Raw genomic sequence first — 42,492 nt, 5'->3', positions numbered from 1 at the left:
GCCGGCGGATAGATGTCGTAGTAGGCCATGTCCGGCAGGCCCAGCATCTGGCGGCGCAGGTCGAAATAACGCTTCACCACCGGCAGGCCGGCGTTGGCCTCGGCCACCAGGGTCCGGTAGACCGCCACGGGGATGTCGTTGGGGGCCAGCGCCGAGGCGACCGAGCTTTCGTACTTGCGGGCCTTGGCGCCGAAGATGTCCACCTGAACCTGGGCGGACAGCGCTGAGCCCAGGGAGGATTCATAGACGCTCATCGCCTTGAAGAAGGTGTCCATCACCAGCTTGCGCTCGGCCCGGTCCGGCCCGCCGCGCTTGGCGGCGTAGCCCTGGCTGTCGATACGGATCTTGCCATCCTTCAGCTGGATCTCCGGCCAGGGGATGTCGGACAGGAACAGCTGGCTGCGGATGTCCTGCGGCCCCGACTGCACCTGGGCCGACAGCGCAAGCAGGGCCTCGCCCGCCGGGTCCAGGGTGTGCGGGGCCAGGCGCAGCACGTCGAGCAGGCCGAACCGGAACCGCGCCAGGCCGGGGTCGGACTTGATGAACCCCTCGATCTTGGCCCGGCCGACCGTGAGGATCTCCGGGTTCACCCAGGCGGTGGCCTCGGCCAGCTTGCCGAACAGGGCGATGGACAGCTGCCTGCGCTCCTGGTTCGCCGGCACCTGCAGGTTGTCGTCGGCCTTCAGCCCGGCGTAGACGGCCAGCCGGTTGGTCCGCTTGTTGAGGTCGGAGATCGCGGTCATCGCCGCCTTCAGACTGGCCGCGCTCCCGCCCAGCTTGCCCTTGTAGGCGGCAAGCCCGGCCGCCGCCTTCTCCACCGCGTCCCGCTCGGCGGTCCAGGCCGCGTCGCTGGGATAGAGGTCGGTCAGGTCCCAGACGCTCGGCGGCGCGGCGGGGGCTTGCGCCTCGGCGGCGGTCGGCAGGGCGGCGAGGGCGGCAAGCGCGGCGGACAACGCCAGCGCGTCACGGCGGGAAAGGTCGGTCACAGGCGGCTCCGGCATTGTTACGTGGGCGGAAGCTAAGCGGCTCGCACGACCCCGCCAACTTACGCAACCGTAATGCGACGGCTGACTAGGCGGTCACTCCCGGGTCGCGTCTAGACTTGAGTTTAGGAGACAGCAGCCGCGCCTTTTTGCCTCGGTTCGATGCCGATCGATCCAGTAGCGCTCGCGTTCGTTGAGCAGTTCTGGCTCACAAACCTCCAGGACCGACACGGTCACCTGGGAGCTCTTGTTGTAAGCCTCCGCGAGGGCGACGTGAATCTTGCGGTATTCGCTTGGCTTTGCCTTCCGGTAGGGCAATCCGGCGAGAAGTCGACGCACATTGTTGGGGTATTGGCGAATCCGGGAGCGTAGTCGCCGAGCTTGGCCGACATAGAGAGCGTCATCGCCGATCGTCCAAAGATAGATGCCGGCTAGCTGTAGCTTGTCAGCGTCGATCTCCCGTGAATACCAGCCTCGCCTCAGCGGCTCGGTCATACCATCTCTCTCCTGCGGTTTCGCTTCCAACCTAGCCTACGGCGCCGCCCCCGGCCGCACATAACCCATCTCGGCCATGCGGTCGTTCAGCATCCGGCGGTAGCGGGCGCGCAGCATGGCGGGGCGCTCGGGATAGCGGTCTTCCAGGAACTTCGCCTCCGCCACCCGGTCGGTGCGGAAGCTGCGGAAGTCGATGCGCAGTTCGCACCAGCCGATGATCAACCGCACCGTCTCGTGATAGCCGACGGCGAACGGCCAGATGGTCCGCTCGCTCACCCGTTCCTGCTCGTCGCGGTAGGTGAGCGCGATCTTGTGGCCGCCGCGGATCGCCTGGCGCACCTTCTCCATGTCGATGGCGTCCGGCGCCACGTTCCAGCGCGGCGCGGCGCGGGTGGAGGGCTCCAGGGCCAGCGGCCGCAGGTGTTCGGGCACCGTCGCGCCGATCTTGGCGATCAGGTCCAGCGCCGCGCGCGCCAGCGCCGGGTCGCCGCGGCCGGCCACCCACTGGGCGCCTAGCACCGCCGCCTCGATCTCGTCCGGCGTCAGCATGAGTGGCGGCAGGTCGAAGCCGCCGTCCAGCACATAGCCCACGCCCGCCTCGCCGCGGATCGGCACCCGCTGGGCCATCAGGTCGGCGATGTCGCGATAGATGGTGCGCTTGGAAGTCTCCAGCTCCTCGGCGATGGCGTCGGCCGTCACCGGCCGGCGCGTGCGGCGCAGCACCTGGATGATCTGGAACAGCCGGTCCGCGCGGCGCATGGGGAGGCTCCTGCCAGGCTGGTGACAGCCTAGCCTCCTCTCCCCCACGAAGCGAGAGGGAGAGGGTAGGGAGAGGGAAAGACGGCAGACGCCGAGCTGGCGTGATCCGCCAAGCGCTCAAGCATTAACCAATCGGTGTCCTTCGCAGGGGTAGGGTCGAAAGCAAGAACCGGGCCAAGGGGCTTGGCCGGGCTTGTACGAGGGGCTTTCCGTTGGCGCTCAGCGCGCGTCTCGAGATCCGGCAGGGCCAGGGGCTGGTAATCACGCCGCAGCTGCAGCAGGCGATCAAGCTGCTGCAGTTGTCGAATCTCGAGCTGGAAGCCTTCGTCGAGACCGAGCTGGAAAAGAACCCGCTGCTCCAACGCGACGAGAGCGAGCGCGAGCCGGAGGCCGAGGCCGCCGCCGATCCCTCCGCCGATTTCGCCGCCGACCGCATCGACGACGCCGGCGCCCGCGGCGAGCTGGACGCCGCCCGTGACGAGGCTTCCCCCGGCGAGCGGGTCACCGGCGACGCCGACCACGCGCCGGGCGCCGCCGACGCCGGCGGCTCGGTGGACTGGTCCAAGGCCGGCCGCGGCGGCTCCTTCGAAGATCTCGACGGTCTGGAGGGCGCGCTCTCCCACGAGAAATCCCTGGCCGAGCACCTGGCCGACCAGCTCTCCGCCTCCGGCCTCTCGCCGACGGAACTCGCCGCCGGCAGCGTCCTGATCGATTCCGTCGACGAGGGCGGCTACCTGCGCGCCGACCTCGGCGAAATCGCCGAGCGGCTGGGCTGCGGCGTCGAGTTGCTGGAGCGGGTGCTGGGTGTGATGCAGGGCTTCGAGCCGGTCGGCGTCTGCGCCCGCACCGTCGCCGAGTGCCTGACGATCCAGCTCAAGGACCGCAACCGCTTCGACCCGGCCATGGAAGCCTTGGTCGCCAACCTCGACCTGTTGGCCAAGCGCGACATGACCGCCCTGCGCCGCGCCTGCGGCGTCGACGACGAGGACCTGCGCGACATGATCGCCGAGCTTCGCGCGCTCACGCCACGGCCCGGCGCGGCGTTCGGCGGCGAACCGGCCCAGACCGTGGTGCCCGACGTCTACGTCCGCGAGGGCCTGGGCGGCCTGTGGCACGTGGAGCTGAATTCCGAGACCCTGCCGCGCCTCCTGGTCGACCAGCGCTATCATGCGCGGGTCTCAGGCGCCGCCCGCACCGACCAGGAAAAGACCTTCGTCACCGATTGCCTGGCCCAGGCGAGCTGGCTGGTGAAGAGCCTGGATCAACGGGCCAAGACCATCCTCAAGGTCTCCTCCGAGATCGTGCGCCAGCAGGACGCCTTCCTGGCCTATGGCGTCGAGCACTTGCGCCCGCTGAACCTGAAGACCGTCGCCGACGCCATCGGCATGCACGAATCCACGGTCAGCCGGGTCACCTCCAACAAGTACTTGGCTACCCCGCGCGGCGTGTTCGAGATGAAGTTCTTCTTCACCTCGGCCATCCAGGCGACCGAGGGCGGCGAGGCCCACTCGGCCGAGGCCGTGCGCCACAAGATCAAGCAGCTGATCGACACCGAGGCCAACGAGCGCGACGTCCACTCCGACGACACCATCGTCGACATCCTGAAGGAAGCCGGCGTCGACATCGCCCGGCGCACCGTCGCCAAGTACCGCGAGGCCATGCGCATCCCTTCGTCGGTCGAACGCCGGCGGCGGCTCAAGGAAATCGCCTGACGTCATCGGCCGCGGACGCCGGGAAAGAGGACCGATCGGCGGCTGCTCCAGCTTCACACGGCCGTGCTTTGACACCTTCCGCCCACGGGCGCGTTGATCCTCTCATGCAAGTCCAAGTCACCGGCAAACATGTCGATGTCGGCGAGGCCCTGCGCTCGCGGGTTTCCGCCGAACTCTCCACCAGCATCGGGAAGTATTTCGATCGCGACGGCGGCGGCGCCGACGTGGTCGTCAGTCGCGAGGGCCATGCCTTCCGCGTGGATTGCGCTGTCACCCTGGCGTCGGGCCAGCAGCTCACCAGCCAGGGCTTGGGTGGCGACGCCCACCTGGCCTTCGATGCGGCCATCGAGCGGTTGCGCAAGCGGGTGCGCCGCTACAAGAACCGGCTCAAGGACCACCATCCGCAAGCCCTGGCCCGCCAGGCCGAGGAGACCGCCGCCTACTATGTGATCCAGGCGCCGGCGGAGCCCGGCGACGACGCAGACCTCGACGCCGAGGGCGACGGGGCGTTTCCGGAGCCGATGGTCATCGCCGAAACCGAGACGCTGGTCGAGACCATGACTGTCTCCATGGCGGTGCTGGAGCTCGACCTGAGCGAATCTCAAACAATCGTGTTCCGAAATGCTGCGCACGGCGGTTTGTCGGTGGTATATCGCCGGCCCGACGGCAACATCGGCTGGATCGACCCCAGGCGGACCCGGATGAATGGCGGGGCGAATGGGGCAGGAATGGATGGAGTTTCAGGCGTCTAAGGGGGGCGTTCGAACTTCGGATGGATGGGGCGGACCCGCAGGCCTTGAACCAAATGGCAAGGCGGCGGGGCTAGAGTAGCTGCGGGTTTTCTAGAGACATCATGCAGATCGGCGAACTTCTGGATCGCTCCGCGATCTCTCTGCGCGTGAGCGCGGCCACCAAGCGCAAGGCCCTGGCGGTGATCGCCGAGATCGCCGCGCGCAATTTCGGCCTCGATGCAGGCGAGGTGCTGGACGCGCTCACCGCGCGCGAGCAGGCGGGCTCCACCGGCGTCGGCCACGGCGTGGCCGCGCCGCACGCGCGCCTTGAGGGGCTGAAGCGCCTGCGCGGCGTCTTCGTGCGTCTGGAGCACGCGGTGGACTTCGATTCCGTGGACGATCAGCCGGTGGACCTGATCTTCGCCCTGTTCGCGCCGAAGGAGGCGACTGGCGTCGAGCACCTGCGCGCGCTGGCCCGGGTCTCGCGCCTGCTGCGCCAGTCGGAACTGCGCCAGCAACTGCGCCAGGCCCGCACCGCCGACGCCATCCACGCCCTGCTCTCGCAGGAACCGGCGCAAGCCCACAGGCCGTCCGCGGCCTGACCCCTTCCTCAGTCCTCTCCCTCTCGCTGCGCGGGGGAGGAGGATCGGGCGAGGTTCTCTTCCCCGGCGAAGCCGAGAGGGAGAGGGTAGGGAGAGGGTTTCTGTTTAATGCACCGACACCGGCGCCAGTTCGTGCGCCAGGGCGGCGGCGACGGCGGAGTCGCGGTCGGTCAGCACCGCAAGGCGTTCGCCGTCGGCGCGGTGTACGGCATAGAGGGTTTGGTCAGGCGACAGGTGGAAGCCCTCGACGGCGGCGGACGGCACGCTGGCCAGGATTTCCGCACCGGTGACCGGGCGCACATAGACGAGATCGGGCGCGCCCAGGGCGGCGAAAGCTTCGGTCGAAAGAATAGGCGTCATCATGACCACCTCCACAATACTCAACGTTCCGAACGGTCGCCGGTTCAGCCAACCGTTCCCTTGCAAGACTCCGGACATCCGGCCGTCTCATTTTTGATACTTAACGAACCTCATCTGGATTCCGTCCGAATGGGGATCTTCACGATCCGCCGCTCCGGCTCGGGCCTCGCCAGGTCGATGTGCAGCAGGCCGTGTTCCAGGCTCGCGCCGTCCACCACCATGCCGTCGGCCAGGACGAAGCTGCGGATGAAGCCGCGCGCCGCGATGCCGCGGTGAAGATAGGCGTCCTCGGCGCGACCGGCCTGATCGTCCCTGCGGCCCGCGATGGTGAGCTGGCGGTCTTCCACCGTCACCTCCAACTGCTCGGGCGAAAAGCCCGCCACGGCCAGGGTGATGCGGATATCGCCGTCCCCGCGATCCTCGACGTTGTAGGGCGGATAGCTCTCGGCGGCCGCCTTGGCGGCGCGCTCGATGAGACTGCGCGTATGCTCAAAGCCCAACAGGAATGGGCTGTCGAAAAGTACCGGCCTGTTCATCCTTGACGAGTCCTGAGGAAGCGACTCTCCGGCCGGGCCGCCCGGTATCGGCGCGGCTCAACCGGACAAGGATCAGGTGGGGGCCTGACTAGGCGATTTCAATGGCTGCAGGCGCGCGCCGGCGGCTGCGCAGGGTCGCGCCGACGCCGCCGAAGCCGAGGATTATCAGCGCCCAGGTGGCCGGTTCCGGCACGCCCGGAGGGACGAGCAGATCCGTTTCGGCGCCGGAGAACTCCAGGTCGGTTCCGATGTCGTCGTTGACGCGTTGGGTGTCGCCACCGCTACTGCCGCCGCCGCTGAAGAAGCCGCCGCCGCCGCCACCGCCGCCCGTGCCTTGGCCCAGGGTGATCTCCGAAGAGACCGACCAGGTGCCGTCGCTGTTGCGGGTGAACTCCCAGCCCGTGCCGCCCAGCTGGACGATGTCGATGTAGGTGTGGCCCAGGTCGTTGGGGTTCAGCGAACCCACGATCGCCACGATGTCGGCGCTGTCGAGGTTGAACGACACCAGGTTCGACTTGTAGCTGAAGCTCACGAAGTCGTTCTTGGTCAGCGTCCCGCTGGCGCCGTCCGTCAGCGTCAGCACGCCGGTGCCGCTGCCGGTGCAGTCGATGCATGCGCCGGAGAAGTTGAACACCTGCGACGCCTCGGCGGCGCCAGGCGCCGCGAGCGTCAGGGCCAACAGCCCCAGGCCGCCGGCCAGCCCGGCGAGCTTCGCGGACTTCAAGCCCTGGTTGCGGGCTTGGCCCGCGATCGATGACGTGCTCATGGTCCAGTCCCCACTACGCCCGGCGATCCACGCCAGAGCTTGCAAGGTACAAGATTGATAACAAAAAGTAAATCCGACTTAAGTCCTAAGACTAAAGTCCTAAGACCAGGATTTTCGGCGTGGCCGCCCTACGCAACTTTCAGGTGAAATCCGGGGAATTCGCCGGCCAGGGGATGTCGATTCCCCTGTGAGGGGAATCGATCAGGCTTCAGCGTCTGGCCTGAAAACGCCTCGTCGGCGGCGTCCGCAGGCCCGTCCCGGCGGCCGTCGGCGAACGAAAACGGCCGGGCGCGGGGCCCGGCCGAAACTGGAGGAAATGATCGGGTCGGCGTTAGGCCGTCCCGACGCCCGCGAAGCCGCGCCGGCGGCGGCGAAGCACTGCGCCGACGCCGCCGAAGCCCAGGATCATCAGCGCCCAGGCCGCCGGCTCCGGCACGGCGGAGATCACCGCCTGGCTGACGCGGGAGATCGGACCGAAGTCGTCGATCGACCGCTGGCCGCCGCCGCCGTTGAAGGTGGCGCTGTCGCCGCCGAGGTTCCCGACGCTGGCAGAGCCGCCACCGCCGCCGCCGGAGCTGAAGAAGAAGCCGCCGCCACCGCCGCCGCCCTTGTTCCCCGCGCCGTGGGTGATGTCGGAGGAGACCGACCAGCTGCCGTCGCTGTTGCGGGTGAACTCCCAGCCCGTGCCGCCGAGCTGAATGATGTCGATGTAGGTGTGGCCGAGGTCATCGGGGTTGAGCGAGCCCACGACCGCGGCGATGTCGGCGCTGTTGAGGTTGAACGACAGCAGGCTCGACTTGTAGCTGAAGCTCAAGAAGTCGGACTTGGTCAGGGCGCCGTTCGGCGTCTGCGCCAGGGTGAGCGACCCCAGGCCGTCGCCGGCGCAGTCGATGCAGGTCCCGGTGAAGTTGAACACCTGCGCCGCCTGGGCGCCCGGCGCCGCGGCCAGGCCGATAACGAACGCTCCGACGCCCGCCGCAGCGAGCAACGCGGCCATTGATGCACGCATACGAGAACCTCCCAGTACCCAGACGCTCCAAATGTCCATCGATGGGAATCGTTCCTAGGGCCGAGCTTGCGCCGCGTTTTCCGTCCCGAGGCCGGCGGGTCGGGGGCTGATTTTCGTGCTAGCCCTGGACCTCGCGGCGGATCCGGAGGCGGCGATGGCGGCCAACCTGGGCCAGGCGATCCTGGCGGCGCACCTGACGGTGATCGCCTTCAATGTCGCGGGCCTGGTCCTGACGCCGATCGGCGCGTGGCTGGGCTGGCGCTGGGTGCGGATCCGCTGGTGGCGCGCGCTGCACCTGGCCTCGCTGGCGGTCACCGCCGTCCAGGCGCTGTTCGGCCGCGCCTGCTTCCTGACCGTCTGGCAGAGCGCGCTCACCGGCGGCTCGCGGGAGCCGTTGATCGAGCGCTGGGTGGACGGCCTGATATACTGGCCGCTCCCGGTCTGGGTGTTCGCCTGCGTCTATGTGGCGGTGTTCGCCTACGCCGCGACCCTTTGGTGGTGGGTCCCGCCGCGCGCCTGAGCGCGCCGGGCGCGCGCGCCCACCAGATCCTCGTAAAGCACCCGGCAGTGCACCATGGCCTGGCGCAGATCTTCGGTGGCGGCGTCGCCTTCGTCTTCGCGCAACGCGATGGCGTGGGCGGCGCGATAGTCCTCGACTACCTTCGGGTGGGCCACCGACAGGTCCTCGGCCTGCTGGTCGAAGCCGGTCAGCGGATAGCCGCGCGCCTGCAGGATGTCGCCCAGCAGCTTGTCGGCGTCGCGCACGGCGGCGTGTGGGTCGTCCACGAACTCGGCCTGCACCTTGGCCCAGCTCTCGGCGTAGCGGCGCTTCTGCCCGTTGCTCAGCCCGTGCAGGTGGTAGGCCCGCACCCGAGACAGGCGTCGCGAGAGCTCGGCCTCCGCGACGGCCTTGTCGCCGCCCGCCGCCTCGACCGCGCGGGCGTATTCGGGTCCGAACATCCGGTGCAGCCGGCCGCGCCGGCTGCTGCGCATGGCGATCAGGGCGATGGCGATGGCCACGACCGCCACCACGGCGATCACCACGGCGATGAAGAAGGACATGTCGTCCATGGGCGGCCTCCGTTTCGTTTCGGGGCCTTGGACGGCCCTCCGGTTCGCCGAACGGCCGCCCGCGCCCGCGGTTCCGCAGAACAGCGCGCGCCGATGGGTGTCGGAACCGAACCTTCTCGGCCGTCCTCCGTCCGAACCGACCCGGAGACCGCGATGCGCAAGCTGATCCTGAAGATGTCCATGTCCCTCGACGGCTTCGTGGCCGCCCCTGACGGCAGCCCAGGCGGCCTGTTCCAGGATTCCGACGAGCAGTCGAAGGCCTGGACTCTGGAGACGGTCTGGAACGCCAGCCTGCACCTGATGGGCTCGCGCACGTTCCACGAGATGGTCGCCTTCTGGCCCACCTCCACCGACGCCTTCGCCCCGCCGATGAACCGGATCCCCAAGGCCGTCTTCACCCACCGCGGCCACGCGGTGCTGGAGGGCCTGGACACTCCCGCGGGCCTGGAGCGGGCGGCGCGCGTCGGCGGCAACGATGCGCCGACGACCCTGCAACCGGGCGCGGAAAGCTGGACCCATCCCTATGTGGCCGACGGCGGCCTCGAGGAGGAGATCGTCCGTCTAAAGGCCGAGGCGGGCAAGCCGATGATCGCCCATGGCGGCGCCGATTTCGCCCGCAGCCTCGTCGCCTCGGACCTGGTCGACGAATATCACCTGGCGGTGCATCCGGTGATCCTCGGCCGCGGCCTGCCGATTTTCTCCGACCTGGCCCAGGCGCGCCGCCTCAAGCGGATGGACGTGAAGACCTTCCCGGGCGGATGCGTGGCCCTGATCTACCGTCCGGCCTGACCGCGCGCCGAGGCGCCGGGCGGAACACGCGGGGCGGAACAGACGCCGCCCACCCGCCGTTGACGCAGCGTCACCCCATCCAGCCCGGAGGCTCGCCGTGGCCGCACACCCCTTCCGCATCGCCGTGCCCGACGAGACGCTGGCGGACCTTCATGACCGCCTGGCGCGGGCCAGGCTGCCGGCCGGGCTCGGCGGCGACGGCTGGGGCCACGGGACCAACCCCGACTATCTGCGCGCGCTCTGCGACTACTGGCGCGAGACCTTCGACTGGCGCGCCGCGGAAGCCAGGCTGAACGGCTTTCGCCAGTTCACCGCCGAGGTCGATGGCCTGCGCCTGCATTTCATCCACGAACGCGGCGCGGGTCCGTCACCGGTTCCGATCGTCCTGCTGCACGGCTGGCCGGATTCGTTCTGGCGCTTCAGCAAGCTGATCCCGCTCCTGACCGACCCCGCCGCGAGCGGCCTGGCCGGCGCGCCGAGCTTCGACGTCGTGGTCCCCAGCCTGCCCGGCTACGGCTTCTCCGAGCGCGTCCACAAGGACGGCGCGGCCTTCCAGTTCGGCGACCTGATGCACAAGCTGATGACCGACGTGCTGGGCTACGACCGCTACGCCGTCCACGGCGGCGATTTCGGGTCCATGGTCGCCGAGCAGATGGCGCGCAGCCACGCGGGCTCGGTGCTGGCGCTGCACCTCACCGACGTCCCTTTCTTCCACACCTTCCAGAAGCCGCACGATCCCAGCGACGCGGAGCGCGACTACTTCAAGCGCATGGACGCCTTCGCCCAGAAGGAGGCCGCCTATGCGATGATCCAGTCGACCAAGCCCATGACCCTGGCGCCGGGCCTGAACGATTCCCCGGCGGGCCTGGCGGCCTGGATCGTCGAGAAATTCCAGGCCTGGACCGACCGCGACGGCGACCCGGAGGCAACGATCAGTCGTGACGAACTGCTCACCAACATCACCCTCTACTGGGCCACCCAAACGATCGACAGCTCGTTTGCGCCCTACTACGACGTCGCCAACGCCGGCCCCATGCGCTGGATGGGCGAGGGGCTGAAGGGCCTGGCCGGCGGTCGCAAGACCGTGCCCGCCGCCTTCGCGATCTTCCCCAAGGACCTGGTGACCCCGCCGCGCGCCTGGGCGGAGCGGTTCTTCGACGTCCAGCGCTGGACGGAAATGCCGAGCGGCGGCCACTTCGCCGCGCTCGAGGAGCCGGAGCGGCTGGCCCGCGACATCGGCGAGGCGATCGGCGACCTGGCTGCCCAGGAGGCTCCACGCCACCGCGGCGCGGCCTAACCCGCGCGACCGTCAAGCCTGCGACAATCCGCGCCCGGGAATGCCCCCACCACCATGACGGGTTGGCACGGCCGTTGCGCACGTCCTGGCTGAGCGATCCCATTTCAGCACGGCGGTTCAGCCCCCCAATGACCCAGGCTCCCATGACCCAGACCACCCAGACCACCCAGACCGCCTCCCAGGCGATCACCCGCAACGCCCCCGACACCCTCGACGTCGCCATCGGCGCCTCGATCCGCCTGCGCCGGCGGCAGGCCGGCGTCTCCCAGGAGGCCCTGGCGGAGCAATGCGGCGTCAGCTTCCAGCAGGTGCAGAAGTACGAGAACGGCGTGAACCGCGTCTCCTTTTCGCGCCTGGTGCAGATCGCCCATGCGCTCGGCCTGAGGGTCGCCGAGCTGGTGGGCGACATCGACGAGGCCGCCGGCCTCAACCCGGCCGAGGCCACTGTGCTCACCGACCTGGGCGTCCCCGGCGCCATCGACCTGCTGCGCGACTTCGCCGGCCTCAGCCCCGCCTTGCGCGGCCGGGTGCGCGACCTGCTGCGCGAGATCGCCGAAAACCAGCGCGGCTGAGGCTGCGCCGCGCTTCACCTCACCCGCTGAAGCTCCCGGTACTGCCGCCGCCCGGTCTTCGGATCGTTGATCTCGATCACCAGGGTGTCGCCGGCCAGCCGGTAGGGGCGGGTCTGGTCTGGATTGACCAGATATCTGGGGTTCAGGGCGCCCTCGATGACGTGGTGCAGGACGTGGGCCGCCTTGTCGACCCGCCAGGTCCCGAAATAGGCCAGGTAGGCGCCATAGGCCCCACGGACCTCGGCTTCGCTGGGCGGCGCCTGGGCGAACGGCGCGATCGGCGGGTTGCGCATGACCTGGACGCTCAAGTGTCCCGTCGGGTCGTAGACGAAATACCCCAGGGGGTGTTCCCCGAACGGATAGCTGACCTTTCCGTCAGCCGCGGTGTCCTCGAACCGCACGAGCCGCCACGCGCCGACCAGGCCCGGCTCGGCCGTCGCGGCCCCGGCCGGCGGGGCGGCGGCCGCGGCCATAGCCACGGCGCAGCTGAGTGCGACGGCCATCATAAGTCTGCGCATGCGCGTCCCCAAATCCGCTCATCCCCGCGAAAACAGGGACCCGGGCTCTTGAACCACGGAATTGATTGATCGCCACGCAAGACGAGGGTCGCCTTCCGTGAGTTCGGCGCCTTTCGTATCCAAACGAAAACCCCTGGGTCCCTCGGCGGGGACGATCGGCGCAGAGGCGCTTGACCGGCGGCGCGGCGGCCCTCCGTCCGACGCGTCACTTCTTCTTGGTGTTGTTGTTATTGTTGTTCCGCGGCGAGCTGGGCGGCGATCCCCAGGCTTTCTTGACCGTTATAACCCTGGCGGTTGCTGTCCCCGGCTGGGTGGCCCTTGTCGCGGGCGTTTGGCTCGTCATCCTCTGCGCCTTGGCCGAATTGCCGAGCGAGGTGGCCTCCGGCGACGTCAGACGCGTTGGCTGGGTGAGATCGGGCGCAACGGCGTTGCCTTTTGGCTTGTCCGGCCCCGGCGCCGACCGAGCAAGGCCGGCGGACATCGTCGCGGCCGCGACGACGACGGCGACCCAAAACAGCTTTCTCATGGCTTCCCCCCTGTTACGCCGCATCCTGGCGCGAGCCGCCGGAATAGACAGTATTAAGGCGACGCTCTCTCAATTTTCCCATTTATACAAGATCAAATGACACGGCAATCAGCGCCACGATCTCGCCAGCGATAAAAATATATCGGCTAGGATAGCGTTCTTGCTCTTCTCATCGCAACCTAGAAGAGCATATCGTATTGGTATGAATCCCGTCGCAAGGCGTGAATTCAGATTTGAAAGAGAAAACAGCCAGAGCGGTCGAGTCAGCCGCTCATTTCACAGGGGGCGAAAATTGAAAACCTTGATCAGTGGTGTGAGGCGCATCGCGCTAACGTTGTGCTGTGCCGCCGGCCTGAGCGCCATGGCGTTCAGCGCACAGGCCTATCGGGTCGTCCATCTGATGATCGTCAATCCGGGCGCCGTCCCGCTGTCGGTTACGCTGATGAACGATCGATACAACTGCTACGAAGGCCGCCCTCCCATCGGGGAGGTAATGGATCTGCCGGCCGGCGGCCGATACGAGATGACCTTGGCCCGCGTGCAAGGCCACGGATGTGACGGCAAGCAGGGCGAAATCGCGCTGCAGTTCAGTCCGTCGCCGGCGGGCCGTTCGGTCCAGCACCTCGATTTCGACAATGACGGCGGCTTGGAGCTGCAGCGCGGTTGGCCGAACGAGTATCCGGGAAAGCTGGTCCGGAACCCGGACGGCGGCTACCAATACATCGTCTGGCGCCGGCCGGCCGTGACCGCCGAGCGGTCGGTCGGCTATTGGCGGCTGGTCTGCCAGCAGATCTGCAACAACACCCAGGCCATGTCCCGCAGCGTGACCCGCACCACGGAACACCGGGAGGACAAGGAGACCATCAACGCCGTTTCGATGTCGCTGGAGGCCGGGATCGAGTTCGAAGGGCTGGGCGCCAAGTCCTCGTTCACCGTCAGCCAGGAAAAGCGGATCGGGCAGTCGATGAGCGAGTCGCTTCAGCGGGGGGAGACGTTCACCGATACCCGGAACTATGTGTTCACCCCCGAACAGATGCTTCAGTACCACATCTTCGCTGTCTGGCAGTGGGTGGCGAGGACGCCGCTCAGCGACGGCAGCACCTTCATCATCGGCAGCAACAAGCTGACCTGCACGCCGGACGCTCAGCGGCCGGCCTATCTCCCGGGCAGTCCGCAGGACCTGCGCGCCTGTCGAGGCGGTTAATAGCCACGCCAAAAGGCGAAGGCCCGCCGGTCTCCCGGCGGGCCTTCATGGTGGAGCTAAGCGGAGTCGAACCGCTGACCTCTTGAATGCCATTCAAGCGCTCTACCAGCTGAGCTATAGCCCCAGGTCGTGGGTCTTCTCAGGGCCGGGGCCCCAGGAAGGCGCGGAACCTAGTCAAAGCGCCCAGCGCGATCAAGCCTGCTGGTTGGGCTTTTTCGCCGCGCCGGATTTCCCCTCCTCTCCCCCGCGGAGCGAGAGGGAGAGGGTCGGGAGAGGGAAATCAGTCGTCCACGCCACCCTCGGGCAGGCCCTCGATCTCGGAATCGTCGAAGTCGTCGTCCTCGTCCTCTTCCAGGAACGGCACGTCGGCGTCGTCCTCGACCTCTTCCTCCTCGGTGAACTCACCCAGGTCCTCGCTGACGGCGGGGGCGGCGTCCTCGGCGTCCTCGTCGTCGTCGGCCACCAGCGGCGGCTCATCGACCACTTCGTCCAGCTCGGGCGTGACGACCTCTTCCTCGTCTTCGTCCTCGTCGGTCTCGACGGCCGCGACCTGATCCTCGCGCTCGTCGTCCTCGACGGGCTCGGGCGTGGTGACGCGGGCGCGGACGCGGCGGTTGCGCACGGCTTCGTCCGGGTCGAATTCGGTGTCGCACTTCGGGCAGTGCGCCGGGCGCTTGCCGAGGTCGTAGAACTTGGCTTGGCAGTTGGTGCAGACCTGCTTGGAGCCCAATTCAGGATTGGCCAAGGGCGATAGTCCTCAAAAGATGGATGCAGGGGCGTCCCTAAGAAGCGGGCTCCCTTGCCACGCACGGGGGCGGCTGTCAAAAGCAAACCCCCTCCTTGAAACCCGATGCCCGCGGAGGCTCGTTTTCATCTGATGACGGCGGCGCAAATGACCGCCTCACGCGCCGGTCCGCTTCGCGGGACCGTCCGCGCGCCGGGGGACAAATCCATCTCGCACCGCGCGCTCATCCTGGGCGCCCTGGCCACAGGCGTGACCGAGGTCGAAGGCCTCCTCGAAGGCGAGGACGTCAAGCGCAGCGCCGCGGCCATGGCGGCCTTCGGCGCGGGCGTCGAGCGTCTGGGAGAAGGTCCCCATGGCGGCGGGAACTGGCGGGTCGAGGGCCGGGGCGGCTTCTCCGAGCCGGCCGACGTCATCGACTGCGGCAACGCCGGCACCGGCGTGCGCCTGATCATGGGCGCGGCGGCCGGCTTCGACCTTGCCGCCACCTTCACCGGCGACGCCTCACTGCGCGGGCGACCGATGAACCGGGTGCTGAAGCCCCTGGGCGAGATGGGCGCGACCTGGCGCTGCCGCACGGGCGGGCGGCTGCCGCTCACCCTGCAGGGCGGCGGGCTGAGGCGGATCGCCTACCGCCTGCCCGAGCCCTCGGCCCAGGTGAAGTCGGCGGTGCTGCTGGCCGGCCTGCATGCTGAGGGCGGAGCCGAGGTGATCGAGCCTGAGGCCACCCGCGACCATACCGAGCGGATGCTTCGCGGCTTCGGAGCCGAGGTGCTCGTGAGCGACGAGCCGCAGGGCCGCCGCATCGTCCTGCCGCCCGGCCAGACGCTCACGGGAACGAAGATCCGCGTGCCGGGCGACCCGTCGTCGGCCGCCTTCCCCCTGGTCGCCGCCCTGATCACCCCGGGCTCGCAGGTCACGGTGGAGGGCATGCTGCTGAACCCCTTGCGCATCGGCCTGCTCGAGACCCTGGGCGAGATGGGCGCCGACCTTTCGGTCGCCAATGTGCGCGAGGAAGGCGGCGAGCTGGTGGGCGACGTCACCGCGCGCCACTCGGCGCTTACCGGCGTCGAGGTTCCGGCGGACCGCGCGCCCTCGATGATCGATGAATATCCGATCCTGGCGGTGGCGGCGGCCTTCGCGAACGGGCCCACGGCGATGCGCGGGGTCGGCGAGATGCGGGTCAAGGAGAGCGACCGCATCGCGCTGATGGCCGCCGGCCTCGCCGCCTGCGGCGTGGGCGTCGAGGAAGGCCCCGACAGCCTGACGGTGGTAGGCTCGGTGAAGGCCAATCACGGCGTCGCCGGCGGCGCCCGCGTCGCCACCCAGGGCGACCACCGCATCGCCATGAGCCACCTGATCCTCGGCCTGGCGTCCGACGCTCCGATCGCCATCGACGAACCCGGCATGATCGCCACCAGCTTCCCGGGCTTCCTGCCGCTGATGCGCGGCCTGGGCGCGGAGATTTCGGCGTGAGCGAGCACGAGCCGATCCGCAGTTTCGTGATCGCCGTGGACGGGCCGGCGGCCTCGGGCAAGGGGACCATCGCCAAGCGGCTCGGCGCGGCCTTCGACCTGCCGGTGCTGGACACCGGCCTGCTCTACCGCTGCGTCGGCATGACGGTGAAGGCGGCGGGCGGCGACCTGGACGACGCCGACGCGGCCCAGGCGGCCGCCGTGCTCATCACCGCCGATCTGCTGGAGGACCCGAAGCTGCGCACCCGCGAGGCGGGGGAGGCGGCGAGCCGGGTGGCGGTGCATCCCCGCGTCCGCGACGCGCTCTGGGACTTCCAGCGCACCTTCGCGCGCCAGGAAGGCGGCGCCATCCTCGACGGGCGCGATATCGGCACGGTGATCGTCCGGGACGCCCCGGTGAAGCTCTACGTCACCGCCTCGCCGCAGGTGCGCGCCGAGCGCCGCTGGAAGCAGTTGAAGGCCGCCGGCGAGGCCGTGAGCCTGGACGCCGTCCTCGCCGATATCCGCAAACGCGACGCCCGTGACGGGGGCCGCGACGCCGCGCCCATGAAGCCCGCCCCCGACGCGGTCTTGCTGGATACGTCTGAAATGACTATAGAAGCCGCCGCCGATGCGGCCCGCCGCATCGTCGAGGCGGCGCGCGCCGGGTGGGAAACCCCCACCTAGCAATCCAACCACGCCCTTCCCTCGAACGGCTGCGGGCAAAATCCACTGCGCAAGGGGCCATCCTCTTGCGTCTTCGGTTCAACCCCTAACCCGACTGGGTCCCGGCCGCCGGCTTCGCCGCGCGGGCCTCATGTCATTCTGAAGAAGAGATCTATGGCTGACGATATGAGCCTGAACCCCACCCGCGACGATTTCGCCGCGCTCCTCGACCAGTCCATGGGCGGTCGCGACTTCATGGAAGGCCAGGTCGTCCACGGCAAGGTCGTGGCGATCGAGAAGGACATCGCCATCATCGACGTGGGCCTGAAGACCGAAGGCCGCGTCTCGCTGAAGGAATTCGGCGAGGAAGAAGGCAAGGACCCGATCAAGGTCGGCGACACCGTCGAGGTGTTCCTCGAGCGCGTCGAAAACGCCATGGGCGAAGCCGTGCTGTCGCGCGACAAGGCCCGCCGCGAGGAAGCCTGGACCCGCCTGGAAGCCGTCTACGAGCGCAACGAGCCGGTCATGGGCTCGATCGTCGGCCGCGTGAAGGGCGGCTTCACCGTCGACCTCGGCGGCGCCTCGGCCTTCCTACCGGGCTCCCAGGTCGACATCCGCCCGGTCCGCGACGTCGGCCCGCTGATGGGCCGCGAGCAGCCGTTCGCGATCCTCAAGATGGATCGTCCCCGTGGGAACATCGTCGTGTCCCGTCGCGCGATCCTCGAGGAAGCCCGCGCCGAACAGCGCACCGAGCTGGTCTCCCAGCTGCAAGAGGGCGAAGTCCGCGAAGGCGTGGTCAAGAACATCACCGACTACGGCGCGTTCGTGGACCTGGGCGGCATCGACGGCCTGCTGCACGTCACCGACATGAGCTGGAAGCGCGTCAACCACCCGAGCCAGGTCCTGGCGGTGGGCGATACGGTCAAGGTGCAGATCGTCAAGATCAACCCGGACACCCAGCGCATCTCGCTTGGCATGAAGCAGCTGCAGTCCGACCCGTGGGACGGGGTGGAAGCCAAGTACCCAGTGGGCGCGAAGTTCACCGGCCGCATCACCAACATCACCGACTACGGCGCCTTCGTGGAGCTGGAGCCGGGCGTGGAAGGCCTCGTCCACGTGTCCGAAATGTCCTGGACCAAGAAGAACGTCCATCCCGGCAAGATCGTCTCCACCTCGCAAGAGGTCGAGGTTGTCGTCCTGGACGTCGATCCGTCCAAGCGCCGCGTGAGCCTCGGCCTCAAGCAGGCCATGGCCAATCCGTGGGACGCCTTCCTGGCGGCCCATCCCGTCGGCTCGACGGTGGAAGGCGAAGTCAAGAACGCCACCGAGTTCGGGCTGTTCATCGGCCTCGACAACGACATCGACGGCATGGTGCACCTGTCGGATCTCGACTGGGCCACGCCGGGCGAAGAGGCCATCGCCAAGTACAACAAGGGCGACATGGTCAAGGCCAAGGTGCTGGACGTCGATGTCGAGAAGGAACGCATCTCGCTCGGCATCAAGCAATTGGCCGGCGACCCGATGCAGGGCGACACCTACCGCAAGGGCCAGACCGTCACCGTCACCGTCACCGAGATCACCTCGGGCGGCATCGAGGTGAAGTTTGGCGAGGACGACGCGCCGATGACGGCCTTCATCCGCAAGTCCGACCTGTCGCGTGACCGCGCCGACCAGCGTCCGGAACGGTTCGCCGTCGGCGACCGCCTCGACGCCCAGGTGTCAAACGTCGACAAGGCGGCGCGCCGCGTCAGCCTCTCGGTGAAGGCCCTGGAGATGGCCGAAGAGAAGGAAGCCATCGAGAAGTTCGGGGCTTCGGACTCTGGCGCCTCGCTGGGCGACATCCTGGGCGCGGCCCTGCGCGAAAAGGCCCAGAAAGACTAAGGACCAAGTTCCGACGCCTTCCGGGGCGAGGGATGGGCGGCGGATCGGGCGACCGGTCCGCCGTTTCCTTTTTGGGGGGCGGCCCTATCGTATGGCAGCGCCGCGCCGGCGCGTCGGGAGCGTCCGTTTGTCCGTCCGTTTCTTTCCAGCTCTCCTCATGGCCGCTGTCCTGGCGGCGAATCTGGCCGCCGCGCCGGCGTGGGCCGCCGACCAGCCGCTCTACGGCCCGCCCGCCGCCTGGGTCGACGTCGCGCCCATCCCGCCGACGCCGAAGGAGGAGGACGCCACCGCTCTGCAGGTGCTGCTGGACGACCACCAGAGCCGGCTGGATCCTGCCGGCGACGCCTTCTATGCGCGCCGGGTGCTGCGCATCGCCAAGCCCGAGGGCCTGGCCAACGTGAAATCGCTGGGCACGATCTGGAGCCCGGAGACCGAGGGCGTCACCTTCCACACCCTGGCGATCATCCGCGACGGCAAGGTCATCGACCTGTTGGCCGATCGCAAAGCGATGCTGGTCCTGCGGCGCGAGACCAATCTGGAGCAGGCCAGCCTGGACGGACGCATCACCGCCTCGCGCCAGATCGATGGCCTGCAGGTCGGCGACATCCTCGACTTCGCCTATACCAAGACCCGCAACGACCCGGTGCTGCAGGGCCACTCCTTCGACGTCGAGCAGCTAGGCCTGCCGGGTGTGATCGGCCGCTACCGGATCTCGGTGTCCTGGCCGAAGGCCGACCACGTGGTCTGGAAGACGACCCCTGGCTTCGGCGATCCGAAGGAGACCACGGCGGGCGGCCGGGTGACGCTGTCCCTCGACAAGACCGACGTGCTGGCGCCTAAGGCGCCGATCGGCGCGCCGCTCCGCTTCCGCCGGGTGGGCCTGTTCGAAGCCACCAGCTTCAGGAACTGGAGCGAGGTTTCCAAGCTGATGGCGCCGCTGTTCGCCAAGGCCGCGCAGATCTCGCCGGACTCGCCGATCAAGGCGGAGGTCCAGGCGATCGCCCAGCAGACCACCGACCCCAAGGCGCGCGCCTTCGCCGCCCTGCAGCTGGTGGAGAACAAGACCCGCTATTTCTTCCTCGGCATGGGCGAGGGCGGCTATGTCCCGGCCGACGCCGACGACACCTGGGCGCGGCGGTTCGGCGACTGCAAGGCCAAGACAGCCCTGCTGCTGGCGATCCTGAAGGAGCTGAACGTGCCGGCCGAGCCGGTTCTGGTGAACCTCAATGCCGGCGATGGCATCGACGAGCTGCCGCCCGCGCTGGCCGCTTTCAACCATGTGCTGGTGCGGGTGAAGATCGACGGCAAGTCCTATTGGCTGGACGGCACGCGCACCGGCGACACCAATCCGGAATCCATGCACGCCCCGCCCTACAAGTGGGGCCTGCCGGTGCGGGCCGAGGGCGCGAACCTGGAGCAGATCGTCGAGCCCCAGATCACCGTGCCCACCACCGCCACGGTGGTGCATCTCGACGCCTCCAAGGGGCTGGAGGAGCTGGCTCCGGCGCGGATCACCGTCACCTATTCCGGCATCCTGGCCATCCAGATGCGCTCCACCGTCGCCCGGTCGCCGCGGGCGGACATCGAGCGCGGCTTCCGCCAGACATATTCCAACGCCGCCACCGGGATGCAGATCGATCAGGTCACCTGGAGCGACGACCCCAAGCGTGACCTGTTCACGGTGGTGATGAGCGGCACGGACGACATGGACTGGCGGCTGAACCCCGACCTCGGCATCCGCGAGTTCCGCCTGGGCCAGGGCGTCGCGCCGCGGCCGTTCCCCAAGCGCGACCCAGGCCCCAACCAGGACGCGCCCTTCGCGATCGCCTACCCCTCGTTCAGCCGCACCAAGACCGAGATCGTGCTGCCCGACGGCGGCAAGGGCTTTTCGGTGCGCGGCCCCACAGGCGTCGCTCATGTGGCCGGCTTCGAGATCGCCTCAGGCAGCAGCCTGCAGGGCGACGTGGCGAGCTTCACGGTCGACCAGCAGTCGGTGACGCCGGAGATCAGCGCCGTCGACGCCCAAGCCGCCAACCACGAGATCCGCAAGCTGCGCGATGTCGACAGTCTGGTGCGCGCGCCGGCTCGATCGTAGCTGCCCGGCCACAGGTCCCGCTCGTCGACCTGCGGTTGCAGCAGGCGCAAGGGGCAGGTTCTTACGGCCAAGCTTGTTGTTGCGCGCGTAAACCCTTTTTACGCCTTGAATACAAAGGCGGACTCGTCCAGGGTCTCGCCGGTTGCTGGGGGGCTCATGATCAAGTCCGAGCTGATCGCCAAACTCGCCGAAGAGAATCCGCATCTGACGCAGCGTGACATCGAACGCGTCGTCGGCGTGGTGCTTGAGCGGATGATTCAGGCGCTGGAAGGCGGCGGCCGCGTGGAGTTGCGCGGCTTCGGGGCGCTGTCGGTCCGCTCGCGCGACGCCCGGGCGGGACGGAACCCCCGCACCGGCGAGCCCGTCGACGTCCGCGCCAAGCACGTCCCGTTCTTCAAGAGCGGCAAGGAGCTGCGCGAGCGTCTCAACCTGTCGGACTGACGTCCGACCCCGCGTGAGGCCTGCCAATGGCTGAGCCGCCAAAAGTGAAGCTGACGATCTTTTCGGAATTCCGCGAGTTCATCGCCCGCGGGAATGTGATCGACCTGGCCGTCGGTGTGATCATCGGCGCGGCGTTCAACGACATCGTCAAAGGCCTGGTGGACAACATCGTCATGCCGCCCGTGGGCGTGTTGCTTTCCGGCGTCGACTTCTCCCAGCTCAAGTTGGTGCTGAAGGTCGCCGATCCGGCGAAGAAGGCCGCCGAGGTGGCGATCCAGTACGGCCTGTTCATCAACACCCTGATCAGGTTCGTGATCGTCGCCTGGGTGGTGTTCCTGCTGGTCAAGGGCGTCAACGCCGTGCGCCGCCGCGAGGCCGCGACGCCCACCGAGGACAAGCCTGCGCCGCCGCCGCAGGAACAGCTGCTGGCCGAGATCCGCGACCTCCTGAAGGCCCAGGCCCCCGAGGGGCGCTGACCGCCGATCGCCGAAACCATGCCCACCGACCTGCCGCCCGTCTGGGAGGCGCATCCCAGCACGGTCCTCGACCTGAAGAGCGAGCTGAAGGGTCGCGTCCGCATCGAGGGGACGGGCTGCCGCATCGTGGTCGGCGAGAACGTGCGGTTCGACGCGACGATCCGCATCTTCCCCGAGGTGAGCAACGCGGTCATCGAGGTGGGCGACAACTGCGTGATCGGCGGGGTCATCCGCCTGGTGCGCGGCGACGGCGGCCTGATCCGGATCGGAGCCGACACCACCTTCAACCAGGTCGGCCTGTCGATGCACGAGCGCGGCCGGATCGTCTTCGGCCGTGACTGCATGCTGTCCACCGACATCCACATGGACCCCAGCGACATGCACCCGATCTTCGACCGGGCGAGCGGCCAGCGGCTGAACCCGGCGCAGGACATCGAGATCGGCGACCACGTCTGGCTGGGCACGCGGGTCCTGGTGCTGAAGGGCGCCAGGATCGGAGACGGGGCGATCGTCGGGGCGGGCTCCATCGTCTCCGGGACCATCGCGCCCAACACCCTGTCGCTGGGCTCGCCCGCCCGGGTGATCCGCGAGGACGTGGTCTGGACGCGGGACTTCGACGCCGCCGCCGACATGGTCCTGCCGCCCAGATAGACCAAGGGGCCGTCACGGTCGGCTGACCCTTGCGTCAAGGCCCGCTCGCCCCCTAATCCACGGCCATGGGCGTCCAAGCCAAGATCTGCGGGATCAGCACCCCCGAGGCCGTGACCGCGGCCCTGGACGGCGGCGCGGCCTTCCTGGGGTTCATGTTTTTCGAGAAGAGCCCGCGCAACATCGCGCCCGAGGCCGCCTGGCGGCTGGCCCAGCCGGCGCGCGGCAAGGCCAAACTCGTCGCCGTCATGGTCGATCCCAGCGACGCCGAGGCCGACCGGATCGCCCAGATCCTGAAACCCGACCTCATCCAGCTGCACGGCAAGGAGACGCCGGCCCGCGCCCGCGCCATCGGCGAGCGCACCGGCGCCGGGATCATCAAGGTGCTGCCGGTCGCCGAAGCCGGCGACCTGGCGCTCGCCGCCGACTATGAGGGCGTGGCCGAGCACCTGATGTTCGAGACCAGGCCGCCGAAGGACGCCGAGCGACCGGGCGGCCTGGGCGTGACGTTCGACTGGAGCCTGATGGCCGGCCGACGCTTCCAGCGGCCGTGGCTCTTGGCGGGCGGGCTCAATCCGTGGAACCTGGCCGAGGCGGTTCAGGCGTCCGGCGCGCCGATCCTGGACGTTTCCTCTGGCGTGGAGCGCGGTCCCGGACTAAAGGACCCGGCCTTGATCGCCGCGTTCCTCGACGCCGCCAAACGCGCCTGAAGCAGCCCCGTGAACGCGTCCCATCTTCCCAACGACTATTCGGCCTATCCGGACGATCGCGGTCGCTTCGGCGACTACGGCGGCCAGTACGTGCCCGAGACCCTGATGCCGCTGGTCCACGACCTGGACGCGGCCTATGCGGCGGCCAAGGCGGACGAGGGCTTCCACGCCGAGTTCTCCGGCCTGCTCAAGCACTATGTCGGCCGCCCCAGCCCGCTCTATTTCGCCGAGCGGCTGACCGCCCACTACGGCGGCGCAAAGATCTATCTGAAGCGCGAGGAGCTGAACCACACCGGCTCCCACAAGATCAACAACTGCATCGGCCAGATCCTGCTGGCCCGGCGGATGGGCAAGACGAGGATCATCGCCGAGACCGGCGCGGGGTCGCACGGCGTGGCGACGGCCACGGTCTGCGCCCGCTTCGACCTGCCCTGCGTGGTCTACATGGGCGCCGTCGACGTGGAGCGGCAGAAGCCCAACGTCTTCCGCATGAACCTGCTGGGCGCCGATGTGCGGCCGGTGACGTCGGGCTCGGCCACCCTCAAGGACGCCACCAACGAGGCGCTCCGCGACTGGGTCACCAATGTCCACGACACCTATTACCTGATCGGCTCGGTGGTCGGGATGCACCCCTATCCGGCCATGGTGCGCGACTTCCAGTCGGTTATCGGGCGCGAGGTCCGCGAACAGATTCTCGAGCTTGAGGGCCGCCTGCCCGACGCCGTGGTCGCCTGCGTGGGCGGCGGCTCCAACGCCATGGGCCTCTTTCACCCGTTCCTCAGCGATCCGGAGGTGAAGATCTTCGGCGTCGAGGCGGCGGGCGAAGGGCTGGGTACCGGCCGGCACGCCGCGGCCATCAACGGCGGGCGCGCGGGCGTCCTGCACGGCAGCATGAGCTATCTGATCCAGAACCCGGAAGGTCAGATCACCGAGGCGCACTCGATCTCCGCCGGCCTCGACTATCCCGGCATCGGCCCAGAGCATGCCTTCCTGCACGATGTCGGTCGCGCGAAGTACCTGACCGCCACCGACCAGGAGTCGCTCGACGCCTTCGTCCTGCTTTCCGAGAAGGAGGGCATTCTGCCGGCCATCGAAAGCGCCCATGCGCTGGCCCGCCTGCCGGAGGTGGTCGAGGCGGTCGGCAAGGACGGGATCGTGGTGCTGAACCTGTCGGGCCGCGGCGACAAGGACGTGGCAACGGTCGCCGCCCACCTGGGACGCCAGATTTGAGCAAGGCCCGTATCGACGCCCGCTTCGCGGCTTTGAAGGCGCAGGGCCGCGCGGCCTTCGTGCCCTACGTGATGGCCGGCGACCCCGACGCCGCCACGGCGGCGAAGATCCTGGCCGGGCTGCCGGACGCCGGCGCCGACCTGATCGAGCTTGGCTTCCCCTTCTCCGATCCCATGGCCGAAGGCCCGCCGATCCAGCGTTCGGCGCAACGGGCGCTGGCCGCCGGCATGACCCTGGCCGGGGTGCTGGACATGGCGCGCGCCTTCCGCGAGGCCGACCAGGCCACGCCGATCATCCTGATGGGCTACATGAACCTGGTGTTCACCCGCGGGGTCGAGGCCTTCGCCCGTGACGCGGCGGCGGCCGGGATCGACGGCCTGATCGTTGTCGACTGCCCGCCGGAGGAGGCCGGGCCGCTGGCCGACGCCCTGGATTTGGCTGACGTCTCCCTGATCCGGCTAGCCACACCGACCAGCGACGAAAAGCGCCTCAAGACAATCGTTCGCCGCACCTCCGGTTTCGTCTATTACGTCTCCGTGGCCGGGGTGACGGGGGTCAAGGAAGCCGACGAACACGCGGTCGCGCCCAACGTGGCGCGGGTGCGGGCCGCCTCGGGCCTGCCGGTCGCCGTGGGCTTCGGCATCCGCACGCCGGAACGGGCCGCCGCCATCGGCCGCGTGGCCGATGCGGTGGTGGTGGGTTCCGCCCTTGTGGACGAAATCGCCGAAGCAGTGGAGATGAACGAAGACGTGACCGAGCGGGTTCTTTCCAAAGTACGTTCCTTGGCTAAGGCTGTGCGCTCCGCGCGCGTCGGCCAAACGACGGTCTAGAACCATGGCGATGGCTGAACAGAGAAACGACAAACCTGGCCGCCCCGCCGCCGCGCCCCGTGAGCGCACCGGCTGGCTGTCGCGCATCGCGCCCGGGGTCCGCAACGCCTTCTCCAAGCGCGAGACGCCCGAGAACCTGTGGGTGAAGTGCCCCGACACGGGCGAGATGATCTATCGCCCCGACCTGGAGGCCGCGCTCTGGGTGACGCCCAGCGGCCACCACATGCGGATCGGGGCGGCGGCGCGCCTGCGCTACACCTTCGACGACGGGGTGTTCGAGCGGATCGACTCGCCGGTGGTCGCCGACGACCCGTTGAAGTTCCCGGACGTGAAGTCCTATCCCGACCGCCTGAAGGCCGCGCGCAAGGCCACCGGTGAGCAGGACGCCATGGCCATCGCCTACGGCCACATCAAGGGCCAGCCGGCCGTGGTGGTGGTGCAGGACTTCGCCTTCATGGGTGGCTCTCTGTCGATCGCCGTGGGCGAGGCTTTCGTGAAGGCGGCCCACGAAGCGGTGAAGCGCGAGGCGCCCTTCGTGATCTTCACCGCCGCGGGCGGCGCGCGGATGCAGGAAGGCACGCTCAGCCTGATGCAGATGGCGCGCACGACCTTGGCGCTGAACGAGGTCAAGGCCGCGGGCCTGCCCTATATCGTGGTGCTGACCGACCCCACCACGGGCGGGGTGATGGCCTCCTACGCCATGCTGGGCGACGTGCACCTGGCCGAGCCCAACGCGCTCATCGGCTTCGCCGGGCGCCGGGTGATCGAACAGACCATCCGCGAAACCCTGCCGCCGGGCTTCCAGCGCGCCGAGTTCCTGGTGGAGCGCGGCATGGTGGACAAGGTGGTCACCCGCGCCGAACTGCCCGAGGTCCTGGCCTCGATCCTGAAGACCCTGATGATGGGGCGCGCCCGCCTTCCCGCCGCCTGATGTGACGCCTTCCGCCGGCCCTCCAGCCGTCGACCACGACCCGATCCGCGCGTCCGACGCGGTGATCCAGCGCCTGCGCGCCAACCACCCCGTGCTGATCGACCTGACCACCGGCCGTGTCGAGCGGCTGCTGGCGGCGCTGGGCCATCCCGAACGCCGTTTGCCGCCGGTGATCCACGTGGCCGGCACCAACGGCAAGGGCTCGACCGTCGCCTACCTGCGCGCCATCGCCGAGGCGCAGGGGCTGAAGGTCCACGCCATCACCTCGCCGCACCTGGTGCGCTTCGCCGAGCGCATCCGCATCGCCGGCGAACTGATCACCGACGCCAGGCTGGAGGCGCTCACCGACCGGCTGGAGGCCGCCAACGCCGGCCAGCCGATCAGCTTCTTCGAGATCACCACGGTGCTGGCCATCGAGGCCTTCGCCGAGACCCCGGCCGACCTCTGCCTGGTGGAGGTGGGCCTGGGCGGCCGCTTCGACGCCACCAACATCTTCGACGCCCCGGCGGTCAGCGTGATCACGCCCGTGGACTACGACCATCTGGAGATGCTGGGGCCGGAGCTTTCCAAGATCGCCTGGGAGAAGGCCGGCATCATCAAGCATGGCCGCCCGGTGGTTTCAGCCCGGCAGGACGACGAGGCGCTGGAGGTGATCGAGCGGGAGGCCGACGACCGCATGGCGCCGCTGTTCCTGATGGGTCGCGATTTCGACGCCTGGGAGGAGCGCGGGCGGCTGATGGTGCAGATGCCGGATCGGCTCCTGGACCTGCCGGCGCCCAGCCTGTTCGGCGGCTACCAGTTCGAGAACGCCGGCCTGGCGGTGGCCGCGGCGCTGACCTTCGACCACCAGCTCAGCGAGGACGACCTGGGCCGTGGCGTCGCCTCCGCCGTTTGGCCGGCGCGGTTCCAGCGGCTCAGAAAAGGCCCGCTGGCCGAACTCGCCAAGGCGCGCGGCGCGGACCTCTGGCTGGATGGCGGGCACAATCCGCACGCCGGCCGGGCGCTGGCCGAGGCCGCCTCGCGGCTCATCGACCGCGACCCGCGCCCGCTGGTGCTGGTCACCGGCATGTTCGCGCGCAAGGACGCCGAGGGCTATTTCCGCCCCTTCGCCGAGATGCGGCCCAAGGTCTTCACGACCACCTTCGATTCCGACACCGCCGCCACGCCCGGCGACCTGGCCGAGGCCGCGCGCCAGGTCGGCATCACCGCCGAGCCTGCGCCCGACGTCACCGAGGCGGTGATGAAGGCCCTGGACGGTTCAGGCCCGCCGCCGCACGTGCTGATCTGCGGCGGCCTGCACTTCGCCGGCGAGGTGCTGGCCATGAGCCGCGAGACCTGGCCGACCTAGAGGGCCGGCCTAGAGGGTCGACATGAGAAAAGCCGCCCGGGCGAACCCAGGCGGCCGATCTCTTCAAATTTCCGGGAGGCTTAGGCCGCGGCGCTCCCAGCGGCCACGCCGGCTTCGGCGAGCCATTCCAGGATCTTCTGCTTGGGCATGGCGCCGACCTTCATCGAGGCCATCTGACCGTCCTTGAACAGCATCATGGTCGGGATGCCGCGCACGCCGTAGCGCGACGGCGTGGTCGGGCTTTCCTCGATATTCAGCTTGGCGACCGCCACCTTGCCGGAGAGTTCGGACGCGATCTGCTCCAGGGCCGGCGCGATCTGCTTGCAGGGGCCGCACCACTCCGCCCAGAAGTCCACCAGGACCGGGCCGGAAGCCTGCAGGACGTCCTTCTCGAAGGATTCGTCGGTGACCTTCACGGTGCTCATGATTTCTCCTTACGCGTCAGCCGGTTGGAGAGCATGGCCGACGCCTTTCGCCCTGCCCATTTAGGAGGCCGCGCCTCAGGTATCAACCTCAAGCGCTGAGCTGTGCAAGCGCTTTCGCCAGCAGGTTTTCTGGGATCGCCATGAGCTTCGGCCCGTCGGTCCAGACCAGAGCGGCCTCGATCCGACGGGCGGGGAAAACCTCGGCCAGAACGGCGGCGTAGATCGCCATCTGGCGCAGGTAGGCGGGGTCGGCGTCCTCGATGCGCGCCGGGCTCGGCCGGTTGGTCTTGAAGTCGGCGACCAGCACCCGGTCGGGCAGGACGACCAAGCGGTCGATGCGGCCGCTGACCTTGAGGCCGGCGGGCAGGGCGGCGGCGGATCCGGCGATCGCCACCTCGGCGCGGCTGCCGGGGCCGAACACCTCGGCGAAGCGCGCGTCACGCAACAGGGCGAGCGCGGCTCCGGCCATCTCGCCGCGCTGGGCCTCGGTCAGATCGCGTTCGCGGGCCAGCAGGGCGTCCGCGCCCGCCGCCCAGCCGTCCGGCGCCAGGTCGGGCAGGATCTGCAGCAGCCGGTGGATCAGGTCGCCGCGCCGGAAGCGGCCCAGTCCGCCCGCGGCGGCGGCCAGCGGCGAGGGCGCGGCCACCTTCGCGCCCTCGGCCAGGTCGGACGGCGAGGCGTAGCGGCCAAAGGGATCGGCTGGCGCGGCGGCGTTCGCCCAGGCGGGCAGGGCGGCGCCGGCAGGCGGCGGACCCACCTCGGCGCCCAGCAGCTTGGGGTCGGGGCCGAACCGCTGGAACTCCAGGCCGCCGACCCCGACGGCGTGGACCTCCGGCGCGATGTCGGCATGGGCCAGCGCGTCGCGCACCGCGCCCCACCAGCCGGCGAGTTTGGCCGGGTCTGTGCGCTCCGAGATCCGCCCGCACAACACCAGCCGATCGCGGGCGCGGGTCAGGGCGACGTAGAGCAGGCGATAGGCCTCGGCCTGGTCGCGGCGGGCGCGGTTCTCCCGCGCGGCGGCGGTGGCCTCGCAGTCGCGCGCCGCGGAGGAGCACCACAGGAAGCCTTCGTCGCCGGGCCGCCCGGCGCGCAGCAGGGGCGATCCGCGGCCGGTCTGGGTGAGCGTCGTCTCGGGCAGGAAGACGATCGGCGCCTCCAGGCCCTTGGCGCCATGGGCGGTCATGACGCGGACCTCGCGGCGGTCGGCTTCCATCTCGCGCTTGACGGTGATGTCGAGGCCGGCGAGCTCCGCGGCGAGCCGTTCAAGGTCATGGGCGCCGCGCGTTTCGGCGGCCAGCACCTGGTTCAGGAATTCATCCAGCACGTCCTCCGCCTCGCCGCCCATGCGCCGGAGCAGGCGTCGACGCAGGGCGTCGCCGTCCGCATCGGGCGCGGCCAGGAGGCGGGCGTAGAACTCGAAGGGCCGCACGCTCCGCGCCATCTGCAGCGCGAGCGCGAGGAAGGCATGGGCCCGGGTCCAGTCCGCCCGCTCCGGCGCGCGCCGCTGCAACCGCGCCCAGAGGTTCTCGCCCTGTCGCCCGTGGGCCAGGGTGTACAGGCTGTCGTCGTCGAGACCGCCGAACGGGCTCTTCAACAGGGCCGCCAGGGTCAGCTCGTCGCCCGGAAACAGGGCGAACCCCGCCAGGGCCGTCAGGTCGTCGAAGACGATATGCTCGGAAAGCGCCAGCCGGTCGGCGCCGGCCACCGGCACGCCGGCCTGCTTCAGCGCCCTCAGGATCTCCTCGAACAGCACCCCGCGCCGGCGGATCAGGATCAGGACGTCGCCGGCGTGGGCCGCGCGCCACGCGCATTTGGTCTTATCGTAGATCGCCTCGCCCGCTTCGGTCAGTCGCTTGATCTCGCCGGCGATGCGGCGCGCCAGGCGGCGGTTGGCGCTGTCTTCCGGCTCGGCGTCGAGCGGGGCGTCCCAGGCATCGCGCTCCTCCGCCTTCCGATCGACCTCCAGCGGCCAGACATCGACGCAGCCGGCATGGTCGGTTCGGGTCGGCTTGTGAAGCACCGGCTCCGGATCGCGGCCGGGCCGCGGCTGTATCGCGCCGGCCAGCTCCGGCGGGGCGAAGACGGCGTCCACGAAGCTGAGCACCTGTGGGGTCGAGCGCCATGAGGTCAGCAGGTCCACCCGCTCGAAGCGGAAGCCCGCGCCCAGCGCCCGATCGCGGTGGAACTCGAACTTCTGCAGGAGCAGTTCCGGCCGCGCGCCCTGGAAGGAGTAGATCGACTGCTTTTCGTCACCGACCACGAACAGGTCGCGGGCGCGCGCCTCGCCGGCGAGACCGCGAACCGCGCCGGCGCCGGAAAAGAACTCTTCGGTGAGCGCGTCGACGATCGCCCATTGGTCGGGCGCGGTGTCCTGCGCCTCGTCCACCAGGATGTGGTCGATGCCGCCATCGAGCTTGTAGAGCACCCAGGCCGCGGCGGGCCGGTCGCGCAGGAGGTGGCAGGTCTTTTCGATCAGGTCGGCGAAGTCGAGGCCGCCGACTGCCTCCTTTTCGATTCGATAGGCCTCGAGGTAGGCGTTGGCGAGGGTGAGGGCGTCGGCGGTGTCGAGGGCGACCTGGGCGGCGCGGATGCGCTGACGGGCGATTTCCAGGCGCGACTGTTCGGCCAGGAGGGCGATGCGGAGAGGCTCGTGGGCCTTCAGGCCGCTGGTCTTGCCGATCCACTTGACCCCGTCGCCCTGGCCTTTCTCGGTGAAGAAGATGGCCAGCGCCTGGTCGAATTCGGCCTGCGGGTCGTCGGCGACCGCGGCCAGCTGGGCGGCGCACTTCTGGTCGCTCGCCCCACTTTGCGCCAGCACCGCGGCGGCGCCGCGCCAGAGGTCGCGATCCGCCGCCGCCATGGCCTCGACGCCGAGGGTCTCCGGATTCGAACCGCGGGGCACGTCCACCGCCCGCCAGACCCAGGCCAGGGCGCCGTCAAGGCCGCCCTCGCGGGTCAGGAATTCGCGCAACGGCCCCCGTCGCGCTTCGAAGTCGGCGAACATCGCCTCGAAGCTCTGGAAGTCGAGCGACACGGACAGGTGGGCGTAGGCCTCGGCCACGGCGTTTTCGCCGCGCAACGCGTGGTGCGCGACCAGCCGCCTGGCCCCCCTGGCCACGGCGGAGGACGCCGCGTCCTCCATCACCCGGAAGCTTGGCGACACGCCGGCTTCCAGCGGGAAACGGCGCAGCAGCTTTTCACAGAAGGCGTGGATGGTCTGGATCTTCAGGCCGCCCGGCGTCTCCAGCGCCCGGGCGAACAGGCTGCGCGCGATCGACAGTTCAGCCGCGTCGAAAGCCCGGTCCTCCAGAGCGGCGAGCCTGGCGGCCAACTGGGCGTCGGGGGCCACCGACCACTCGCCCAGGACCTCGAACAGGCGCCGCTGCATCTCCGAGGCGGCGGCCTTGGTGTAGGTGACGCACAGGATCGTCTCAGGGCAGGCCCTGGCCAGCAACAGCCGCACCACCCGGTCGATCAGGGTCTTGGTCTTGCCGGACCCGGCGTTGGCGGTGACGAACGCCGACAGCGCCGGATCGGCCGCCTTCTGCTGGGGATCGGCCGCCGCGGCTTGCGGGTCGAGCAGGCGCAGGGTCATTCCTCGCCCTCCTCGCCGCTGGTGGACCACTCGAAGACCCGCGCCAGGTGATCGTAGTCGGAGGCGTAGAGCTTCACGAACTGCGGGGCGAGGCGCGAGGCATAGCCCCGGGCCGGATCGGCATATTGGGTCGCCAGCCGGACGAGGCCGTCGAGCGCGCCGTCGGTCGCCGCCTGGCTTTGCAGCACCTTCTGGCCGTCGCCGTCGGGCGACGCCCGAACCTCCTCTCGCCCGGCGGGCTTGCGGCCGGTCACCTCGAGGTAGGTCAGCTCGCCGGGCGGCGCGGCTGGGATGCCCGGGAAGCCGCCACCGGCCAGGATGGCGGCCGTCAGGGTCAGCTGCGGCGAGAAACCGGTGCGGACCATCTTCGCGCTGGGCGCGGCGCCGGTCTTGAAATCCAGCACATGGCCCAGGCCGTCAGGACCGATCTCGATGCGGTCAGCCTTGGCGGCGACGGTGAAGGGCTCGCCGCCGATGTCGAAGGTCAGTTCGCCGGTCCGCTCCACATGGACGGTCCGGCCGTCGGCCCGGCGCGCCACCTCAAGGTCGGCGACCCAGCGCGCGGCCTCGCGGGCCAGGGCCGCCTCGCGCGCCAGTCCCTCCGGCGCCATGCCTTCGGCCGCCAGGCTCTCGAGATAATAGGCCTCGAAGGCGTCCGCGGCGGTCTCCGGCGCGTCCGCTGGCCAGGTTTGCGCAAGACGCTCGAAGGCGGCGTGGATCGCCGTGCCCCGGATGCGCGCATCCACCGCCTCGTCGGGCGGCGCGAGCGCGCGCAGCTGCAGGATGTCGCGCGCCCAGACCGCGTACGGATCGCGCGTCAGGGTCTCCACCCGGGTGACGAACAGCTTCCTCGGACGATCCTCGACCGGCGGCCTCGGGGCCGGGCGGCCGACCGGTTGCGGCGGTCCTTCGGGGCGGTCAAGCCGCCGCGCCCAATCCAGCACCTCGGGCCGTTGGGCGATGGCGACGCCCGCGCCCCTGGCCAGGATCTCCAGCCGCCAGAGCCAGCGCGACTTGACTGACGGGGCGCCTTCGCGGCGTTCGGTGTGCAGCAGGATGACTTCCGGCGCACAGGCGGCCTGGGCGAAGTCGTGGGCCGAGAGGCCGATCCGCCGCTCGGGCGAAGGCAGGCCCAGCCGCTCGCGCATGGGCCGCGACAGGAAGGGGTCGAGCGGAGCCCCCGCCGGCCAGACGCCTTCCTCCAGGCCTGCCAGCACCAGCCGGTCGGCGCGCACCAGCCGCGCCTCGATGGCCCCCAGGATGCGCAGGCGCGGGTGGGTCGCCCCGCCCGAGCGGATGGTCTCGCCCTCCATCAGCCGGGTCAGCAGGTCGAGGAAGCCGCGCTCCGTCACCGGCGGCAGGGCGTCGCCGTCGGCGATCAGGCCGGCGAGCAGGCGCGACATGGCCTCGCCGCCATGGCCGGCCCAGAGCTCGCCCGTCCCACCGTCGCCGTCGCGGGCCAGCGCCTCCATGGCCGCGGCGATCCGGCCCGCCGCCTCGGCGACGGGTTCGGCCTCGGCGGTCCAGGCGAGACCCGAGGTCAGGGTTTCCAACCCCTCGGCGAGCGCCAGGGCCTGCGGCGCGTCGGCGATCCGGGCCCGAAGCGTCGCCCAGGTCTGGGCGCGCGGGCCGCGCAGGGCGCGGCGCTCCAACCCGGCGCTGTCGTCCAGCCGTGCGAAGGGATGTTTGAGGAGCGCCAGCAGAGTCACCGGGTCCAGCGGATCGAGCGCGGCGCGGGCCAGCAGGCCCGCCAGGACGCCGCACGGGCAGCCCGCCAGGCTCTCGCCGGCCGAGCTGTCGGGGACCACGCCCCAGCGGGCGAGCTTGGCGGTGACGCGGCGCGCCAGGGCCTGGTCGGGGCTCACCAGGGCGGCGGTGCGGTTCGGCGTCTCCAGCGTCTCGCGGAGCAGGAGGGCGGCGGCGGTTGCGGCCTCCTCCTCGCTCCGCGCGCTCATCAACGACAGGCCCTTCAGCCCCTCGGCGATCGGGTCCAGGCCGCCGGCCTCGCGGCGCAGGGTATCGATCACCGACAGCCAGTCTGCGGTCTCCTCAGCCGGGCGCAGGGCTTCGTTGACGATCCGGCGACGCCAGCGGCCGGCGGCTTGCGGCTGGCTTGAGGCGGGCCAGGTCGCGATGTCGCCGATCCCCAAGCGGGCATGGTCCAGCAGGCGCTTCAGCGCCCCCTGCGGGTGCTGCACGTCCACCTTCGCCCAGGCCTTTTTCGCAAGGTCCTGATCCAGGCCCGGCAGGACGACGCAGCCCTGCGGCGCGCTGGCGATGGCGATCAGGAGGTCGCGGGTGGCCGGCGCGGTGCCCGTGGAGCCTGCCGCCACGACCACGCCGCTCGGCGGCGCGTCGGTCCAGTGCTCCGCCAGCCGGCGCAACAGGCGCACGCGCCGTTCGCTGACGTCGATCACGCCCAAGGCCGCCAGCCGCGCCGGCCAAGCCGCCAGCGCCGCCTCCAGGAAGACGCGCGAGACCTGCCAGTGCTCGGCCAGTTCGGCGTCGACCAGTTCGGCCAGGCCGCGCTCGACGGCCACCTCCTCGATCTGCAGGCCGTCGAGGAAGGCCCCCAGGGCGTCGGCCATCTCCAGGGCCGCGGCGGCGCTCGACTCGCGCCCGCCCAGCAGGCCCCAGTGGTCAGCCACCAGGCGGGTGAGCTCGAGGCGGCGGCGGAGCGGTTCGATGGCGGCGGGCAGGTCCAGCGCCAGGTCGCCCGGCTCGAACGGCGGCTCGCCCTCCTCCAGGTCGCCCAGCGGCCGCATCTGCGGCGGCAGGATGGCGCGGCTCTCCGCAGCCGCCACGAAGGCGTCGGCCAGCGCCCGCGCGCCGCGCCGGGTGGGCGTCAGCACGGTGGCCTGCGAGAGTGCTTCCGGACCCAGAGGCGCCAGGGTGTCCGCCAGCCCGCGCGCGAGGTCCTGCACGAACGGCCGGTGCGCCGGGATGTTGAACCAGCGCGGCCCCGCCATCTGCAGGAATCCGGCGCGGACCTCGGTCACGTCAGGTGCGCCTCCGCCGCATCGCGGGCGGCGGGATCGCCGACATGCATCCAGGAGGCCTCCATGGGGACGCCATAGAGCCGCCCCTCGGCCTGCAGCCGATGCCAGGTGGGATAGATGCTGAAGGCGCCGGCGCGGGGCTGATCGTCGAGCGCCTGCGGCTTCATGATCCCGAATCCCACATTGGCGAACGGCGTGACCACGTCCGGCGCGATGGAATGGGTCAGGCGGCCGGCCGCATCCATGAAGAAGCCCTGTGGCCCTTCGAAACCCATCCCGCGCCCGCGCGCCACCAGCAGCAGCAGCAGGTCCATCCGCGCCGGATCCCAGGCGCGTTTCAGGGTCTCCAGCGGCGGCTCGCCCTCCTCCAGCCAGAGGGAATCGATGTTGGCCAGGAAGATCGGGCCCGCGCCGAGCTGGGCGCGCGCGTGCTGGATGCCGCCGCCGGAGTCGAGCAGGCCGGCCCGCTCGTCCGAGACCAGGATCTCCAGGTCGTGACGGGCGGCCAGGTGCGCCTCCACCTGATCGGCGAAGTGGTGGACGTTGACCACGGCGCGTTCGACGCCGGCGGCCTTCAATTCATCCAGCACCCGGTCGAGCAGGGCGCGGCCGGCCACCGGGATCAGCGCCTTGGGCGTCGCGTCGGTCAGCGGCCGCATGCGCGTGCCCAGGCCTGCGGCCAGGACCATCGCCGTCTTTGGACCCGGAAGGGTTTGGGGCCCCGGCATCGTCACGCCCGGTTGTTCGCGGGGACGTGGCGGTCGAACCAGGCCTTCAGGCCGGCCAGCGCCGGGTCGGTCAGGTTGCGTTCGAGATAGCGCCAGGTGCGGGGCATGTAGGCCTTGTACTGCGGCCGCCCGAGCAGCGCCTGGCGCGCGAAGACGCGGCCCAGGATGCGCGCGGCGTTGGAGACCGCCAGCGCCCGGTAGTCGGCCAGGAAGGCGTCCCGATCGGTGGCCGGCCGGGCGGCCAGGTAGCGGTCCAGCATGGCCGTCTCCAGCGACGGGCTGATGTCGCGCCGCGCGTCCTGCAGCAGGTGCAGGAGGTCCCAGGTCGGGTGCGCCTTCAGCGCATCCTGGAAGTCGAGCAGGCCGACCCGCGCCGGGCCCTTGCGGTCGGGCAGCCAGATCAGGTTCTGGGCGTGGTAGTCGCGGTGGCAGAACACGCTCGCGCCCGCTTCGCCGCGCACCCAGACCGGCGCCCACAGGTCGTCCCATTCGGCGCTGGCGGCCGCGCCGAACGGCGGCAGGCCGGCGAACTGCGGCCACCATTCCAGGAAGGTGTCGGTGGCGATCTTCAGCGCCAAGGTGTCGTAGGTGAGCAGCGGCCAACTCAGGCCCTGCGCGGTGAGGATGTCCGGCGGCGTCGCCTCGTGCAGCCGCACCTGCACGTCCACGGCGGCCTCGTAGAGCGGCGCCTCGGCCTGGCCACCGGCGATCAGGGTGGCGAACAGGCCATCGCCCAGGTCTTCCAGCACCGCGAAGCCCTGCTCGGCGTCGAAAGCCTCGATGCGGGGCGCCGACAGGCCATGGTCGCGCAGCCAGGCGGCCGTGGTGACGAAGGCGGCCACCGAGCCCGCCGCCAGGCGCGCGGCGGCGTTGTAGCCCAGGGCGATGCGCTCGGCGTCGCTCGCGCCCGGCGGGCAGATGGCCGACTCCAGAGCCGGCGGCTGGTCCATCAGGATCAGCGGCGCGCCGCTTGGCGAACGAAGCCGCTCGTAGCTGCGCGTGGAGGCGTCGCCGGTCAGGGGTTCGAGGCGCGCCGAGCCAAGGCCCGCCTCGGCCAGGAACCGCGCCTTCGCCGCTTCACGCTCAGACCCCAAGCTCTCGTCCTTCCCACGCGCCATGGGACGTCAGCCGCGCCGCGCGGCCCGCCCCTGCGATCTGAATCTCTATATCGAGTCGATCCGGCGGAAGTCGCCCGGCCAGCCGCTCCGGCCACTCGATCACGGCTGCGCCCGCGTCCAGCGCCTCGTCGAGCCCGATCTCATAGGCCTCGTCCGGCGACGTCAGGCGGTAAAGGTCGAAGTGCGCGATCGCCAGGCGCGGGCTCTCGTAGAACTGGACCAGGGTGAAGGTCGGCGAGGGGACCTCCTCGTCGGGGCTGGTCAGGGCGCGGATCAGGGCGCGGGCCAGGGTCGACTTGCCGGCCCCCAGCGGGCCGGACAGGCAGACGGCTTCGCCGGGCTTCAACACACGCGCTACGGCCGCGCCCAGCCGCGCGGTGGCCGCCTCATCCGCCAGGATCATGGATGGTCTTTGGCGAAGGGCCGGTCCGGGTCGGCGGCCAGGTCGCGCTCGATGTAGTGCTTGAGCTTCAGCGTCGCCTCGACCGGCTCGCCCTCCAGCGCCTGCCAGTCGATCGGCGGGCCGACGGTCAGGCGGTATTCGCGGCCCTGCTTGTTCAGGAACTCGTGGAACAGGGTCATGTCGCGCAGCTCGGTGGAGAAGCGGTTGAAGAGGTGGAACAGGCCCGACCACGGCCCGCTCACATGGATCGGAATCACCGGGGTTTCGTACTTGCGGGCCAGCGACACGGCCGAGGGCTGCCAGACCGGGTCGCACAGCTCGCCGTCGGGCTGGACGCGCGCGATCCGCCCGGCCGGGAAGATCACCAGCATGCGGCCCGCCTCCATCGCCTCGCGGGTCAGGATCAGGGTCTCGCGGGTGCGTTCGCGGCTGCGCTTGGCCTCGACCCATTCCACCGGGATCAGCACGTCGGTGAAGCGCGGCGCCACGCGGTGGGCGTCGGCGTTGGCGTAGAAGCAGAGGTCGGGACGGATCGGCTTCAGGGCGTCATAGACCGCGATGCCGTCGGCGATGCCGGTGGGGTGGTTGCAGATGACGATGGCCTTGCCCGCCGTCGGCACGCGATCCAGGCCGCGGCTCGCCACCTTGAGCCGCAGCTGCGCCGAGACGTGGTCGAGGGCCGCGGTTCCCGGCAAGGCGGCGATGATGTCGGCCATGGTCACGGCCTTGCGGTAGTCCAGCATCCGGTAAAGCAGCGGCCGGAGCAGCGGCCAGACCGGGGTCGCCGCCAGCTTCGGCGCCCGCTCCTCGATCAGCACATCGATGATGTGCGCGGCCCTGGGCGGGCGGCGGGTCACCGTCTGGGCGGGCGAAGCGGCCGTCATGGCGCAAGAGTCGCAGGCGGGAAGCCCGGCGGCAAGCTCAGTGCGCGGAGGGGCTAGGCCTGGATGTCGAGCAGGCTCCCGACGCCCGGCGGCGGGGTCGGGCGGACCTTCGGGGTGTTTCCGTCGGCGTCGGCGTCCTGGGGTTTCACCGGCGCGACCGGAGGCGCAGCCTGGATCGGCTGGTAGTAGGTCGGACCGGACGGAATGGCGGAAACCTGCATTGCGCCGCGAACCTAGCCGCCAGCCGTTAATCCTTCATGAGGCGCGATTCCTCCCCTTGCTGGGCAGCGCGCCGAAGGTCTATGTCCCCGCCCATGCGTGAGATCAGCCACTTCATCGACGGTGTGTCCGTCAAGGGAACCTCCGGCCAGTTCGGAGACGTGTTCAACCCCAACACCGGCGAGGTGCAGGCCCGCGTGGCGCTGGCCAGCGCCAAGGAGCTCGACGCCGCCGTGCAGTCGGGCCTGCGGGCCCAGCAGCACTGGGCGCTGGTCAATCCGCAGCGCCGGGCGCGGGTGATGTTCGACTTCAAGCGCTTGGTCGAGGCCAACATGGACGAGCTGGCCGAGCTGCTCTCGTCCGAGCACGGCAAGGTCATCGCCGACGCCCGGGGCGACGTGATGCGCGGCCTGGACGTCATCGAGTTCGCCTGCGGCATCCCGCACGCGCTGAAGGGCGAATACACCGAAGGCGCCGGTCCCGGCATCGACGTCTATTCCATGCGCCAGCCGCTGGGCGTGGTGGCCGGCATCACCCCGTTCAACTTCCCGGCCATGATCCCGATGTGGATGTTCGGCATCGCCATCGCGGTCGGCAACGCCTTCATCCTGAAGCCCTCGGAAAAGGACCCCTCGGTGCCCGTGCGCCTGGGCGAACTGATGATGGAGGCCGGAGCGCCCAAGGGCATCTTGAACGTGGTGCACGGCGACAAGGTCTCGGTGGACGCGATCCTCGATCACCCGGACATCAAGGCGGTGAGCTTCGTGGGCTCCTCCGACATCGCCTCCTACGTCTATTCCCGCGGCACGGCGAACGGCAAGCGCGTCCAGGCCATGGGCGGCGCCAAGAACCACGGCATCGTCATGCCCGACGCCGACCTCGACCAGGCTGTGAAGGACATCACCGGCGCCGCCTTCGGCTCGGCCGGCGAGCGCTGCATGGCGCTCCCCGTTGTGGTGCCGGTGGGCGCCAAGACCGCCGAGGCTTTCCGCGAGAAGATGCTGGCCGAGATCGAGACCCTGAAGGTCGGAATCTCCACGGACGCGGCCGCCCAGTACGGGCCGGTGGTCAGCGCCGCCCACCGCCGGAAGATCTCCGACTACATCCAGCTCGGCGTCGAGGAGGGCGCGGAACTGGTGGTCGATGGCCGCGACTTTTCCCTGCAGGGCTATGAGAAAGGCTTCTTCATCGGCCCCTCGCTATTCGACCACGTGAAGCCCGCCATGCGCACCTACAAGGACGAGATCTTCGGGCCTGTCCTGCAGATGGTCCGCACCGAAAGCTTCGAGGAAGCCGTGGCCCTGCCGTCCAACCACCAGTACGGCAACGGCGTCGCCATCTTCACCCGCAACGGCCGCGCCGCGCGCGAATTCGCCGCGCGCGTCAACGTCGGCATGGTCGGCGTCAATGTGCCGATCCCGGTGCCGGTGGCCTATCACACCTTCGGCGGCTGGAAGCGCTCGGCGTTCGGCGACACCAACCAGCACGGCATGGAAGGCGTGAAGTTCTACACCAAGGTCAAGACCATCACCGCCCGCTGGCCGGAAGGCGTCCAGGAAGACTCGGCCTTCATCATCCCGACGATGCAGTGAGCGCGCCGCCGTCGGGGTCAGAGCCGACGGCTGATCTGATCCTTCGTCGCCGTACGGGTCTTCGGCCCCGAGGAACGGTCCGGCCTGGCGCCGCGATCGGCATGATTGGCGTGCAGCACGGCCTTCTCGTCGCCCGGTTGGCTGCGCAGGTCCTCGTCGGCGTTGTCCACCTCCAGGGGCGTCTGGGGCATCTGGTCCGGATCGCGCTGCGCATCGAGTTCGCGCTGGCCGACGCCCAGGCCCTGCTCGCGTCCGCGGTTGGCTTCCGTCGGGGTCGGCTCGAAGCTGCGGGTTTCGTCGGCCATGGTCGCGTCTCCTTGCTGAGGATGAATTCAACCCCTGACGTCGGCCGCCGTTCCTTGCGCAGCGGCGCCTTGGCGGTTAGGCGGGGCCATGGCCTCCAAGCTGCGAACCGCTTACGACGCCCGGATCTCCGCTGGCGAGATCCGTCCTGACCCGGCCCAGGCGGCGGGCCTGGCGGCGCTGGTGCGGCTGGAGGGCGACCTCGTCGCGGCGGACGCCAACGGTGGGGGCCTGAAGGGCCTGTTCCGCAAGCCGGAGGCCCAGAAGGGCGTCTACCTCTGGGGCCCGGTGGGCCGCGGCAAGTCCATGCTGATGGACCTGTTCTTCGAGACGGTCCCGGTCGAGAAGAAGCGGCGCACCCACTTCCATGTCTTCATGGGCGAGATCCACCGGCTGATCGGCGCCTGGCGTTCCGGCGACGCGGCGCAGCGAAAGGCCCGCTTCGGCCAGCATAAGGGCGACGATCCGATCGTCCCGGTGGCCGACCTGGTGGCCGACGGCGCACGCCTGCTCTGCTTTGACGAGTTCCAGGTCACCGACATCGCCGACGCCATGATCCTGGGCCGTCTGTTCGAGGCCCTGTTCGCCCGCGGCGTGACCCTGGTCGCCACCTCCAATCGCGCGCCCGAGACGCTCTACAAGGACGGCATCAACCGCCAGCTGTTCCTGCCGTTCATCGACCTGCTGAAACAGCGGACCGAGGTGGTGGCGGTGGCCGGCGGCCACGACTATCGCTTGGATCGGTTGCGCGCGGCCGGAACCTGGTTCTCGCCGATCGATCCGGACAACGAGCGCGCGTTCGACGCCCTGTGGCGCGACATGCTGGGCGGCGAGGAGGAGACCGGCGCGACCCTGGAGGTGCTGGGCCGCAAGATCACCCTGCCGCATGCCCTGGGGGGTCAGGTGCGGGCGAGCTTCGCCAGCCTGTGCTCGGTGGCCCTGGGGCCGAACGATTACGTCGCGCTGGCCGATCGCTTCCACACCGTCTTCCTGGAGGACGCGCCCAGGCTCACGGCCGCCCGGCGCGAGGAGGCGCGACGTTTTGTCATCCTGATCGACACTCTCTACGAGGCCCACGCCAAGTTGATCGTGCTTGCCGAGGCCCAGCCGGCGCAGCTCTATCCGCAGGGCGACGGGGCCTTCGAGTTCGAGCGCACCGCCTCGCGCCTGGAGGAGATGCGCTCCGCAGACTGGCTCAAGGAAGACTGAAGATGTCCGAGGCGTGACGATTCCGGCGGCTTCATTTCAATGCCCGCCTAAGTTGAGACAATCCTGGCGCATCTATCCTTATGCTCTTCTGATATTCGAGAAATCGTCTCGCCGTTAACCGTCCGACAACCCAAGTATTCATCCATAGGTAGGCGCTCGCCTTGCGGCGTCGCGGGCCCAGAACGGGCGGTTTCGCCAACTTCCTTTCGACCGCTCGCACCCGCAAAGGCGCACCTATGCTCCACGACGTTCCGGCCATGTCCTTCGGATCGGCCGAACCCCAGCGGGTGAAACTCGCCGACAGCCTGGGCGTGGCCCTGCTCGGCCGCACGGTGTTCGAAGGCGTCGGGCTGGAAACCTTGTGGGAGTCGGTGCGCCAGCAGTGCCTGGCCGACCCGGATGACGCCGGCGCCCTGCTGGACCTGTCGACCCTGCTCCAGATGCGCGGCGACCGCGAAAAGGGCCTGGAGCTCCAGGCCGTCGCGATCGACATGTGCCGCTTCTACCGCACCATCCACGGCACGGGCGCGGGGCCGAAGGTCCTGATGTTCGCCACCCCCGGCGACCTGATGGCCAACACCCCCGTCGACTTCCTGCTGGAAGGCTCCGACGCCGAGATCACCGTCTGCTACGTGACCGACGGCCTGCCCGATCCGGCTGAGGCGCCCGAGCACGACATCGCCTTCCTCGCCATCAGCCACGCCGACGACGGCTCGGCCGCGGTGCGCAAGGTGCTTGGCGGGTTCGACGCCTGGCCGCGGCCGGTGGTCAACGGCCGTCCGGGCCTGATCGCCGCCCTCAGCCGCGACGGCGTGGCCGCCCGGTTCGCGGGCCATCCGCAGGTGCTCTGCCCGACCACGGCGCGGGTCGACCGCGCCTGGCTGGGCGCGATCGCGACCGGCCTCATCCCGCCATCGGTCCTGCAACCGGGCCTGGCGTTCCCGGTCATCGTGCGCCCGCTCGGCTCGCATGCCGGAAATGGGCTGGAGAGAATCGAGGACGCCGCGGCGCTCGACGCCTACCTCGCAGGCCAGCCGGCCGAGGCCTTCTTCGTGGCGTCCTTCTTCGACTACGCCGGCGTCGATGGCCTTTATCGCAAGCTGCGGATCATCTTCATCAAGGGCCAGCCCTTCCTGGCCCACATGGCGGTGTCCGCGCGCTGGATGGTCCACTACCTGAACGCCGACATGGGCGAGGAGGCCAACCGCCTCCAGGAAGCCGAGATGATGGCGACCTTCGACGAGGACTTCGCGCGCCGCCACGCTGACGCCTTCGATGCCCTGGTGAGCACCTTCGGCCTGGACTATTTCGGCGTCGATTGCGCCGAGACGACCGACGGGCGGCTGCTGGTTTTCGAAGCCGACGTGGCGATGATCGTCCACGCCATGGATTCGGCGGAGGTCTATCCCTACAAGAAGCCGGCGATGGCCAAGCTGTTCGCCGCCTTCGTCGAGGCCCTCTCATCGCCCGCCGCACAACGCCGGCGCCTGGCCGCCTAGCTGTCGTTTCCAAGAAGGTTGTTCACACGCTGCCAGGGTGTGAGGCCTGCGATGCCGGAGTGTGGGCGATCGAGGTTGTAGGCGTCGGTCCAGGCTGCGACGGCCTGGGTTCGTTCGGCCGAGGAGCGGTAGGGCC

At 69.7% G+C, this 42,492-nt stretch carries 44 protein-coding genes and 1 tRNA gene; 24 read left to right on the top strand and 21 right to left on the bottom strand.

The annotated features are described in order from the left end of the window. The 3 genes from VGL85_RS03415 to VGL85_RS03405 form a co-directional block, all read right to left on the bottom strand. On the bottom strand, positions 1-986 hold a 986-nt coding region (locus tag VGL85_RS03415), incomplete at its 3' end, for a hypothetical protein (protein WP_331585987.1). A gap of 93 nt (positions 987-1,079) precedes the next feature. Then, positions 1,080-1,478 (bottom strand): GIY-YIG nuclease family protein, encoded by a 399-nt coding sequence (locus tag VGL85_RS03410; protein ID WP_331585985.1) that lies wholly within the window; start codon positions 1,476-1,478, stop codon positions 1,080-1,082. 36 nt (positions 1,479-1,514) lie between these two features. Continuing rightward, the gene (locus VGL85_RS03405; RefSeq protein WP_331585983.1) at positions 1,515-2,237 is read right to left on the bottom strand and encodes a YafY family protein; all 723 of its coding nucleotides are present in this window, start codon (positions 2,235-2,237) and stop codon (positions 1,515-1,517) included. Between the two features lie 212 nt (positions 2,238-2,449). On the opposite strand from VGL85_RS03405, the gene rpoN reads away from it, so the two are divergent. The 3 genes from rpoN to VGL85_RS03390 all read left to right on the top strand — a co-directional run bounded on the left by rpoN (position 2,450) and on the right by VGL85_RS03390 (position 5,282). Then, complete coding sequence (rpoN, locus tag VGL85_RS03400; RefSeq protein WP_331585981.1) at positions 2,450-3,949, top strand: RNA polymerase factor sigma-54; 1,500 nt, start codon at positions 2,450-2,452, stop codon at positions 3,947-3,949. A 104-nt stretch (positions 3,950-4,053) separates the two neighbouring features. After that, positions 4,054-4,701 carry a ribosome hibernation-promoting factor, HPF/YfiA family gene (hpf, locus tag VGL85_RS03395; protein ID WP_331585978.1) on the top strand — a complete coding sequence of 216 codons (648 nt, stop codon included), beginning with the start codon at positions 4,054-4,056 and terminating at the stop codon, positions 4,699-4,701. A gap of 101 nt (positions 4,702-4,802) precedes the next feature. After that, positions 4,803-5,282, top strand: coding sequence for a PTS sugar transporter subunit IIA (locus VGL85_RS03390; RefSeq protein ID WP_331585976.1), 480 nt, complete (start codon positions 4,803-4,805; stop codon positions 5,280-5,282). A 105-nt stretch (positions 5,283-5,387) separates the two neighbouring features. Here the strand turns inward: VGL85_RS03390 and VGL85_RS03385 are convergent, their stop codons facing one another. From VGL85_RS03385 to VGL85_RS03370, 4 genes are all read right to left on the bottom strand, one after another. Then, the gene (locus tag VGL85_RS03385; RefSeq protein WP_331585974.1) at positions 5,388-5,645 is read right to left on the bottom strand and encodes a DUF1150 family protein; all 258 of its coding nucleotides are present in this window, start codon (positions 5,643-5,645) and stop codon (positions 5,388-5,390) included. 107 nt (positions 5,646-5,752) lie between these two features. After that, entirely contained in the window at positions 5,753-6,178 is a 426-nt protein-coding gene (locus VGL85_RS03380) for an Hsp20 family protein (RefSeq protein ID WP_331585972.1), read from the bottom strand. Between the two features lie 88 nt (positions 6,179-6,266). Then, positions 6,267-6,944 carry a PEPxxWA-CTERM sorting domain-containing protein gene (locus VGL85_RS03375; protein WP_331585970.1) on the bottom strand — a complete coding sequence of 226 codons (678 nt, stop codon included), beginning with the start codon at positions 6,942-6,944 and terminating at the stop codon, positions 6,267-6,269. 331 nt (positions 6,945-7,275) lie between these two features. Next, complete coding sequence (locus tag VGL85_RS03370; protein ID WP_331585968.1) at positions 7,276-7,953, bottom strand: PEPxxWA-CTERM sorting domain-containing protein; 678 nt, start codon at positions 7,951-7,953, stop codon at positions 7,276-7,278. 115 nt (positions 7,954-8,068) lie between these two features. On the opposite strand from VGL85_RS03370, the gene VGL85_RS03365 reads away from it, so the two are divergent. After that, entirely contained in the window at positions 8,069-8,473 is a 405-nt protein-coding gene (locus VGL85_RS03365) for a DUF2784 family protein (protein ID WP_331585966.1), read from the top strand. Here VGL85_RS03365 and VGL85_RS03360 read toward each other — a convergent pair. Beyond that, complete coding sequence (locus tag VGL85_RS03360; protein ID WP_331585964.1) at positions 8,431-9,024, bottom strand: hypothetical protein; 594 nt, start codon at positions 9,022-9,024, stop codon at positions 8,431-8,433. The genes VGL85_RS03365 and VGL85_RS03360 overlap by 43 nt on opposite strands. A gap of 153 nt (positions 9,025-9,177) precedes the next feature. Here VGL85_RS03360 and VGL85_RS03355 point away from each other — a divergent pair, with 153 nt between their 5' ends. From VGL85_RS03355 to VGL85_RS03345, 3 genes are all read left to right on the top strand, one after another. Next, on the top strand, positions 9,178-9,813 hold the full coding sequence (locus VGL85_RS03355; RefSeq protein WP_331585962.1) for a dihydrofolate reductase family protein: 636 nt from the start codon (positions 9,178-9,180) through the stop codon (positions 9,811-9,813). Between the two features lie 97 nt (positions 9,814-9,910). Continuing rightward, complete coding sequence (locus VGL85_RS03350; RefSeq protein ID WP_331585960.1) at positions 9,911-11,110, top strand: epoxide hydrolase; 1,200 nt, start codon at positions 9,911-9,913, stop codon at positions 11,108-11,110. Positions 11,111-11,238: 128 nt separating this feature from the next. Continuing rightward, entirely contained in the window at positions 11,239-11,682 is a 444-nt protein-coding gene (locus VGL85_RS03345) for a helix-turn-helix domain-containing protein (protein ID WP_331585958.1), read from the top strand. Positions 11,683-11,696: 14 nt separating this feature from the next. Here the strand turns inward: VGL85_RS03345 and VGL85_RS03340 are convergent, their stop codons facing one another. Next, a complete protein-coding gene (locus VGL85_RS03340) occupies positions 11,697-12,200 on the bottom strand; it encodes a lipocalin-like domain-containing protein (RefSeq protein WP_331585956.1) in 504 nt (167 codons plus the stop codon). A gap of 170 nt (positions 12,201-12,370) precedes the next feature. Here VGL85_RS03340 and VGL85_RS03335 point away from each other — a divergent pair, with 170 nt between their 5' ends. Beyond that, the gene (locus VGL85_RS03335; protein WP_331585954.1) at positions 12,371-12,826 is read left to right on the top strand and encodes a hypothetical protein; all 456 of its coding nucleotides are present in this window, start codon (positions 12,371-12,373) and stop codon (positions 12,824-12,826) included. 192 nt (positions 12,827-13,018) lie between these two features. Continuing rightward, positions 13,019-13,930 (top strand): hypothetical protein, encoded by a 912-nt coding sequence (locus tag VGL85_RS03330; RefSeq protein WP_331585952.1) that lies wholly within the window; start codon positions 13,019-13,021, stop codon positions 13,928-13,930. Positions 13,931-13,978: 48 nt separating this feature from the next. Here the strand turns inward: VGL85_RS03330 and VGL85_RS03325 are convergent. Both VGL85_RS03325 and VGL85_RS03320 read right to left on the bottom strand, forming a co-directional pair. Next, positions 13,979-14,054, bottom strand: a tRNA-Ala gene (locus VGL85_RS03325). Between the two features lie 156 nt (positions 14,055-14,210). After that, positions 14,211-14,675, bottom strand: a complete 465-nt coding sequence (locus VGL85_RS03320) for a TIGR02300 family protein (RefSeq protein WP_331585950.1) — start codon at positions 14,673-14,675, stop codon at positions 14,211-14,213. A gap of 132 nt (positions 14,676-14,807) precedes the next feature. Here VGL85_RS03320 and aroA point away from each other — a divergent pair, with 132 nt between their 5' ends. From aroA to VGL85_RS03260, 12 genes are all read left to right on the top strand, one after another. Then, complete coding sequence (aroA, locus tag VGL85_RS03315) at positions 14,808-16,148, top strand: 3-phosphoshikimate 1-carboxyvinyltransferase (protein ID WP_331585948.1); 1,341 nt, start codon at positions 14,808-14,810, stop codon at positions 16,146-16,148. Continuing rightward, a complete protein-coding gene (cmk, locus tag VGL85_RS03310) occupies positions 16,145-16,813 on the top strand; it encodes a (d)CMP kinase (protein WP_414695163.1) in 669 nt (222 codons plus the stop codon). The genes aroA and cmk overlap by 4 nt, the downstream gene beginning before the upstream one ends. A 153-nt stretch (positions 16,814-16,966) precedes the next feature. Next, on the top strand, positions 16,967-18,673 hold the full coding sequence (gene rpsA, locus VGL85_RS03305) for a 30S ribosomal protein S1 (RefSeq protein WP_331585946.1): 1,707 nt from the start codon (positions 16,967-16,969) through the stop codon (positions 18,671-18,673). A 157-nt stretch (positions 18,674-18,830) separates the two neighbouring features. After that, on the top strand, positions 18,831-20,768 hold the full coding sequence (locus VGL85_RS03300; protein ID WP_331585944.1) for a DUF3857 domain-containing transglutaminase family protein: 1,938 nt from the start codon (positions 18,831-18,833) through the stop codon (positions 20,766-20,768). 156 nt (positions 20,769-20,924) lie between these two features. Beyond that, positions 20,925-21,209 (top strand): integration host factor subunit beta, encoded by a 285-nt coding sequence (locus VGL85_RS03295; RefSeq protein ID WP_331585942.1) that lies wholly within the window; start codon positions 20,925-20,927, stop codon positions 21,207-21,209. A 50-nt stretch (positions 21,210-21,259) separates the two neighbouring features. After that, positions 21,260-21,685, top strand: coding sequence for a large-conductance mechanosensitive channel protein MscL (gene mscL / locus VGL85_RS03290; protein WP_331585993.1), 426 nt, complete (start codon positions 21,260-21,262; stop codon positions 21,683-21,685). Between the two features lie 18 nt (positions 21,686-21,703). After that, positions 21,704-22,336, top strand: coding sequence for an acyltransferase (locus VGL85_RS03285; RefSeq protein WP_331585940.1), 633 nt, complete (start codon positions 21,704-21,706; stop codon positions 22,334-22,336). Positions 22,337-22,401: 65 nt separating this feature from the next. Continuing rightward, positions 22,402-23,043, top strand: coding sequence for a phosphoribosylanthranilate isomerase (locus tag VGL85_RS03280; RefSeq protein WP_331585938.1), 642 nt, complete (start codon positions 22,402-22,404; stop codon positions 23,041-23,043). A gap of 9 nt (positions 23,044-23,052) precedes the next feature. Next, the gene (trpB, locus tag VGL85_RS03275) at positions 23,053-24,273 is read left to right on the top strand and encodes a tryptophan synthase subunit beta (RefSeq protein WP_331585936.1); all 1,221 of its coding nucleotides are present in this window, start codon (positions 23,053-23,055) and stop codon (positions 24,271-24,273) included. Next, positions 24,270-25,103 carry a tryptophan synthase subunit alpha gene (trpA, locus tag VGL85_RS03270; protein ID WP_331585934.1) on the top strand — a complete coding sequence of 278 codons (834 nt, stop codon included), beginning with the start codon at positions 24,270-24,272 and terminating at the stop codon, positions 25,101-25,103. The genes trpB and trpA overlap by 4 nt, the downstream gene beginning before the upstream one ends. A 4-nt stretch (positions 25,104-25,107) precedes the next feature. After that, complete coding sequence (gene accD, locus VGL85_RS03265; RefSeq protein WP_331585931.1) at positions 25,108-26,034, top strand: acetyl-CoA carboxylase, carboxyltransferase subunit beta; 927 nt, start codon at positions 25,108-25,110, stop codon at positions 26,032-26,034. A gap of 1 nt (position 26,035) precedes the next feature. Beyond that, positions 26,036-27,382, top strand: coding sequence for a folylpolyglutamate synthase/dihydrofolate synthase family protein (locus VGL85_RS03260; protein WP_331585929.1), 1,347 nt, complete (start codon positions 26,036-26,038; stop codon positions 27,380-27,382). Between the two features lie 80 nt (positions 27,383-27,462). On the opposite strand, the gene trxA is transcribed toward VGL85_RS03260, so the two are convergent. The 8 genes from trxA to VGL85_RS03220 form a co-directional block, all read right to left on the bottom strand. After that, entirely contained in the window at positions 27,463-27,807 is a 345-nt protein-coding gene (gene trxA / locus VGL85_RS03255; protein WP_331585927.1) for a thioredoxin, read from the bottom strand. A gap of 88 nt (positions 27,808-27,895) precedes the next feature. Continuing rightward, complete coding sequence (gene addA, locus VGL85_RS03250) at positions 27,896-31,402, bottom strand: double-strand break repair helicase AddA (RefSeq protein WP_331585925.1); 3,507 nt, start codon at positions 31,400-31,402, stop codon at positions 27,896-27,898. Then, positions 31,399-34,371, bottom strand: coding sequence for a double-strand break repair protein AddB (gene addB / locus VGL85_RS03245; protein WP_331585991.1), 2,973 nt, complete (start codon positions 34,369-34,371; stop codon positions 31,399-31,401). The genes addA and addB overlap by 4 nt, the downstream gene beginning before the upstream one ends. Positions 34,372-34,397: 26 nt before the next feature. Beyond that, positions 34,398-35,090 carry a nucleotidyltransferase family protein gene (locus VGL85_RS03240; RefSeq protein ID WP_331585923.1) on the bottom strand — a complete coding sequence of 231 codons (693 nt, stop codon included), beginning with the start codon at positions 35,088-35,090 and terminating at the stop codon, positions 34,398-34,400. Between the two features lie 41 nt (positions 35,091-35,131). Beyond that, on the bottom strand, positions 35,132-36,223 hold the full coding sequence (gene amgK, locus VGL85_RS03235) for an N-acetylmuramate/N-acetylglucosamine kinase AmgK (RefSeq protein WP_414695162.1): 1,092 nt from the start codon (positions 36,221-36,223) through the stop codon (positions 35,132-35,134). Next, positions 36,213-36,650, bottom strand: coding sequence for a tRNA (adenosine(37)-N6)-threonylcarbamoyltransferase complex ATPase subunit type 1 TsaE (tsaE, locus tag VGL85_RS03230; RefSeq protein ID WP_331585919.1), 438 nt, complete (start codon positions 36,648-36,650; stop codon positions 36,213-36,215). The genes amgK and tsaE overlap by 11 nt, the downstream gene beginning before the upstream one ends. Next, the gene (locus VGL85_RS03225; protein WP_331585917.1) at positions 36,647-37,534 is read right to left on the bottom strand and encodes a GNAT family N-acetyltransferase; all 888 of its coding nucleotides are present in this window, start codon (positions 37,532-37,534) and stop codon (positions 36,647-36,649) included. The genes tsaE and VGL85_RS03225 overlap by 4 nt, the downstream gene beginning before the upstream one ends. A gap of 53 nt (positions 37,535-37,587) precedes the next feature. Further along, positions 37,588-37,755, bottom strand: a complete 168-nt coding sequence (locus VGL85_RS03220; protein WP_331585915.1) for a hypothetical protein — start codon at positions 37,753-37,755, stop codon at positions 37,588-37,590. 93 nt (positions 37,756-37,848) lie between these two features. On the opposite strand from VGL85_RS03220, the gene VGL85_RS03215 reads away from it, so the two are divergent. Then, positions 37,849-39,345, top strand: a complete 1,497-nt coding sequence (locus tag VGL85_RS03215; RefSeq protein WP_331585913.1) for a CoA-acylating methylmalonate-semialdehyde dehydrogenase — start codon at positions 37,849-37,851, stop codon at positions 39,343-39,345. A 17-nt stretch (positions 39,346-39,362) separates the two neighbouring features. Here VGL85_RS03215 and VGL85_RS03210 read toward each other — a convergent pair whose 3' ends face one another. Then, positions 39,363-39,650 (bottom strand): hypothetical protein, encoded by a 288-nt coding sequence (locus VGL85_RS03210; RefSeq protein ID WP_331585911.1) that lies wholly within the window; start codon positions 39,648-39,650, stop codon positions 39,363-39,365. 88 nt (positions 39,651-39,738) lie between these two features. Between VGL85_RS03210 and zapE the strand changes: the two genes are divergently transcribed. Both zapE and VGL85_RS03200 read left to right on the top strand, forming a co-directional pair. After that, a complete protein-coding gene (zapE, locus tag VGL85_RS03205) occupies positions 39,739-40,857 on the top strand; it encodes a cell division protein ZapE (RefSeq protein ID WP_331585909.1) in 1,119 nt (372 codons plus the stop codon). 236 nt (positions 40,858-41,093) lie between these two features. Continuing rightward, entirely contained in the window at positions 41,094-42,356 is a 1,263-nt protein-coding gene (locus VGL85_RS03200; RefSeq protein WP_331585907.1) for a hypothetical protein, read from the top strand. Here the strand turns inward: VGL85_RS03200 and VGL85_RS03195 are convergent. Continuing rightward, positions 42,353-42,492 (bottom strand): integrase core domain-containing protein (locus VGL85_RS03195; protein WP_331585989.1); only part of this gene is annotated, 140 nt, incomplete at its 5' end. The genes VGL85_RS03200 and VGL85_RS03195 overlap by 4 nt on opposite strands.

It is taken from the genome of Phenylobacterium sp. (assembly GCF_036501465.1).
Classification (GTDB): domain Bacteria; phylum Pseudomonadota; class Alphaproteobacteria; order Caulobacterales; family Caulobacteraceae; genus Phenylobacterium.
Note: the sequence above shows the minus strand (reverse complement) of the source record. Positions and strands in the feature narration are given on the sequence as shown.

Bases quoted from the DNA above. Each gene is read 5' to 3' on its own strand.
- VGL85_RS03285 (WP_331585940.1), top strand. From the start codon at position 21,704: ATGCCCACCGACCTGCCGCCCGTCTGGGAGGCGCATCCCAGCACGGTC.
- tsaE (WP_331585919.1), bottom strand. From the start codon at position 36,650: ATGATCCTGGCGGATGAGGCGGCCACCGCGCGGCTGGGCGCGGCCGTA.
- VGL85_RS03210 (WP_331585911.1), bottom strand. From the start codon at position 39,650: ATGGCCGACGAAACCCGCAGCTTCGAGCCGACCCCGACGGAAGCCAAC.
- addA (WP_331585925.1), bottom strand. From the start codon at position 31,402: ATGACCCTGCGCCTGCTCGACCCGCAAGCCGCGGCGGCCGATCCCCAG.
- VGL85_RS03355 (WP_331585962.1), top strand. From the start codon at position 9,178: ATGCGCAAGCTGATCCTGAAGATGTCCATGTCCCTCGACGGCTTCGTG.
- VGL85_RS03295 (WP_331585942.1), top strand. From the start codon at position 20,925: ATGATCAAGTCCGAGCTGATCGCCAAACTCGCCGAAGAGAATCCGCAT.
- VGL85_RS03300 (WP_331585944.1), top strand. From the start codon at position 18,831: ATGGCCGCTGTCCTGGCGGCGAATCTGGCCGCCGCGCCGGCGTGGGCC.
- rpsA (WP_331585946.1), top strand. From the start codon at position 16,967: ATGGCTGACGATATGAGCCTGAACCCCACCCGCGACGATTTCGCCGCG.
- zapE (WP_331585909.1), top strand. From the start codon at position 39,739: ATGGCCTCCAAGCTGCGAACCGCTTACGACGCCCGGATCTCCGCTGGC.
- trxA (WP_331585927.1), bottom strand. From the start codon at position 27,807: ATGAGCACCGTGAAGGTCACCGACGAATCCTTCGAGAAGGACGTCCTG.
- accD (WP_331585931.1), top strand. From the start codon at position 25,108: ATGGCGATGGCTGAACAGAGAAACGACAAACCTGGCCGCCCCGCCGCC.
- VGL85_RS03280 (WP_331585938.1), top strand. From the start codon at position 22,402: ATGGGCGTCCAAGCCAAGATCTGCGGGATCAGCACCCCCGAGGCCGTG.
- VGL85_RS03220 (WP_331585915.1), bottom strand. From the start codon at position 37,755: ATGCAGGTTTCCGCCATTCCGTCCGGTCCGACCTACTACCAGCCGATC.
- VGL85_RS03410 (WP_331585985.1), bottom strand. From the start codon at position 1,478: ATGACCGAGCCGCTGAGGCGAGGCTGGTATTCACGGGAGATCGACGCT.
- VGL85_RS03360 (WP_331585964.1), bottom strand. From the start codon at position 9,024: ATGGACGACATGTCCTTCTTCATCGCCGTGGTGATCGCCGTGGTGGCG.
- VGL85_RS03225 (WP_331585917.1), bottom strand. From the start codon at position 37,534: ATGACGGCCGCTTCGCCCGCCCAGACGGTGACCCGCCGCCCGCCCAGG.
- hpf (WP_331585978.1), top strand. From the start codon at position 4,054: ATGCAAGTCCAAGTCACCGGCAAACATGTCGATGTCGGCGAGGCCCTG.
- VGL85_RS03370 (WP_331585968.1), bottom strand. From the start codon at position 7,953: ATGCGTGCATCAATGGCCGCGTTGCTCGCTGCGGCGGGCGTCGGAGCG.
- VGL85_RS03405 (WP_331585983.1), bottom strand. From the start codon at position 2,237: ATGCGCCGCGCGGACCGGCTGTTCCAGATCATCCAGGTGCTGCGCCGC.
- aroA (WP_331585948.1), top strand. From the start codon at position 14,808: ATGACGGCGGCGCAAATGACCGCCTCACGCGCCGGTCCGCTTCGCGGG.
- addB (WP_331585991.1), bottom strand. From the start codon at position 34,371: ATGGCGGGGCCGCGCTGGTTCAACATCCCGGCGCACCGGCCGTTCGTG.
- VGL85_RS03200 (WP_331585907.1), top strand. From the start codon at position 41,094: ATGCTCCACGACGTTCCGGCCATGTCCTTCGGATCGGCCGAACCCCAG.
- VGL85_RS03375 (WP_331585970.1), bottom strand. From the start codon at position 6,944: ATGAGCACGTCATCGATCGCGGGCCAAGCCCGCAACCAGGGCTTGAAG.
- VGL85_RS03240 (WP_331585923.1), bottom strand. From the start codon at position 35,090: ATGGTCCTGGCCGCAGGCCTGGGCACGCGCATGCGGCCGCTGACCGAC.
- VGL85_RS03340 (WP_331585956.1), bottom strand. From the start codon at position 12,200: ATGCGCAGACTTATGATGGCCGTCGCACTCAGCTGCGCCGTGGCTATG.
- VGL85_RS03215 (WP_331585913.1), top strand. From the start codon at position 37,849: ATGCGTGAGATCAGCCACTTCATCGACGGTGTGTCCGTCAAGGGAACC.
- VGL85_RS03380 (WP_331585972.1), bottom strand. From the start codon at position 6,178: ATGAACAGGCCGGTACTTTTCGACAGCCCATTCCTGTTGGGCTTTGAG.
- VGL85_RS03345 (WP_331585958.1), top strand. From the start codon at position 11,239: ATGACCCAGGCTCCCATGACCCAGACCACCCAGACCACCCAGACCGCC.
- VGL85_RS03385 (WP_331585974.1), bottom strand. From the start codon at position 5,645: ATGATGACGCCTATTCTTTCGACCGAAGCTTTCGCCGCCCTGGGCGCG.
- VGL85_RS03390 (WP_331585976.1), top strand. From the start codon at position 4,803: ATGCAGATCGGCGAACTTCTGGATCGCTCCGCGATCTCTCTGCGCGTG.